This window comes from Clostridium oryzae (assembly GCF_002029235.1).
In the GTDB taxonomy this organism is placed as follows: domain Bacteria; phylum Bacillota; class Clostridia; order Clostridiales; family Clostridiaceae; genus Clostridium_AE; species Clostridium_AE oryzae.
Window position 1 is genome coordinate 1 of record NZ_MZGV01000011.1, and the last position, 57,671, is coordinate 57,671.

The window sequence follows — 57,671 nt, forward strand, 5'->3', positions numbered from 1 at the left end:
CCCTCTATGAGGCAGGTTACCCACGTGTTACTCACCCGTCCGCCGCTAGAGACCGAAGTCTCTCGCTCGACTTGCATGTGTTAGGCACGCCGCCAGCGTTCGTCCTGAGCCAGGATCAAACTCTCAATTTAAAAGTTTGTCTTGCTCTTACTTACTTTATCTCAAGTATCTCTTTCGAGATCTCTCAGAATTGCCGGTTTATTTTACCTTTTTCCTCTGTTCAATTTTCAAAGACCATGTTCATCAAATTATAAACTTTAATTACATTTTTATTACTCACTTACTGCTTTCCTTAGTTGATTTGTTTGCCTCTCGTCATGCAGCTTTTATATCTTATCATGTTACCTCTTTCATGTCAACAATTTTCTTAAGTATTTTTTAATTTATTTTTAAATCTATTATTCCAAATAAATTTCTTTTTTATACTTTGTTTGCCGACAGCTTTTACATAATATCATATATATTTAGACATCATATTTTTATATTCTATGCTATTGAAGTTTAAATCCCTGATAATCTTTTTCTCTAACTTCTTCTTCAAGTTTCGCATGTTGATACACAAGGAGGTGTTTATGTTAACTGCTGCATAAGTTATATCTAAATGAGTAAAGTGATATAATTAGAATATAAGTTTAAATAAATTGCGAACTAAGAAAGTGAATTAAATGAAGATAATATTAAGTAGTTAGTGCATGCTTTAAATAGGTAAGAGAAAAGAGTAAAGTGAAGGAAGAAATTCTGCTGTGCAGAATTTCTGAGAATTTAAATCTGATTATCGGCGATAACTTTTTAAAAACTAAGATAATATCTAATATTCCAAAAGTATTATTAAAATAATTAGAACTATCTATACAATCAAAATTCAGCACAGCTGAATTTTAACCTTCACTTTTCTCTTATCTCTCTACTCTTAACTCTCATACCTATTTAATGCACTTTCTCTTAACTATTCCACCCTGTGCATTTAGTTCGTCTTTTATTTATAAAGTTATGTAAAGGAAGTGTAGTAGTATATGAACATCAATGATTTTAGGAAAGTCATAAAAAAATCAAACAACATAGTTTTTTTTGGAGGCGCAGGGGTATCTACTGAGTCTAATATACCCGATTTTAGATCTGAAACTGGTTTATACCATACCGATGATAACAAGGCTCATTCTCCTGAAGAGATGCTTAGCCATAGCTTTTTTATATCTCATACTGAAGATTTCTTTAAATTTTATAGAAGTAAAATGGTTTACAGTGAAGCAAAACCTAACAAAGCACATATAGCATTATCTAAACTAGAATCTGAAGGAAAGCTTAAAGCTGTTATAACTCAAAATATTGATGGACTTCATCAAATGGCTGGCAGCAAAAATGTAATTGAGCTCCATGGTTCTATTCATAGAAACTACTGTATGAAATGCGGTAAAAGTTTTAATCTAGACTATATACTAAATTCTAAAACCAACGTTCCAATTTGTAACAAATGCGGAGGAATAATAAAGCCAGATGTTGTTCTTTACGAAGAAATGCTAGACAACAATTCAATAGAGCGCGCAGTTAATTATATTTCTAATGCTGAAGTTCTAATAATAGGAGGGACTTCATTAGTTGTGTATCCAGCTGCTGGTCTTGTGAGATATTTTAACGGGAATTGTTTAGCTCTAATTAATAAATCTGCAACCTCATACGATAACTCTGCCGACATTGTCATTAAAGACAGTATTGGAAAAGTTCTTTCTGAGCTGTCAGAATAAAAAAAGGGTAGAAAGTGATTTCCGTCGACTGGAAAATGCCTTCTCCAACCGTATCCTACTTTAAACTTCTGTATATTCCCCAATAGTAAGTGTTGGCTTTAGTATACTTATCTCCATATTAAAATATATTATATTAAATTATTTAGTTTATAGGAGAGTGTATTTTGTTTATATTATTACTTCTGCTCGTCATCGCAGCTGTTGGGGAATATTTCTTCTTTAATTCTCAAGTATATACTTATAAAAAAAAGTTACTTCTAGTTACAAGACAAATTGAAGAACTAAGGAATAAAATTATTCCTACTAATAAAAAAATGAATGAAAAAATGGATATAGTGTATCTTCCAACCACTTATAAGATAGGATATGCAAAGGAGAATAGTTTCTTCTATCTTAGTCCTATTGAGGATTCTCCTTCAGTATATAGATGTTCTAAATCTACAAAAGTAGAAATTGAATCTTGTGCACAGGTACTTAATAATACTTGGTATAATGTCAGACTCTTCTCATCTGATTTTATAATGAAAGGATGGATTAAAGAATCGGATATTAAATTCGTATTTGATGAAAATACAGTAGTTGAAGATACATTGTAACATAAAAAATGGTTACACCTTATGTCGGCTAGTTCCGCTTGGTTAAAGGCTTAAATGCCATTTAATACGTTATCTGCGAATGGTAATGATCGCGTTTAGATAACCCAGCGCCGCAGCATTCCCTTTGCCCTGCTCCCCTAATTCACTAACTAAAAAGATATTACTGCTCCTCCTTAATTGCTTCGTATTTCTTAGATTAGCTAATTACAACATATATCACTTTCCTTTAATTTGACATGAATTTTATTAGATATTATAATAAAGTAATTTCTAACTATACTATATATTTAATTTTGGGGGAAATTTATTTTATGTATACTACTATAGTTTTAATTAGACATGGGGAGACGGAATGGAATACTGTAGGCAAATTTCAAGGCGCTACTGATATTCCCCTTTCAGATAACGGAAAACTACAAGCTAAACAGCTTAGAAAAAAATTTGCATTATTTGATGATTGGAATTTGATTTATTCAAGTCCATTAAAGAGAGCACTAGAGACTGCAGAAATCATAGCTTCACCAAGAAATATACAGCCAATTATCTGCAATGATTTAACAGAAATATGCTTTGGATTATGGGAGGGATTAACAATTAACGATATTAAGGATAAATATCCTTCTGAATACGCATTATGGATAAATGATCCAGTTAATGGGCCTATCTGCGGTGGAGACTTAAGTACAAGAAATGCTTCTATAAGAGCTAAAAGAGGCATCTTAGATATAGTGGACAAACACCCAGGTGAAAAAATTTTAGTTGTGGCTCATGGTGGTATCATAAAAGCCGCATTAATCGGACTGTTCAATTGGGATATGACTATGTACAATAAAATGTTTCTTAAGAATACTGCTGTTTCGGTTTTAAAATTTGATAATAATCTTAAACCAATATTAGATTCGTTCAATGATGTTAGTCATTTAGAGCAAAAAACTGTGTAAGACGTATATACTACAAACATCCTTTACTTACATTTAGTTGTTTTTTACTTAAAATAATAAACCTTCCAAACTGGGAGGTTTATTAAAATTCATTATAATTAAATAATTACATTAATTTGTTGTTCTAATTTTACACAATAATTTCTGTTCCATTTTCAGTTACAACTAGTGTGTGTTCCCATTGAGCTGAAAGCGATCCATCTTTGGTAACTGTAGTCCAACCATCTTCCAAGGTAACGCAATGGTAATCTCCTGCATTTATCATCGGTTCAATTGTAAAAACCATTCCCGGTACCAGCAGCATACCCTTACCATGTTTAGCATAATGATCTACATGAGGTTCTTCATGAATATCTAAACCCACTCCATGTCCTCCATAGTCTTTAACAACAGAAAAGCCATTTGCTTTAGCATGCTTTTCTACAGCTCTTCCTATATCATAGAGTCCACCATAAGGTTTGACTGTATCTATTCCAATATCCATGCATTCCTTTGTTACTCTTACAAGCTTCTTAGCTTCTTCCGATGCCTCTCCTATTATATACATTCTGCTGGCATCAGAATAATAACCATCAAGTATAGTTGTGACATCTACATTTATTATATCTCCATCCTTAAGAACAGTATCATCAGGTATGCCATGACAAATGACATTATTTATCGATGTACATACACTTTTAGGATATCCACAATAGTTAAGTGTTGCTGGAATCCCTCCATGTGAAATAGTGTATTCATGAACCCAACTATTAATTTCATCTGTAGTTATGCCTACTTTAATTTTTTCACCAACCATATCTAGTATTCCTTTAGTTATAACACCGCTTTTTCTTATCCCATCAATTTGTTCCTTAGTTTTTAACATTTTATAATGTGGTATCACGTATCCCTGTTCCTCATATTCATAAATTTTCATATCTTTCTCCATATGACACTTCTTATACTTCTTGCCGCTGCCGCACCAGCACAAGTCATTTCTACCAAGTCTTAACATATATAAACACTCCTTAAAATTACGATATCTTATATAGATAAACAACTCAACTTGCAAGTTATCAAAAATTAATATTAAACAATCTTTTACTTCCTGTAAGTCATTGACTGTAGTTGTTTATCTTAACAACTACTCCATCTTTCATTATAACACATATGATAATAAATATCATAAAATTCTGTAAAGACTTAAAGTATATAAAAAAGATTACATCCTACGTAGGCTAGTTACGTTCATTAAGCAATTACACCACATCTTTCAGGCAAATTTCCTAATGGCTCATAACTCGGCTGCGCCTCAAACAATTCGCCATCTTAACGGAAATTTGCTTAAAAGACATGGGTAATTTCTAAATTTACTCCAAATGCCGACTTCGGATGTAATCTTTTTTAGACCCTGATTCTTAATCTTTACATAATGCTTTTATTTTATTAATTCTATTACCTTTCTATCTTAATTCACTAACTTCAAAATATTTTACTACTTCTTTTTATTACTTCGTAAACATGATATAACGTTTTTTATTTAGTGTTCATCTTTTTTCGCTTTATATAAAAGTATCTTGACATTTGCTAAAAATTATCCACAATATGCAAAAACATAATTTTCTAAAAAGTGAAAAAAAGAGACTGTGCTGTTGCACACCCTCCTCACTATTTACTGCTTTAAATTTTTTAATATCAAAGCATCCTCACTTATGTTATCAAGTCCTTTAGGTATTTTAGGATTAGGATCATCCATAGTCCCACCCATATCCTTTATTATATTTTTTGCGTTATCCACATCTTTATCATTTACATCAACAACCACTTTGCAATTTATATTCGCTATCTCTTCAAAGCCGCCCATGCCACTTGCCATTGGACTTGCTGCAGCCAGTGGAGAATTAACCGCTTCTCCTCCGTTGCTGCTTCCTCCTAACACCGCATCTGATAAAGTTGATATTTCTTCTGAACCTACACGTCCGCTTTGTGCATATGCATTGTTCCTATGTTCATTTATGTCAACAAAAGCTCCTTTAAACCCCTGACCTTTAAGCTTTTCGACAGTTGTGTTTGCCGTTTTTATATTTTCAAAATACCCTTGTAACTTCATTAACCCACGTCCTTCCTAATCTTCTAGTTTAAATCAAACCATATTAATTATAAGTTTTATTATTCCAAAGCAATAATAATTTATCCTTCTGCACTTTATTTACATACAATTGATGAGAAAATGAAATCAGAAAATAGTATAATTGAACAATTAACAAGCTTAATAAATAGAATAAGATCAAACAAATAAATCTATGCCTTATCACAGTAATTTTTAATTATTAGAATATAAAATTCAAAAGTCCGCTTCCTGATTAAATGGGAGCGGGCTTTTCCTATGTTGAACTCCCAATGCAATTAACAATTTCAAAAATAGTATAATGAAAAATCATTATGGAAACATTAAAAGTTGTAATCAATAGATGAGCCATTTAAAAAGTAAAGTCCAATAATAAAGGAGGAAATATCTATGAAATTAGCAGCACATGAAGTGCATGACTTGCATGAATTAACTATGAGTTGTGTAAATTCCATAACTACTATGGCTATGTTTATAAATGTAGTCAAAGACCAAGAACTAAAATCGATGATACAAGCACACTTTCCTGCTCATATTCAGGATTATAATATGAAAGTTGAGTTTTTAAGTAAGGCTAACGGTTCCACCCAAAAACTAAATGTTCCACCATTAGTTAAAGCATTACAGGATTATACTAAATCACCAACTAATAATTTCCCGCCTATTACACCTAGAACTGATATACAACAGATGAATGACAGAGAGGTCGCAACCTCATATCTTTTAACACTGAAGAGGGCAGGGAGAGAATATGCATGGACCGCTATGGAAGCAAGCAATCCTGCATTAAGAGAATTTTTCAAAGATGCCTTCACTATGAGTTGTAATCACGCATATGAAGTTTGGCAATACATGGTAAAGAAAGGCTATTATCCATTAGAGCCAGCCCCTCAGAGCACTATTGATACTATGTCATCTATGTACGAAGAAGTTCGTGAACCTTCATTAGTCTAAATTATTAGAATTATATTTTATTGGGCGGCAATCTATTATGATTGCCGCCCAATAAAAATTGAAGTGCTAAAATTTTAATTTCATATTTAAGGTGCTAATTGTATTTGTGCTAAAAGAGATCCAGCACTTGTCAAAGTAACAGTATCTGGTGTCTCTCCTGTAGTATTGAGTTTCGGTACAATAGCTATATATACTGGATCACCTGATACATTAACTACCTGTGTAGTTGAAGTTTTAGGAGACTTAAAATTAACAGTTAATGCCATAAAAGCAACTCCTTATCATTACTCATTAGTGAGGATTATTCAATATTATTATATTCAAATAGCTATTATATGTAATAAAAAAGCTGTTATCCAAAATATACCAATTCTAAATATCTGATTGAAAGTACGAGATAGAAACAACATATTTTTTAACATATAAACTTCATAGTTAAAACTATTATTCTTTATTAAAATACAAATAGATTAATCACAGACAAACTGTTTTAGTCATAATATAAACTATAAGTGCATGCCTTTATAAATATACTATTCTGTTTTTAAAGTTATATTATTTCTATATTCTAAAATATCACCCGGCTGACATTCCAAAGCCTTGCATATTGCCTCTAAAGTTGAAAATCTAATAGCTTTTGCCTTTCCGTTCTTTAGTATAGAGATGTTTGTTATGGTTATACCAACTTTCTCTGAAAGTTCTGTTACACTCATTTTTCTTTTAGCAAGCATCACATCAATATTAATTATAATTGCCATGTTATTCACCTCAAACCGTTAAATCATTTTCTGATTTTATATCTACGGCTTCTTTTAAAAGCCTTTGAAGAACAGCAGCAAAGACTGCAATCACAGAAGAAGCAAAAACAAAAATGATTGGTAGCCCTACGAGACCTGGCGCATCGTCTGCATCCGCTATAGGAAATACGAATGGTATGAGTACTGCATATATGATAATGATTATAATTGCACAGTATTTTATATACTTTAAGGCTTTTATAGATAATTCTGAGAAAGCTTTGTTCTTGTCAATATAGCTTAAAAGCTTTAAAGCCTGATACAGAGCGAAAAAAAATGTTATTGCCGTTACATACACACTGATTAAGATGGGATGAGGCAAGTAGTTTATGAATCCAGGCAGCCAAAATAAACATAGAGCAAGAACCGGAATTCCAATAAGAATAACAGCTATCTTTAAGAATATTGTTGAACATCGTTTCATAAAAAATCCTCCTATATTCCTTATACCGTGCACAAAAATTATTAATCTTTGCACCTCATTTTTAATTTGTAGGTATAGGATAACATATTTTTTATTGTTTATCAATAAATTTTTATTGATTGGCATCTACACGCTTATTCAACGTTTCTATCATTATATACATGAGTAGAAATATACCTCCGATATAAAAAGGCATAAGTGAATATCCTACATATGATGCTAAAATTCCAAAGAGTGGAGGCATAAATGTACTTCCTACATATGCACAAGCCATTTGTACGCCCATAATTGATTGTGAATATTCTGCGCCAAAGTTTACCGGAGTCTCATGTAGCAGACTTGGATAAATTGGTGCACAGCCTATTCCTATCATTACAAAGCCTATTAATGAAGTAACTTGTCCAAACGGCAGCATAATCATAATTATACCAGCTGCAATTAAAATTTCTCCCAAATGAATAATTTGTCTATTGTTCAGCTTAAGTGTTATAAATCCTGATAAAAATCTGCCAAAGGTAATCCCAAAATAGAAAAGAGATGCCCACTTTGCTGCTGTTTCTGCCTTAATTCCATGAGCCATAACTGCAAAGCTGCTTCCCCATAAGCCTGTTGTTGCTTCTATAGAACAGTAACAGAAGAATGCTAACAGTGCGTGTTTTGCCCCAGGCAGCTTTAAAAGTTCTTTTTTGCTTATAATCTTATGTTCTAGTTCTATTTCACTGCAATTTTCATTATCAGGCTTATTGTTTTTAATCGATCCGCTCTTCTTCCAAAATGGCAAAGTAACTATTAATATTACAACCAAAATAAACTGGATAATTGCAACGATACGGTATCCCAACTGAAAAATAGCTCCTCGTTCTAAGCAATAAGACATGATAATTGGGCCTGTCATAGCCCCAACGCCCCAAAAACAATGAAGCCAACTCATATGTTTCGCTTTATAATTAAGTGCCACAAAATTATTAAGAGCAGCATCTACTGAACCCGCACCAAGTCCTAATGGGATTGCAAACAAGCAGAGCTCATAAAACTCATTACTTACTGAAAATCCCAATAATGCTCCTGCTGTCATCAATACACTAATGGAGGTAACTAAGCCAGTCCCCAATTTTCTAATAAGCTTATCACTGAATAAGCTTGATACAATAGTTCCTCCGGCTATAATCATTGAAACAATGCCTGCATACGATATCGGAACCCCCATATTAGGATACATAGATGGCCAAGCTGATCCTAAGAGTGAATCTGGCAGTCCAAGACTTATAAATGCTAAATAAATTATGATTAATAAAATAGTTAATACCATTCTGCTATCCCCTCTTTTCGTTTTAATTCACCAAGTGCTATTTGTATCATTCCCCATTCAAAATCTTTAATTAAATTCTTCTCAAACTGAATATATGGTAAAAAGTTTCCCTTTAGAAGTTCTTGAAGGCGTGTTATTAATTTCTCCAAAATTTTATCTGTAAGAAAATCTCCATAGAAAACAATACGTTCTGGAGCAAGCACACAGCTGTACACAATAGCAATATGGCTAAGCATCAGTACTATTTCTTCAGGATTATCATAATTTACCTCATTCCAAGAAGGTTTTAACGGTATCCAGTTAACTTCCCCAGCGAAATTCTTACATCCTTTATAAATCTCGCCTTTAATAACAGCACCGGCTCCCGGTCCATATATACGGGGATAATAAAGTCCAACTACAGTTTGTACTGTTTTTGTGTTCTGGCGTGCATAAAATCCGTAAACGGTAGCATTGATATCATTTTCGTAGAGCACCGGCACGTGATATTTTACTTGGTAATAAGCTAAGAATTTATCTCCAACAATGCCTGAATAGTCATGCACATAAATTACACCGTTCTCCTCTGCTCCTGGAAGACCAAATACTATTGAGCAAATATTTTCATATGTTTTAAATGCAGTTTCTATCCACATATCAAAACTATCTATAACAATATTTTCATAATATCCTTTTTTACGTTCTATACACTCTCCCAATGAATTAATTATCAACATATGAAACAAATTCTGATTATTATTTTGGTGTCCATAAATGATGATTGCTTTTCTATAGTTTCCATTATAGACATATTGTTTTGATGGCCTCCCGCCATTTGACGGAACTTCATCACCTTCAATAACTTCATTGGAGGAAATCATTTCACTGATAAGTGAATTAACAGTAACTACACTTAATTTCGTCAATGCGGATAATTCAGGTTTCGTTGCTTTTCTACGTTCTTTTAAAACTTGTCTTAAGATGTTCTTATTTATCTCTTTCATCTGTGCACGATTAGCTTTTAGCAATTCCCTCACCTCCTGATTTTGAATTTCTTTAAATGATAGAATCATTAAAGCAGCAACTTAATACAGTGACTTTATTAAGTTGCTGTATTAAGTGTACATTAAGTTGTATTCGTTGTCAATCATTTTGAAAGGAAAATCTATCTGAGATTCTGATGCAATCTTAAAACATTTGATACTGAAGAACAGATTGCAAATCTTTATAAGCCTTTTATCTGATTTATTTCTTTGCTTTTTCCTAAGGAATTACTTACGCTTACTGCCTTTAAATGCAGTTGCATCAAGTTGAAATTGAAGTCCATCTTTTCCTCCAATATGAGCAAATTCCGTTTGTATAGATTTTCTAGCTGGATACTTACCTTCAAATCTTTCTTAAATATTTAGTAATGCATTTGAAATTTCCACAAATCTTTCATCAGGTATACCAAGTTTTTTCTCAAATCTTTTATCATCCATTCTTGCAATAATTATCTTATCAGGAGATATTTCGTTAATAATATTTTTTATCTTCCGAATTGATTTTTCATCATCGTTATACCCCCTAATAATTGTTATTTCAAATATAAATTTTCCTTTGTATTGTTTATTAAAGGTAACCATGTTTGAAATATATTCTACTAACGTATATCCTTTGATAGGTCTTTGAGCTTTTTGAAAATCTTCTTCTGTCACTACTTTTAATTCTCCAACAACCTCATCACATTTATTCGCAATTTTCATATATTCATCTTTACCTAGTAAATATCCGTTAGAAAATAATCTTACAGGTAACCCTCTGCCTTTGATAAGATCAACAATGTCATCAATTTTATCATTAACAAAGGCTTCGCCTTTTGAGTTAATAAAAATTAATTCTGCTTTAGTATTTTCTATCTTTTTTTCCAGTTCTCTTAACGAACTATCCATTTTATCAAATGACTTTTGGGTATCTACCTTATTTTGCGCCCTTCCAATAGGACAAAAGATACAATCAAAATTGCAATTCTTTTCAGGCAGGATGTTCACTTCCAATACACTTCTTCCATCTTCAATGTAAATATCTTTATAACTGAAACCACCCATCACTTTATCCTCCTTAGATTACTCTATTGTTACTTTTTTATTATGCAATAAATTAATTACCTTTATTTGTTTATTAGCGGCAATGATTATTCAATTGGTATTAATTTTAAACCGATGATTCCGCTAACTATGAGTACTATACAAGCTATACGCATGATATTAACGGGTTCCTTAAACAAAATTATACCTAGCAATACTGTACCAATAGTGCCTATTCCTGTCCAAATTGCATATGCAGTACCTATTGGCAGACTTCTTAATGATAATGATAAAAAATAAAAACTTGCAGCCATGCCTATAATAGTTAGTATGCTAGGCAACATTTTTGTAAACCCCTGAGAATATTTTAAAGAGATTGCCCAACATATTTCAAAAACTCCTGCTGTGACCAAATAAAACCACTCCATAATTGCTCCTTTCAAAATCAGTATTCGTGTTCATCATAAGAATATTTCATAACAATATTCTAAAATAAGTAAAATAAAAAAGCCTAGAGAAATATTATAAAAATATCTCCCAGGCTTTTATCCTTCCGTGTACACAGATAACTGTGTGTTTTCTCTCGGACCTGCCAATTACCAATTATAGATTGCGGAACCCTAGAAAACTTAAATACCTAATTAAGTTATAATTTATAAGTTAAAAATCATAAGTGAAGTTTAGCATATTATAAGGGTTAAGTCAACTATATGCTTTTTCTTTAATTAAATTGTCATTATATTATCTTGGTTGTCCACTCCTCACAATTCCACACGTCAGTCACAACATCCCTATAAAATTCAGGCTCATGGCATACCAATAAAATGCTTCCTCTATACTCTTGCAAAGCTCTTTTTAACTCATCCTTTGCATCTACGTCCAGATGGTTAGTAGGCTCGTCCAAAATTAGTATATTTGTTTCTTTATTTATAAGCTTGCAAAGCCTTACCTTGGCCTGCTCTCCTCCACTCAGCACAACGATTTTGCTTTCAATATGCTTAGTTGTTAATCCACATTTGGCTAGAGCCGATCTAACCTCATACTGAGTGAATACGGGGAACTCTTTCCATACCTCTTCTATACAGGTGCTATAATTTGCCTCTTTTTCCTCTTGTATAAAATATCCTATATTTTGATAATCACCTTTTTCAACTTCTCCAGATATAGGCTTTATCTCACCGATAAGGCTTTTCAGTAACGTAGTTTTCCCTAATCCATTAGCACCTACTAGTGCAATTTTCTGTCCTCTTTCCATAGTTAAGCTTAGTGGTTTTGTTAAGGGCTCATCGTAGCCTATAACAAGATTGTCAGTCTTGAATATAAGTTTTCCCGAAGTTCTAGCTTCCTTGAATTTAAATACAGGTTTTGGTTTTTCACTTGGAAGTTCTATTTTTTCCATCTTATCTAGAACCTTTTGGCGGGATTTAGCCATATTTGTAGTTGCAACTCTCGCTTTATTTCTTGCAATAAAATCTTCTAATCTGTTAATTTCCTGCTGCTGTCTTTCATAAGCTGCCTCTAACTGTTTTTTATTAGCTTCATATTGCCTTTGGAAATTTTCATAGTCTCCAACATATCTAGTAATAGTTCTGTTTTCCATATGATAAATGATGTTAATAACACTATTCATGAATGGTATATCATGAGATATAAGAATAAACGCATTCTCATAGTTCTGAAGAAATTTTTTAAGCCACTCTATATGTTCTTCATCTAAATAGTTAGTTGGTTCGTCCAGTAATAATATATCTGGATTCTCTAATAAAAGTTTAGCCAGAAGCACTTTAGTCCTCTGTCCTCCGCTTAAATCTGTTACATCCTTATCTAACCCTATACCTTTTAAACCCAAACCGCCAGCGATTTCTTCAACCTTTGTATCGATTAAGTAGAAATTTCTATGCTCAAGTTCATCTTGAATAACACCCAGTTTTTCCAGCATAACTTCAAGTTCTTCTGGCGATGCATCCGCCATTTTATCAGTTAGTTGAAGCATTTCCTTTTCCAAATCAAATAACTCTTTAAATGCATCCCTAAGAACTTCTCTTATTGTTCTTCCTTTAGTTAATACGGAATGCTGGTCTAGATATCCAACTTTAATCTTGTTAGCCCATTCCACTTTTCCTTCATCTGGTGCTAAGTTACCAGTTATTATATTCATAAAGGTTGATTTTCCTTCTCCATTAGCTCCAATCAACGCAACATGTTCACCTTTTAAAAGCCTGAATGATACATCTTCAAATATAGCTCTATCTCCGAAGCCATGACTTAAATTTTTTACTGTTAATATGCTCATAAATTTTCTCCTTAATAGTTCTTCTAAATACATTAAACATTTTAAATTAACTTCAGCCTGATGTCTATAATTATTTAATTCCTAATTTTTATATTTTAGTATATAATATAAATGTCTTTTTAAATTATTGGAAATTTAACTTTAGAGGAGAGGTACATAATGGCCGCAAAATTTTATTTATATAAAGGTAGAAGTAAAAGGGTAGAAAAAGGTCATCCCTGGGTCTACACTGATGAAATAGAACAATATGATGGTGATTACACTAACGGAGATATCGTAGAAGTTTATAATTTTAGGGGGGAGTTTATCGGTAAAGGTTACATTAATGATGTATCTAAAATAACTATTAGGATAATGACCCGTGATATAGACGAAGAAATAGATGTTGACTTCTTTAGAAGAAGACTTAGTACAGCCTGGGAATATAGGAAAAAAATAATTGATACTTCTAGCTGCAGATTCGTTTTCGGGGAAGCAGATTTTCTTCCAGGTATAGTTATTGATAAATATGAAGATTACTATGTTATTCAATCATTAGCTTTAGGTATAGATAAATATAAGAAAATTATTGTAGATATACTTATAAATGAATATGGCGCTAAAGGTGTATATGAAAGAAGTGATGCTCATGTAAGAACTCTTGAAGGAATGAAGCTTGAATCTGGGTTTTTGAGTGAACCTTTTGATACTATGGTCCAAATAGTTGAAAATGGTGTTAAATACTATGTTGATATAGAGGCTGGACAAAAAACTGGATTCTTCCTTGATCAAAAAGAGAATAGAAAGGCTATACACAAAATATGCAAAGGTGCTGAAGTACTTGATTGCTTTACTCACACTGGATCTTTTGCGCTTAATGCTGCTATAGCAGGTGCAAAAAGTGTACTTGGAATAGACGTATCCCAGCATGCTGTAGATTTTGCTAGAAAAAATGCTGAACTTAATAATTTGTCAGATATAGCAAAATTCGAATGCCATAATGCCTTCGATGTATTACCTGCATGGTCTAAAGAAGGGAGACAGTTTGATGTAGTAATACTTGACCCTCCCGCTTTCACAAAATCTCGCGAAGCTATAAAAGGAGCTGTTAGAGGCTATAGAGAAATAAATCTAAGAGGCATCAAAATGGTTCGTCCAGGAGGTTTCCTTGTAACTGCATCCTGTTCTCATTTCATGGACACAGAGCTTTTCAGCAGTACAATAACTCAAGCAGCTTTCGATGCAAGAAGGACTTTACGTCAGGTTGAATTCAGAACCCAGGCTCCTGATCATCCAATACTTTGGACTTCTGATGAATCCTATTACCTTAAATTCTATATATTTCAGGTAATTTAAAAAAAGACTTTCTTGATCTAGATATGAATTTCAAATCAAGAGAGTCTCTTTTTTTTAATCTTATAAATATCATCAAAATTCAATTAGGTTGAATTTTCGCCTTCACTCCTAATTGAATCTAGTTATATATTCTCCATTATAATACGGTATAACATCAGTAAGATCCTTAGTACAGCAGTATTCTAAATCTTTTTCTAAACCTAGTCTTTTTATTACTCCATAATGAGTTGCATATTTAACTAAGCTTTTTATATCTTCATGCTGCTTATATTCATGCTGAGCTAAAAACGCTATATCAGTTAATTCTACTCGCTGGTGTTCCATAAGTTTAGTTATTATATAGCCACTGCATATAAAATCGTCTAATGAAAAATTACAATTTGTCCCTGCATTTACGATTACAACATCTCTATTTATTTTTGCTAATAACTTAGCTACTGCGCTGGCATTAAGTAGGCAGGCTATAAATATATTTTCCGCGCCAGCACATCCCTTTATAGCTCTCGTACCGTTAGTTGTTGTCATAACCAAAGTCTTGTTCTTTACTGCAGCTTCTGCATATTCCAGCGGTGAATTTGAAAAATCAAAACCTTCTATTTTTTCTGCTTTTCTCTCTCCTCCAAGAAGAGAGTCCTTCCTGTCCCGATTTGCTATTTCTAGAGCTTCGTTTATAGTAAGCACAGGTATGACTTTTTTGCATCCATTTTTAATAGCTGTTGTAATTACGGAAGTTGCTCTAAGCATATCGATTACTATAACTACTTTACCTATCACCTTGTCAGGCTTTATATCATCTGCAGTTATTATAATATCTACTTTCATTTGAATCACCTTCTAAATATATTATACCACTACCTGTTTTCCTTCCATATAAGAAATGCAATTATAAATATCGTTGCCTGCTTAAAATCACGTATGTCATAGCCTGTATCCTTACTTATCTTATCTAATCTATATATCAATGTATTTCTATGAATATAAAGCTTTTTTGAAGCATCACTTATATTCAAGCCGCAGTTTACAAACTCTTCTATCGTATTAATCATTTCATTATCAAATGAACTTAATTTGTCCTTAAATATGTCAAATAGTTCTTTTTTTACATCAGGAGATATATTATATACAATCTTTTCAAAGAACATACTTTTATAATTAAATACATCGCCTCTGATGTCAAACTTTTTACCAATTATCATACTCTCTTTAGCTCTATCATAAGCTTTTTTTATTTCTTCTGGAGAATGCACACTATCTCCGAAACTGATGTAACATTTGCAATATAAGTCCGACACTATGCTCTCTTTTATACTCTGTGCATGTTCCTCTATTTCATCAAAATATCCAAATATGATAATATTATCACCATATATAATGCTTATTATATCCTGCCCATTATAAAGCTGCTTTATAATGTTTAGAGCTTCATATTTACTTCCATCAACATTTACCAAAAAAATTGTACAGCCTTTTGATATAAATTGAAAACTCTTTTCAACATTGTTTATGCTTAATTCCTTTCCTTCAAGTATATCTATAAGCGACTGTTCTCTTAGTGAATAAAGTTCTATATACTTATTCTCTATGGAATATTTAAGCAAAGGAATACATACTTCATATTTTTCGTCTAAATATATCTTAGCAAAATTTTTGCCGAGAAATATATTATCTTCAATAATAGAATCGGTATTTTCTAAATTATCTATATATACTGTTTTATCTTCTCCTACAAGCTTGAATTTAATCTGTGTATTGTCGCTCAAATCCTTTAGAAAGCCTTTGAAATTAAACATTTCTTCACCGGTTTTTTATAAAACATGACTGTTACTAAAAACCGTACCTCCCTCAGCTATTTTTTATTTTGTATATAAATTTTACAGCAAGGAGATTGAATCTCCTTGCTGTAAAAAGTTCATTTCTTAAATTATAATACAGTAATTTCTGTTTCTTTGTCAAATATATGAATCTTATCAGTCTCAACAGAAACTTTAATCTTATCTCCAGGTTTAACTTTTGATGTTCCGTTAACTCTAGCAACAAAGTTTGCCTTTCCTTTTGTAAGATAAATATATGTTTCAGCACCCATAAGTTCAGTTACTTCTACAGTAGCTTCAATTAAGTTATCAGTGCCTGTCAACTCTTCATCAAGATGTTCTGGTCTTATTCCCATGATTACATCTTTTCCGACATATCCTTTTTCCTTAAGGATTGCAGCTTTGTCATCAGGAAGAGTAATTGTATCGCTTCCGAAAACAACAGCAACTTTTCCGTTTTTCTCCTCAAGCTTAGCATCGATGAAGTTCATTTGAGGACTTCCTATGAATCCTGCAACGAATATGTTAGCTGGATGATCATATATATACTGTGGAGTATCAACCTGTTGAATTAATCCATCCTTCATAACAACTATTCTAGTACCCATTGTCATAGCTTCTGTCTGGTCATGTGTTACATATATGAAGGTTGTCTGTAATTTCTTATGAAGTTTTGATATCTCTGTTCTCATCTGAGCTCTCAATTTAGCATCCAAGTTTGATAAAGGCTCATCAAGTAAGAATACCTTTGGTTCTCTGACAATAGCTCTTCCGAGCGCAACTCTCTGTCTTTGTCCACCAGAAAGTGCCTTTGGCTTTCTGTCTAATAAATGTTCAATATCAAGAATTCTTCCTGCTTCTTTAACTTTCTTATCTATTTCATCCTTTGGAACTTTTCTAAGTTTTAATCCGAATGCCATGTTATCGTAAACACTCATATGAGGATACAATGCATAGTTCTGGAAAACCATCGCAATATCCCTATCCTTTGGTGCTACATCATTTACTACTTTATCTCCGATATATAATTCACCTTGTGAAATTTCTTCAAGTCCTGCAATCATTCTTAATGTAGTTGATTTACCACATCCAGAAGGTCCTACGAATACTATGAATTCTTTATCTTCAATGTCTAGATTGAAGTCCTTTACAGCTGTTACGTTACCAGTATAAACTTTATAAATATGTTTTAATGATAAACTTGCCATTTTTCTTTCCTCCCATGGATTCATTAATCTTGATTTACTATGTTTCTATTGTAACTCTTTACATAGAAAATATCTATTTGCAAAAAATACAAAAGTATCATTACTTATTTGTAGAAAAGTCCAAACCTTGATACCAGCCATTATCTCTAAGTGTATTATCAATTGCATTCAATACTTCCCATTTTTTCAAGCTCCATAACGGTCCTATTATCGTATTTCTAGGAGCGTCCCCCGTAAGTCTATGAATTACTATATTGTTTCTTAATAACTTTATAGCACTGCATAATATATCTATGTACTCATCCATTTCTAGAAATCTAAACTTTCCAGTCTCATACAATTTCACCATAGGAGTATCTTTCATTAAGTGTAGCAGATGAAATTTTATCCCCGCTATATTAAAATTATTTAGGTATGCTACAGTATTAAGTACATCCTGCTTATCTTCTCCAGGCAAGCCTATTATTGTATGTACTACTATATCAATACATGCCTCTTCCAAAGCATAAACTGCTTTTTCAAAGCAATCCAAACTATATCCTCTGTTAATAAGTTTGGCTGTAGCTTCATTAGAAGTTTGCAGTCCAAGTTCCACCCAAACATATTTCCGCTTATTTATGCGTTTTAGCAATTCTATTACTTCCTCATTTATGCAATCTGGTCTTGTAGCAATTGCGAGTGCAACTACACCTTCCTGATTTATAGCTTCTTGATATTTCTCCTCTAACACGTCCACACTAGCATAAGTATTAGTGTATGCTTGAAAGTAGGCTATATATTTACCATTCTTCCACTTTTTATTCATAACACCTTTTATGTCTTCAAATTGTTTGGTTATAGAGAAATTTCTATTTCCTGCAAAATCTCCAGACCCTCTTGCACTGCAGAATATGCAGCCTCCACTGCTTATGGTTCCATCTCTATTAGGACATGAAAATCCAGCATCCAATGATATCTTAAATACCTTTTCTCCAAACTTCTGACGCAAAAAGTAATTTAAATTATAATAAAGCTTATCTCCCCAAATCTCCATTAATCTCACTTCCGAACCCTAAAGTCATTTAACAAACTGACTGTTGAGAAGAATTTTCTATATTATAGGACAATACAGTTTCAGTTTTCTCTGGTACAAGTCTCAACTCAAAGTTATGCTCCATACACAGAACCCTGTCCTGTTTAAGCAGCTTACCGATATTATCCTTATAAAAAGAAAGTTAGTACCAGCAGTCAGTTAATAAAAAGTATTTCTTACTTTTCATTTTATATAGTTTAATTCTATCACAACTAAAGCTTTTTAGCCTTGTTATTTTTTAAATTTATCTGCCATTTTCCAATATCCTTAGATGCTTCCTTTTCAACATTTCCTTTTGCCTTTACTTCAAAGTTCATAACATCTTCATCAAAAGATGAAAAAACCACATCAAACTTTTCTTTCGGAAATTTCTTCTCAAAATCAAAGTTGATCAAATCTCCACTGTCTACATCATATAATCTTAACGTATGATTATTCTCCTTATCCTTATATTGCACCACAAGATTCTTTTCGTCCAAAGAAAAATTCAATGATGTAACTATTGAAGACTTAATTAGATCCATTGATATTATTTCTTTACCAACTGGCATTTCTTTATTTAAACTTCTAGATCCGCCTTGTGATTGAGCAGCTCCTCCACCCCCGCCAACTCCACCACCTGCACCTGCCGAAGCGCCGCCTCCGCCGCCTCCGCCTTGAGCTGCAAGAGTTTCATCTATTTTCACTACCGCAACATATACACCGTTATCTAAAGTAGTAACAGCTATTCTTTCTCCAGTGTAATCAAATCCCATCATTCCAAAATTTTTTCTTGGTACAAAAAGCTTATTAATCTTGGCCGCATCATCTTTAGCATAGATATACAGAGGTATTCCTGACATATCCATTATTAAATTCGTTTTTATATTGTTTTTATCCCTAATCCTGATTTCGCCAGCCGCTAAAAAAGCTTCCTTGTCCGTTTCATTAATTATATCTGTAATTTTATACTTATCTTTCTGTAATTCAACTTTTATGGTGTATTTATCGAGTTCTGACACCATCTTTTCCGGTGATGATTTTACAATTTTTACAGTGAATACACCATTCCTTCCTACCTCGTTTATTTCATCAACTCTATACCCAAATATTTTTAGATCAGTATCAGATAGCTTTTCATTTTTTTTAGACAATGGTTCGCCGTAAAGTTTTTCTGCACTATCTATGTCCCCCTTATATAAATACTCCAAATAAGTATAGAGGATATTACTAGCTATTTTTATATCAAATTTTTGCTCAGTGCTTTTAAGATTATTTTGATTGCTATCATCTCTATTGCACCCATTAAAAAATGTAGTTAAAATGAGTAGCATTACGACAAAAATTTTTTTCATCTTCTGCACCTCCTTTTAGATATTATTTGTATTTTTATCTGAAAGTATAAATAGTAAAAATTATATTTTTATTTAAATAGTAATTACGGCAGTTGGATTTTGACTTTCATCTTCAATTATTAAATTCAAATTCATGATTCTCTGTTCCAGTTCTACAAAGAAAAATATAGAAATATATATATAGTGCTACATTTACTGTTAACCATATACATCCATTGGGGAGGTGTAAAAATTTGATAAAAAGATTTTTAGATGTTCTTCAGGTAGCTGCAGTTTTCATCGGAACCATCGTTGGTGCCGGATTGGCATCCGGAAAAGAAATTTCTAATTTCTTTACATACTATGGATACAAAAGCTTCCTAGGTATAGCATTATGTGGTCTGTTGTACATATTAGTTTATTTTTTTATTATAAAAATAACAATTAAATTTAACCTAAAATCATATAAACAGTTAATAGATTTGGTGAGTCCTGATGCTGTTGGCCAATTTATCAGCTTAGTAACAAGCCTATTTTTAATAGGTGGAGCTGCAATTATAATGGCTGGCAGCGGAGCTATATTAAATCAGTATTTCGGTATATCAAAATGGATAGGAATATCGCTCATGATACTTTTTACTATAATAGTGCTTCTTAAGGATACAAATGGGCTTATTGAAATTAATTCTTTTATTGTTCCGTCATTAATAATAGTTCTTTCAACTATATTTTTGCTATATATAAAATTTAATAGTGCAAATATCAATTTGATGTATCTAAAAGGAATGGAAACTAGTAAAGCCTTTTGGCCTGTTTCAACTATTTTATATGCTGCCTTTAATATTCTGTCTTCTTCAGGAGTCTTAATTCCTTTAGCTATGAAATTTAATGATAAAAAAACAATGTTCTGGGGTATAGCTGTAGGAGCTATTGTCCTGAGTTTTTTGTGTATTGCAATCAACCTTATGCTGCTATTAAATGTTCCAAACATTTATCATTATGAAATCCCTCTATTATTTATCTGCAAAAGATTTGGCAGGTCTTTTCAATTTATACTTTTATGCATAATCTGGCTGGAAATGTTCTCTACAGAAATTTCAGATATATATAGTTTAGGTAAAACACTCGAGAACATATCCTTCTCCAGACATTCTTATAATAAACAATTAAAATATGTACATAACTTTATAGCCAGCTTGAATTATAAAAAATCTATTTTTATTATAATTTTAATTGCACTTCCAATATCGCAAATTGGTTTTTCGAAGTTAATTAAATTATTATATCCATCTTTCGGTGTTATAAGTATATTTTTCATAGCTAAATGCATTATTTTCTATTTTAAGAAACACAATTCATAACTTTTTGCTGATCATAGATTTATACATTGACAATAAAAAATAAATGTTAAATAATTATTTGTAATGAAATTTAAAATAAGGATTGATCGTCATGACTTACAAACATATGAATCTTTTAAATAAATGTACTATCTGCCCAAGAAACTGCAATGTAAATAGAAATGAAGGCATGAAAGGTTATTGCAGTGCTGATAACAATTTAAAAATAGCTCGAGCAGCACTCCATTTCTGGGAGGAGCCATGTATTTCAGGTGAAAAAGGCTCAGGTACAGTGTTTTTTTCAGGCTGCAGCTTAAAATGTGTTTTCTGTCAAAACTATAATATAAGTCAAGATTCCTTTGGGAAAAATATATCCATAGAGAGGCTTGCCGAAATTTTTCTTGAACTGCAAGATAAGAATGCTTTGAATATAAATTTAGTTACACCTACCCATTATGTCCCGCAGATAATAAACGCTATTGAAATTGCTAAAAATAATAACCTGAACATTCCAATAATCTACAATTCAAGCGGTTACGAAAAAGCTGAGACAATAAAGCTGTTAGACGGCTATATTGATGTGTACATGCCAGATTTAAAATATTTCGATAATAAATACTCGTTTAAGTATTCCAATGCTAAGGATTATTTTGAATTTGCATCTGAATCTATAAATGAAATGGTTAGGCAGGTAGGAGATGTTTCACTTGATGACAATGGCATAATAAAGAAAGGGGTAATTATACGTCATATGCTTTTGCCAGGCTTATTGTTTGATTCAAAAAAAATTATAGATTATATATATAATTCGTTCGGAAATTCTGTATATTTGAGTCTTATGAACCAATATACTCCTATGAATAAAAGTGCTGATTATCCAGAAATAAATAAACCTATATCCGAAAAATATTATGATTCAATAATAAATTACGCCTTATCGTTAGGCATCGAAAACGGCTTTATTCAAGAACAAGGAACTGTATCAGAATCCTTTATACCCCCGTTCGACCTTGATGGAGTATAAAAAATGGTTACACCCTATGTCGGCCGGTTACGTTCATTAAGCAATTACACCACATCTTTTAGGCAAATTTTCTAATGGCTCATAACTCGGCTACGCCTCAAACAATTCGCCATCTTAACGGAAATTTGCCTAAAAGACATGGGTAATTGCTAAATTCACTCCAAATGCCTCCGTCGGATGTAACCATTTTTAATGCCCTAACTCTTAATATTAACAAGATGCTTTTATTATACTGCTTCTGTTGCCTTCTTATCTTAATTCTCTAATTTCAAAATATATTACTGTTTTTTGTTAACTTCTTCGTAAACATGCTGTAGCGTTTTTTTATTTAACGCCCATCTTTCTTACTCTTTAGAGGTACAGCCTGATTCTAATGAAAAGTTATCCATAGTTGGCAAAAACCATGAATTTTTTCATAGGAAATGTTCATGAAAGCGTGCTTTCACCAAGTAGAATGAAAAAGTAATCTTCTTTTTCGTAGGAATTCAGCACAGCTGAATTCCCACCTTCACTTTTCTCTTTTATCTTTACTCTTCTTGCTTTTTACTCTTCTTAAAGTTTGTATCTTTCAAGCTCTTCTTTGAAGATTTTTATAATGTTCTGGAAGTCTTTAATATTATCTGTCAGTTTAACTATTTCATTTGAGTAACTTGTTATATTTGCGCTTACTTCCTCAGATGAAGCGGAATTTTCTTCTGCTATAGCTGCTAAAGATTCTATGCTTTCATAAACACTGCTAATAGATTCGGCTTCTCTGTTAAGTTCATCTATAGTATCTATCATAGATAATGATACCTTCTTTATTGAATCATTAGCTTCATAGTTCGTATCTCTTACTTTGCCTAAACTTTTCGTCTCATTTTTCAATACCTCAAATTGACCTTCTATACTTAGAACTAACTCCTTTATATCACGTAAAAACTGTTCAAGATTTGTATTTATATTTCCTACAGCTTCTTTAGACTGTTCAGCAAGCTTTCTTATTGATTCAGCAACTACAGCAAAACCTTTTCCTTGTTCTCCCGCTCTAGCTGCCTCAATAGATGCATTTAATGCCAGTAAGTTTGTTTGCTCAGCTATTCCGGAAACTATATCCACAATATTGTTAATGTCATGAGCTTTTTCTTCAAGACTGTTTCCTCTATCCTTAACCTTTTGAAAGCTTCCTAGCATGTCCATAATATTCTTACTTGTGTTATCAACATTTTTATAGCTGTTATTTATCTTATCAATAGCTTTTTCCAATTCCTCTTTTTTACTGTTTTCGCTATCAACTATCATTTTTAAAGAATTTATATTATCGTTTAGCTGATCTACAGCTTTTCCTGTATTCTCAGCTTGAGATACAGCTCCATCTGCCACCTGTTCCACAACACCTGAAATCTCTTGAGAAGTGTTCTCCATCACAGAAGATATTTCATTTATGCTTCCAACAAATGTATTCATTTCGTCTACAACTCCATTAAAACCTACGAAGTCTGCTTTTATGTTTTTCTTATGTTTCTTTATTAGCTTATATAAATCTTCATAATGATCTTTCGTAACTATATCACCATCATACAAATATTCATTACTAATTATTCTTTCAATTTCCTTGTTTATATATTTACCAGGTTTGTTTAGCAACACTGCTATGCCCCACGAAGATACAAATGCAGCTACCGTTCCTATTATAGAAATCGGTATATGTTTTGCTCCTGTAGCTGCCAGTAATGATATAAAAGTAATAATAGCCGTAAATATGGACGCTTTTACTTCGATACTTTTTATAAATCCAAATGATAATATTGTATTTATCCTATACTTTTTCTTAATGTAAATGTCTTTTTCAAATGTAAGCATAAGTGATAATGAATTCTCAGTCTTCTCTAATTCCTGAATCTCAACTTTTTCCTTAAAAAATTCACAGCTTCCATCTATAAGTCCCATGAAATAATCAAACATTCCTCTAGATGATGTATATTTAAAAATGGCCTTTCTGCTTGATACCGGGAGCAACTCTACCAATGGCGGTTTAGCACCAGCAAACTTTTTAGTCATAACTATATGTATATCGAAAAGCGCTTTAAAAAACGAATAAAGATTTTCGTAATTAAAAAAAGCTGGAAAGTCCTTATAAAATGCATTGATATTATCTTTCCCTATTTCCCTCCAAATTTTCTTTACGTCAAGTCCGTTACTTTTTGCTATTTCTGATATTACTTTTTTTATTTTGGAATCATCAATTGTTTCTATTGGTGAAAAAAGCCTATCCTTTTCCCAACCTACTGTTTTCATTGCCTTATCCACACTATCAGTACCATATAGTCTTCTACATGTCTTCATCCATGTGGATACAACTGTTCCTTTCATATAAACATCCCTCCTTCATTTGCTTTTCATCATGCAGAGAATTCTGTAAATACAAAACGTATATGGGTTATCCCTCACATTTGAATTCTAAAAATTTCTATCAATAGATTTATACATGTCAAAATATCGAATGCTTCAACGATCATTTGACATGCATGAGTTAATATTTAGAAGTTTTTCCTATAATGGGAATTCTACCTTCTCAAGTTTTGCAATAAGTTTTATTTCTTTCACATTAACAGTTTCCGTAAGAATAGAGCCTTGGTTACCAATGAGTAATAGTTTCGTACTATCAAGTCTCTTTATTTGTCTTATATTTCTTTTCCCATTATGTTCAAATAAGTATATAGCTCCGCTGTCTAATTCAGACGTATAATGTCCAAATGCTATATCACCAGCTTTTATCCTATATCCAATCATATCATCTTGTTCAATTTTTATGTACAATACCTTATCCTGAGCATAACCTTCTATCTTATTGTTTTCTATTGGCAGTACTTTCTTGCCTAGTACTTTAGATAAACTATAATCATATATAGGTATCTCCTTCAAAACTGAACTAAATGCACTAGCCCATACCTCATTTACTTCCTTATTTGCACTGGAAGACTTCTTGTTTAAATTTCCGTAACTAGCTTTAGTTGGCAGTGACTCTGTCTCTTCTCTTTCTTCATCCTCAATCATAGAGATATCATTTATATTTTTATTTAGTATTTTTGATATTCTCATAATAATACTTTCATTTACTACTTTTCTTCCATTCTCAACATCATTGAGGAAGCTTTCTGAAACGCCAAGCTTTTTAGCCAATGCCTTCTGCGTAAATCCAGCTTCCATTCTCAGTTCTTTAATTTTTTCTCCTGCTCTACTCAATTTATTTACCTCTCTTCGCTGTCTTATACCATTCTCTTTCCTCTATAAGATGCTTCAAAAGCTCTTTGAAAGTCCAATTAATGGAAGTTTCAGTAACTACTGCAAATATAGGCTTGGATTGAAGCTGCTCCCTTATTGCCTTTAGAGAACTTTCTAATTCATCATCACTATAATTGTTGAATAGTATAATTTTTTCTTGTGGTACCGCTTCTTTACTAACAATATCAAATTTTAGTCCGCCTATTATGTCTCCGATTGTCATATTTATCATCGTATCGCTTATTTCAACAATACGGTCTCCTCTTTTCGGTTCAGTCACATTGCTTATTATAGTTTTTTCTTCAGTATCCATTCCAAATATAAGCATGCATTTCTGATTATCCAAAAAAATGCCCCCTTCTATTCTATAATTTCAGGTGCGTCGTATTTAGCGCCGAAAGTATCTACTGTGACTTTACTCATAACTTGCTTTTCTAAAGGTTTATCAGAAAAATCAGTATCTACACATACAATTTTATCTACACCCTCCATACCTTCAATAACCTTTCCAAAAGACGCATACTGTCCGTCTAGGTGTGGTGCATCAGCTACCATTATAAAAAACTGACTGCCTGCTGAATCAGGATTCATAGCTCTTGCCATAGAAAGTACTCCTCTAGTATGCTTAAGTTCATTTTTAAATCCGTTTGAAGTAAATTCTCCTTTTATGGAATAGCCCGGATCACCAGTGCCTGTTCCTTGAGGACATCCTCCCTGTATCATAAACCCTGGTATAACCCTATGAAAAGTCAAACCATCATAAAATCCCTTGTTTACTAAACTTATAAAATTCTTAACTGTATTAGGAGATACTTCTTCATATAACTCCGCTTTAATCTTATCTCCATTTTCCATTTCTATAGTTACTATTGGATTCATGTCACTTCTCCTTTAATTTTATTTACATTTTTATTTTTATATTATTATTCTTTAATATAAATTATCCTTCAATATAATTATATATTATTTATAGCTTTTGTAAAATATATGTATATAAAAAATATAAAATAAAAAGAACTGCTGCAAAATGATGTAAATTAATCATCTCACAGACAGCTCTTTTATACATTCTTATATTAAATATTATACTGTGAACAATAGATCTCCATAAGTTGGGAATGGCCAGAATTCCTTATCAACAATACCCTCTAACTTATCTGCTACTTCTCTAACTGAATTCATCTTTTCGAAAACATCAAATCTATATGCATGAGCCTGATCATATGCATCTGTTACAGCAGCAGCACTCTCAGTTGCTTTATCTAACGCATCTACATTAGCTTTAAGATCTGCAGCAAGTGAACTTACTTCCTTTAATATATCTCTTTGTACTGAAAGATCTGCAGGAACTCCTGTAGCTTTTATAGCATTTATTGAACCAGCAACTTTTGCAGCAAAATTAAGCACTGCAGGAAGTATCTGTCTCTTTGCCATTTCTGAAGTTGTTAATGCTTCAATATTTATTGTCTTCGTATAGTTCTCAAGAGTTATTTCATAACGTGCATGCATTTCTCTTTCACTTAATACTCCATGTTTTGCCATAAGCTTAACATTCTTTTCAGCTATTAATGCTTTGGAAGCCTCTACTAGAGTCTTAATATTAGGTAATCCTCTCTTTTCAGCTTCAGCTACCCATTCATCAGTGTATCCATTTCCATTAAATATTACTTTCTTATGAGCTTTTATAAGTTCAGTTAAAAGTATATCAACTTCAGCTTCAACATCAGAAGCCTTTTCAAGTCTATCTGCGATTATGCTTAATTCATCTGCAACTGCAGTATTTAACACAGCATTAGGTATAGCAATAGATGCCGATGAAGCCACCATTCTGAACTCAAATTTATTACCTGTAAATGCGAAAGGAGATGTTCTATTTCTATCTGTAGCATCTTTCTTTAATTTAGGAAGTACTTTTACTCCTGTATCAAGAATTGACGCAGTCTTTGAATTAGTTGCTTTGCCTTTCTCAAGCTGCTCTACAACATTTTCAAGTTGCTCTCCTAGGAATATTGATATAATTGCTGGAGGTGCTTCGTTAGCTCCAAGTCTATGATCATTTCCCGGATTTGATGCAACTAATCTAAGGATATCAGCATATTTATCAACAGCTGAAATTACAGCAGCCATGAATATCAGGAACTGCTTATTTTCATGTGGTTTATCTCCAGGATTTAGAAGATTAACTCCATCATCTGTACCCATTGACCAGTTATTATGCTTACCAGAACCATTGATTCCAGCAAAAGGTTTTTCATGAAGTAAGCATACAAGACCATGTCTCAATGCAACCTTCTTTAAAATTTCCATTACTAACTGGTTACTGTCGTTTGCATTATTTCCTTCAGAGAATATAGTTGCAATTTCATGCTGTCCAGGTGCTACTTCATTGTGCTGAGTCTTAGCACTAATTCCAAGCTTCCACAATTCATCATTAACTTCAGCCATGAAAGCTTCAACTCTCTCTTTTATAACACCGAAATAATGGTCTTCTAATTCCTGACCCTTTGGAGGCTGTGCTCCGAAAAGAGTTCTTCCTGTATATATTAAATCCTTACGTTGATCGTAATATTTCTTATCTACAAGGAAATATTCCTGCTCTGGTCCAACATTTGTTGTAACACACTTAGAAGTTGTATTACCAAGTGCTCTTAACACTCTTATAGCTTCATCAGATAGAACCTGAGTAGATTTTAAAAGTGGTATCTTTGTATCAAGAGCCTCTCCTGTATAGGAACAGAAAGCTGTTGGTATGCAAAGCTGTCCATTTTTAACAAAAGCAGGTGACGTACAATCCCATGCAGTATATCCTCTAGCTTGAGAAGTATCTCTTATTCCACCAGATGGGAATGAAGATGCATCAGGCTCACCTTTTACAAGTTCCTTTCCTGAAAACTCCATTATAACTTTTCCCTTTGAAGGTATGGATATAAATGAATCATACTTTTCAGCTGTTACTCCTGTTAATGGTTGGAACCAATGAGTATAATGAGTTGCACCTTTCTCGATTGCCCAATCCCTCATTGCAGCTGCTACCGAATCTGCTACAGATATATCAAGTGGAAGTTTTTCTTCAATTGTCTTTTTTAATGTTTTATAAACCCCTTCTGGGAGTCTTTGTTTCATTACAGCGTCATTAAATACATTTGAGCCAAAAATTTCGCAGAGATTACTCATTTTTAAAAAATCCCCTTTCGCAATAAATGATTTTTTTTGCAATAATTTTTAAATCCAAATTAAAAAAATCTAGACGTATCGTATAACATAATTATAATTTGATTTCAATAAATTTATATATTATTATTTTCTTTTTTTGATTATTAATGTTTTGTAGCGTGAAATCGTTTTTTGTTGGACATGTATTAAATACATGATATTTTATTATAGTTTAATTGATAATTTAATAACGGTATAAAAAAAAAGCTCATACATTGAATTTTTATTCATAATACTGTTATATATTGCCATTAGGTTATTTGTATGGATAAAAATGTGGTATAATCTTTACTGATACTAAACCATTTATCACTTTCAATCGTAATATTGATTGTGAATTTATTATCGTATTTATGTTAAAATGGTTCATGTATTATCCATTAAGTTTATATAGAATATAGGAGTGGTAAAATGAATACTATTGATATAAAAAATAATCCTATAGGATTTTTTGATTCAGGGGTAGGTGGTCTCAGTGTACTGAAAGAAACCTTAAATGTTCTTCCCTATGAAAACTTTATTTACTTTGGTGATTCAGAAAATGCTCCTTATGGAATCAAGTCAGCAGCAGAAATTAAAAGACTTACCTTTAATGCAGTTGATTTTTTATTAAAATATAATGTAAAAGCTTTAGTCGTGGCTTGTAACACAGCCACAAGCGTATGCATTGAAGATGTTCGAAAAGCATACAAAAATATACCTATAATTGGCATAGAACCTGCTGTAAAACCAGCTGTAGAACTTCATCATGAAGGCTCAATAATTATTATGGCTACGCCTATGGCTCTGTCAGAAGGCAAATTCATGAAGTTATTATCAAAATTCAGTGCTACTTCTGAAATTCATCCTGTTCCGTGTCCTGAGCTTGTAGAATTTGTTGAAAGCGGTATATTTAGTGGTCCTGATTTGGAAAGCTACTTAAAAGAAAAACTTGAGCCGTACAAAAATAAGAAAATATCCTGCATTGTATTAGGCTGCACTCACTTTCCTTTTATAAAAGATACACTTTCCAAGTTAGTTATGAGCGATACCTACATAATTGATGGAAGCCTAGGGACAGCTAATCACTTAAAGCATAAATTGATAGAAAACAATTTACTCTCATTAAAAGATTCCTATGGGTGGGTAAAGGTTCATAACTCAAAAAATAATTCACAGATTATAGATTTGAGCTACAAATTGCTTGGAATAACTAATGATAGGATATACAGGAGGGACATTATATGAATTCAAAAGATAGCCTTATAGAGTTGCTTTCTTCTTTAAAAGAAGTCAATGAAATAAATTTATCCGAAATTCCGTACATTGACCTATATATGGATCAAGTGACTACTCTTTTTAATGATAAACTGAAGTCTTTAAAGAGGAATGATAATGATGTAGTTCTTACTAAAACAATGATCAATAACTATGCAAAATCCCGTATACTTCCTCCGATTAAAAATAAGAAATATTCTAAAATGCAAATTATACTATTAATATTAATATATAATTTAAAGCAAATTCTTTCTTTAGATGATATTAAACTTCTCTTTACACCCTTATTAGAAAAATTGGCTCAAGAGAAAGATGGTCTAATATTGGATGATCTATATGACCAATTCATAAATGATAAGATAGAACAGCAAAATTCAATAATCGATCAGCTTATTGAAACCGTACGAGCAAATGATAATTTTAATAATGATGATATTAAGTTTTCTCTTCTCACTGAAGTATTACTTTTGGTTAACGCCGCAAATATACAAAAAAGAGCCGCTGAGAAAATTATTGATACATATTTTAAAACTGACAAGTAAAAAAGGGTAGGAAGTGATTTCCGTCGGCTGGAAAATGCCTCCTCCAACCACTTCCTACCCTATGCCGACTCTATGCATTTACAAAGTATTATTTTCTATATTTCTTCTCTCAAATTATTTTTCTTGTTTATTTATTTTTTATTATTTTCTTAAAAGCTATATTCATATTACTTCGACTATTATATCGTTCCATCTTTTTAACAGTACATATAATTTACAAGTAAGTAAGAAGTAAGAGTTATTGAAGGAATTCAGCACAGCTGAATTCCCACCTTCACTTTTCTCTTTACTCTTTAGGAGTGTATCTTGATACTAATTGAAAGTTATATGCAATCAGTCGGGCAACGTAAAATCCTGTAACTATAATAGTCCCACAGACATTTGTCCAAGAATTCTCACGAAGTTATAATCCTGAAAATCAAATTCTCTATTTCTACTATGCGCAGACAATATTAGGATAGCTTTTATAATACCATTATTAATAATCGGTGATACTATGATTGATTTCCAATCTGGAACACCATTTTTTATCTCTTTGTCATAAGCAGTATCCCAGTCTATCATATATTTTCCTTCTCCCGATCTAACAGTTTCCTCAATTAGGAACATACTATCCTCACTTTCCTGCCATCCTTCTTTAAACATCCTTCTAGAATATATCTTATCAACATTATTATCATTAATAATAACAAAGGATCCAAATTCTGATTCTGTAACCTCGATTATTCTTCCTAAAAAAGTATAAAGCTTATTTTCTAGTTTGTCATTATTTTTTATAAGCTCTGTTATTTCAATCATTACGGATACATTTCTATAATCCTGCGTAGCATTTCCAGTAATTATACCCGTAAGTTTGCTTGATGCCTTAGCTTTGCCTTTAAAACTTTCATTCCAAACCCGGCTTCTATTTCTCCCCATCTTTTTTGCTACATACAATGCCTGATCAGCTTTTTCAATAAGTTCTTTCACAGTATGAGCCTGAGATGGATATGAAGATATGCCCATACTTACAGTTGCTTTATGGTTATTATGTAATACCCTTGTTTTAAAAATCTTGTTTCTTATTTTCTCTGCCACCACTGCAGCCTTCTCAAGATTCGTTTGAGGAAGCACTATAATAAATTCTTCACCGCCATATCTTCCGCAGCAGTCAACTTCTCTTATACTGTTTAATACGATACTGCATATGTTTTTTAGCGCTTCGTCTCCAGCCTGATGTCCATATTTATCATTAATATGTTTGAAATTATCCAAGTCGAACATAATAATAGAAAATTCAGTTTCATTGCTATCACACAAATACTTCTGCTCTTCTAGTGTATCTTCTAGATATTTACGCGTAAATGTCCTTGTTAGCTTGTCTATTGACGAATTAGACTTTAAAACATACTTATCTATATTCAGTCCTACTAACGGAATTAACTTATTACATTTATCTAATGATGTTTTGTTAAAGTTATTAATAATTCTATCCGCTTCAAAATAAACATATCCAATATTTTTTATAAGTTTATCTTTAATATTTCTTCTTTCATTTTTGTATCTTGCAGATGCTACATTCATATCAACCATAACCGGAATACATATAATAACCTTATTATCAATATCTAAACCCTCTAATGCATCTTTGTCTTGATCAAGCATCGCATCAGTTATAAGGATTTCACGTCTAGTTTTTCTTACCATTTCGATAACATCTTTTTTATTTACTGTATCCTTATTATCATCTAATGTAAATATGACTTTCAATTCTTTTTTATACCCTTCCACAATTATATAAGCTTGTTTTGCTAGTAAGATTCTAGCCATATACTTAGCTATAATACTTAAATTATATATAGGGTCAATTTGCAAAGAACTCAACAGCTGCTTATAACTTTCTATTCCATTAGCATTCTTTTTATCGAATATTTCTCTAGCTGATCTGATAAGTTTTCTATTTCCTAGCAGACTTTTAGTATTTTCATATTTAAATAACCTATCAAGTTCATTTATGTCGGACACTCCATGACGACTTACCTTAATTGGAGCGTTTTTCGTCATATTTACACTGATAGAATAAACTTTATACACAGGTTCATTCATTCCATTACTGTTGTAATAATCAACTTTATGCTTATTCTCTATTCCGTATAATAATCCTTTTATCACCTGCATAGCTTGAAAATAATAATTAACAGCATAAAAATGATTACCCCTTTTATAGTTCCAATCGCCTATCTTGCAGCATAATCTCCACTGCAATTCCTTGTTCTTAGATTTTTCACAAAACTGCAGCGACTCCATTAATGCTTCTATACTATCCCCTTTTTCATAAAGTACTGCTCTTAGATATTTCCCCAAAGCCAACATTTTTATTTCTTTTGTATTAAAGTCATGTTTCTTCATAAGTTCAATACTTTTCTCATTATATCCTTTTATATGAAGAGCATACGAAGTTCTATATATAATCTCTGCCTTTCTAGCATCACTTTTATGCTTGTCTAGTATTTCATCAATGTTATTTAGCGCTCTATCTATAAATTCTTCACTCTTATTTTCATTAATATCTATAAGATTTTTTATTAAATTAGCATTCCATTTATTTATTGAGTTATCCTCTCCGTATCTCTTAACAGCGAGGTGAGAAAAATATTTTGCCTTTTCAATAACTCCCATCTTCAAAAACATTTCCGATAAGAATCTATAAAAATCATTTAAACTCATGCCTTGTTCTGGATATTCCAAAAGCTCAGAACACAGTATTTTATAATATTTAAACATATTTTTATAATCTTCCATCTTAAGGTATGTGTACGCTATGTCTATATAATTATAAAATATATCTGCTTCCCTTGAGAATTTTTCACATTTCTCACGAGCTTCGTCTAAATACTTTATAGCAACTTCATAATCATTATTAATCAAGTAAGTTTCACCTATATTAATAAGTGCAAGTATGTCTGAATCGAGGAACATATTCTCCTGACTAATTTTTTTCATTTTTAAAAAATACTGTAATGATTTCTCATCATCCTGATAATAGTCTCCCCATATAACGCCTATACTATTTAGTGGATTCAAGGTTCCCTTTATATAATTGATTTTTTCATACCATCTTATACTTTCTTCATAATTTTCAAGGGCTCTGCTAATGTTTCCAGTATAGTAATTAATATTTCCCAGATGCTTAAGCAATCTACCCATATATTTAGGCATCTTACCGTGGCATAATCTAATAGTATAGTTGCTTAATTCCATAGCCCTTAAATATTCTTGTCTAAGTTCATATATTTTGATTTTAATTATATTAATTTCTATTTCGCCCTGCATATAGTAATGCTGCTCTAAAATTTTTTCAGCCTTACTTAAGTATTCATCACATACATCTATCTCGTTTCTATTAAAATAAATCGTTGCAATTTTTATCAGTGCTAGGATTTGCAGCTCTGTATCATTTATATTACAAGATTCCTCATAACAAGTTTTATAATAATCTTGAGCTTTTTCTATATATCCATTTCTTCTATATAAATCTCCCAATTTTAGAAACACATTTAATACTCTTTTATCTTCACTATATTTCAGAAACAACTGTTTTACTTTTTCTAAATATTTTATTGAGCCTTCATATATTCCTTTTTCCTCAAGTCGTACAGCGTTACGAACATAGTACTTTAAAAGTCTCTTGTTATCATTTATCTTCTCTAGATGGTATATAAGCTCATCTATATATTTAAAACCGTTATTTTCTATATCTTTTTCGAGAGTATCAGCAATCTTCAGATGAAATAATTTCTTCTCATTTTCATCAAGTTTATGATAAATAAGGTTTTTCATTAGCTTATTAGAAAATTCATATAAACTCTCACTATCAGTTTTAGTTAAAGTAAGGATACCTTTCTCAGCAATATCATCTATTATAGACAACAGCTCAAAATCAATTTGAAAAACTTTTTCTAATATATCTATTGTTACAGGTATGCTAAATAAAGATATTTTTTTTAATACATTAAGCTCATTATCGTTCATGCTTTCAATCTGGCTAGATATAGCTTCTTTTAAACTATTAGGCATAGGTATGTCCTGAATAGTATTATAATCAGTAGCCCATCTTCCATTTTTATTTATATATATCTTTTTTGTTAAGAATAAATTTTTAATTACTTCCTCAATAAACAGGGGATTACCATATGTGTATGAATATATCCTGCCACTAATCTTAGTAGGAGTCTTAACCATACTTAATACTTCTTTTACCATCAAAACAGTTTCAGACTCGTTAAGATATTGCATCTTTATATTCTCGTAGTTTTCGTAATTTTCAAGAAAGCTTAAAAATTCCTCCATTTCTGCATTCATACTTTTATAAGAAAATATGATTAACATATTTATTCTATTCTTAGATATGACATATTTAAGAATATCCTTATATATTGCATGATTTAAATCTATATCATCAATCATTATAACTATAGGTTGTTTCTTAGCTGCTTCTTCTAAAATTCTATATACTATTGAAATAAATTTATAGACATCATTGATGTTTGAATTATCACTATCAAATATTCCATAATCAGAGTTTAAGAACATAGCCATAAGAGAATTAATTTCCATTGGATAGTCATTGTCATAAATATTATCCACACTATCAATAAGCTGTTTAATAAAATTGTTGTTTGTCTTTCCTTCTTCTCCTATGTACATATCTGTCCTATCCCAAAAAAACTTTACCCTGTTGATGCTAAAACTATGAATCATCTCATTCATAAATCTAGTTTTTCCAGAACCGCTATCACCATATATACCGATTACTTTTGTAATACCAGCTTTATTATTAACTATATTCTGATATTCTTGAATAATATGCTGTTTTATATCTTTTCTGCCTACCATGACATTTTTTAAGTTCAATTTTTCAAGTTCTTCTAAATAGAAAGCTTTATATTCTTTACTAAATTTCTTGTTAATATAATTTATAATTTCAGTAATACTATGTACATTAGATTCATTTTTATTTTCTGTAATAAATGCAGCTAAATCGGATAGTTCTGTTTCATTTCCATTATAGCCTTTAAATAATTTATTGAATATAATTCTTAAATTACGAATAAGAATCTTTTCATTTAAGCTTGATGGTCTTTTACTCCAAGTATCTAAAATCATAGATACTATATCTCTTATCTTTACTACCGGTTTATTATCTTGCACTAATATATATATATCGTCCAGGCTTTCCACGTTGCAATATAAACCTTTTAGATATAGAGTATTAATCTCACAACATACTTGAGCAAATGTATCCAGCCTTTGTTCTAGGTTCATAGAGTCTAATTTTTCCTTTAGGTCCATAGTTTCATCTATATACTCTGATAGGTAAAAATATATTGTATCGTCTTTTTCAATATTATCGTAAGAATAAATATTTCCATATGCAAATATATTAGCTATGCCTCGATTATTAGCATTTTTTAGCTTAATAAATTCATTTTCAAAATAATCTAAAATTTCAGAGTTCATGTTTTCCTTATTGAAAATATCAATGCATACTTTCTTGTTTGACAATTTTGCATCCGCAACAAGATACCTATTTGTATAATATTTCTCATATAATACATCCAAAACTCTATACCTATTATTTATGAGATCCATAAAACTCATCTCCTCAGGCTTGATAATAAAATATATTATATCACAACTTTATAATTTAAAAATGATTTTCCATAAAATTATTACCTTTTTTATCTATTTTTTGAAATCTTTTAAAAACGAAATTAAATAACGGATATATCTATATAAGTTGTGAAAGTTCTAATACATTCTGACTTCTAAAAGATCGTAGGGTCGAACCGATTCAGAAGTGATATTTTAGAAGCCATAATGTAAGAACTTTATTGCAACTTATATAAATTATCATTTTTCTTAAATTAAAAAGAGACACTTTATTAAAAGCATCTCCTAAATATATTAAGCTAAAAATTGTATACTTGAATTTATTATTTCATACTTATATAATTCACTATTAGTAAAAGGATTATTATTTGCTATAAAATCTGCTTCCTCAAGATTTCTCGCTCTAAACACCATAGTACCGCCATCTTTGTTTAGCATGCCAGCGCAATAAAGAAATTTAGTAAAATTACTATTTCCCTTTGATGTATGTAGTTCTTGTTTCAACAGTTTCTTTCTACTAGAATTTTTATAATTTATTTTAACGTATATATCTTGTTTGTTATTCATAAACATCACCTTCTTTATATTTATATAATATCGAACATTTGTTCTTATGTCAATCATTTATTTTGTGAAAAATGAAATGTTGTGGCACTACGGAGATTGATCCGTTCATTAAGCACTTGTAACATAAATTTCTAAGTATAATTAATTAAAAGGGGGTTTTTATTATGCTATTAGTTTGTATCGGCGATAGCCTTACATTTGGATATGGTGTTAATTCAGAAAATTGCTGGGTTAGTCTATTAAACAATTCTATAGATTTGAAGATAAAAAATAAAGGCGTTAATGGTAATACAACCGCTGCTATGCTTGATAGATTTTATGATGATGTTATATTACAAAAAGCTAGTCATGTTATCATTTTGGGCGGTACCAATGACTTTATTCTAAATCTCAAAGAACAATATGTATTAGAAAATATAAAACTGATGTGTGCTGAAGCTATAAAAAATAAAATAACGCCTATATTAGCCTCTCCTATACCAGTGGAGAGATATTTGGCTTCAAAGTGTTGGTCTTCTACATTAAATTACTTCGACATAAACAAACATTTATATTCCCTTAGTCAAAGTTTGAGGCAGCTGTCTATAGATAAAAATTTAATAATGGCAGATCTCTTTTCATCTTATGTAAGCTTTTCCAGTAATTCCAGTCTATATACTGACGGAATTCATCCTAATGAACTTGGCCACAAATTAATAAAGGACACTTTCCTTAGTTGCCTTAAGAGTTAAAAAGGATACCAGCGAAAACTTTTCACTGGTACCCTAATTATAAAAGCTTACATTTTGTTGTATTCCTGAAGCAGTTTATCAAATTCTTTTCCTGGTCCAACGGCTTCAAATTCTCTAAAACCATTAGCATCAACAGTCTTATAAGCATAAGCTTCATCGGAGTTTTCTGGTCCAGCAATTATATAGTGATTACTACCTATATTAAGTTCTTCTAGAATCTGAAGTTTCTCTATTTTCCCAGATTCCATCTCCACCGAAATAGATTTATCTGAGTTATATTTTGCTTTCATATTCTTGAACCATCCTTTTAACCATTTCTCCGCCTACGGAACCATTTTCGCGTGAGGTCAACTCGCCCTTGTCTATTGACTCATAGTTTGTTAGTCCTAATTCGCTAGCTATTTCAGCTTTGAATTTTTCTAATCCTGCTTTAGCCTGTGGAACAAGAATCCTATTTCCTCTTCTGCTCATTTTGATTCCTCCCCTTGTTTATAGACTTTGCTGCAAATGCTACCTTGCATCTGCATTATTATTATATACCCTTTTAAAATCTATAAACTATAAAAATAAATCCACTATATGAAGCTGCTGCTTTATATTATTGGGTTTTCATAAAATGGTTTTATTTTGATTTAAAATCCTTATATAAAAGACTAGGCTGAATACCTGTGTTATTTTGGTATTTTCCGCTGTTATATGTATCATAATCTCCATGTATATCATGATAATATATCTGACATATATCAACATAAGGATATATAATTATAGGCTGTACGCAAAAAATCTCAAGTGTCCAATATCCTTTAAACCCAACATCACCAAAACCAGCTGTAACATGTATAAACATCCCCAGTCTTCCAATAGACGATCTTCCTTCAAGCATTGGTACATAATTATTAGTTTCAGTATATTCTACTGTCCTGCCAAGGTAAAGTTTATTAGTCTCTAATTTCAACCCTTCCTCAGGAATTATGATTTTTTTGTATTTATTTTTCTTTTTCATGTCTAAAATATCTTCATCATATACTAACAATTCATTGTGAAGCTTTAAATTGTAACTATTAGGATTTAACTGTTCTTTGCTAAATGGTTCTATGATTATATCTTTACCTAATTCTTTCTCTATCTCACGTCCTGATAATATCATGATTACTACCTCCGCTTACCTATACTCTATAATTTCTGAATTGTAGTTCTTTATTTAGTCAGCGAAATAAACTTATCTATGTCTTCATATATACTTTGAAGTGATTTTCTCCAAAAGTTTATATCATTAAGATCTATATTTACAAGTTTAGCTACATCCGAAAGATTATTCTTGCCTGTTGCTGCTAAAAGCTCATCATATTTTTCAACGAATGCATCGCCGCTCTTTACATATTCAGCGTATAAACCCTTTGAAAACAGTTGTCCAAACGCATATGGAAAGTTATAGAAATTTGTATCTGCATAGTAATAATGCGGTTTACATACCCACATGGATTTATGAAGATAATTTGGATCAAGTCCATCTCCATATGACTGAAGTTGAGCTTTTAACATTATATCATTAAGTTCAGATGCAGAAAGAGAACTATCTCTTCTTTTCTCAAACACTTCAGTCTCGAAGAGAAACCTACTATATATATCAACTATTACTTGTGCACAATCACTTATCTCTGTTTCAAATATAAGTATTGCCTCTTCCTTTGAAGCATCCTTTAATGCAGCTTTTTTTATTATAGTCTCACAAAATGTTGATGCTGTTTCTGCTATAGGCATGGGATAATCGCTGTTTAGTATATTTTCATTTTTAAGACATTCACCATGATATCCGTGACCGAGCTCATGTGCCATTGTAACTACATCAGTAAATTGATTACCATAGTTAAGCATAAATCTGCTTTCTCCGATGGCATTTATGTTTTCGCAGAAAGCTCCCCCGACTTTGCCTTCTCTTGGATATACATCAATCCAATTATTAGCTATAGCTTTGTGAGCAAAATCTGCAAGTCTATCACTGAAGGTTCTAAAGTTATTCTCAACGAATTTTTGACCTTGTTCATAATCAAATTTTTTATCACTGCTGCCTATAGGAGCAAACAAATCATAAAATGGAAGTCCATTCTTATATCCTAACAATTCAGCTTTCTTCTTGAAATATTTCCTGAACTCAGGAAGACTTTCCTTTATTGCTTCAATCATAACTTCAAGAGTCTTTTTATCCATTCTAGAATCTATCAAAGTCTTCTCTAATGGTGATTCATAGCCTTTTAACTTACTTGTTGTTATTACCTCTCCTTTTATACCATTTAGGCAAGCAGCTACAGTATCCTCTATTTTACTATAGGATTTCATCTCTGCTTCATACGCTGTTTTTCTCACATCTGCTCTTTCATCATATGCCATATTTCTAACTACAGTAAGTGGCAATTGCTGCATTTTTCCATCAAGTTCTATATCCACCATAAGATTAGATGTTTCTAAATCCTTAAGTTTAGACCAAGCCGTTGAGCCTGTACTCTTCATTTTGGCTATTATGCCTTCTTCTCTATCAGAAAGAAGATATTTACTTCTATGAGCCAACTCATTTATATGGAAACTAAACTCTTTAAGCTTATCCGAAGAATTAGCTACTTCTTGAAGATTATCAATCTCTCCTATCCATCTCCAAAGTTTAGCATCTTGTTCAGCTTTTCCTGCCGTTATATTCTGTATAACTTCAAGGTTTTTCGCTGCTGATGAATTCTTGGTATCTACACTCAGAGTAAGTTCAGAATAATACTTTAATTTTGTATATAGTATCTCACCCTTAGTTTCTATATCTATAAGTTGTTCTAATTTTTTATTTATATCCTTCTTATTCTCTGAAATACTATCTACCCATTTTTTATATTCATCGATATAATTTTCATATGACTTCAAGTCCTCTTTGAATTCTTTGCTGTCAAAGGAAGGGTAAAGTTCCTTTAAACTCCATTTTATTTCCATATATGCTACCTCCAATTTTTTTATATATACTTAATTAAAAATACTACCATATTCTATACACGTTTTTAATGGTTCCAATTCATCATCGGTTTCTATATATTCCTTAAAATCTGGATATATACTAACAGATTTCTTTAAATCCTTTATTGCACAACTATAAAGACCCAAATGGACATAAAAACAAGCTCTATTGTAGTATAAGAATCCCTCACTGGGATTATTAGCTATTCCCTCGCTTATTGTTTTTATAGCCTTTTTATATTCCTTTCTTTCCTTATACATTACTGAAAGGTTTAAATAAGCATATGTATAGTTGTTATTCTGAGTTATAGAAGCTTTATAATACCTTTCAGCTTCCTGTTCCTTATCAATCTTACTGCAGACTACTGCCATGTCAAAAAGTGCCATATAGTTCTTATCATCTATAGATAAAGCTTTTTCAAACATTTTGTAAGCTTCTTCATAATTACCTTTTTCTTCATACACCGAACCAAGATTTATATTTCCCCAAAGATCATTTGGATTAAGTTCAATAACTTTTTTTAAATATAATTCTCCTTTTTCATACTCCCCTAAGTTAAGGTAAGCCATAGCAGCAAAAAAATATGCTATTGTATATTCGCTATTTATGCTTATTGCCTTTTCATAATATGCTGTTGCATTCATGTAATCCATTTTATTATCATAGATTGTTCCAATGCCATAATATGCTCTGCTGTCCTCAGGATCATACTTCAAAACCTTTTTAAACATTTCTTCTGCCTTATCACTATCCCCTAACTCATCATAAAGTATTGCCATATCTATAAAGATTTCACAATCTACATCATCTTGTAAGCAGAAACAAGCCTTTTCATACATTTCCATAGCTCTTTCCAGCTTACCCTGTTTATAAAATATTTGAGCTAATGACTTAAAGTTATCTATCTTATATGTATTTTTTTTCACAAAATCATCCTTTCAAAAATAAGAAAACTAAAACACTTAGTTAAAAATTATCAATGAAATTCATACATCCAAATTTTTTCATTATTTCTTTACTATTATACCATAAATCCGACATTTCACGCTTTGATATACTTTATTTTACCTTATACAGCAATGAATACATGTCTGTTTATTATTGATAAATATATCTGCAGATGTTATACTCTTTACAAGTGTATATACACTTGTAAATCAAATAGATGGAAGTGATTATAATGAATATTACAGATAAAATAACTGAATTAAAGGAACAGAAAAATGCCTTAATACTTGCTCATTATTATCAGCGTCCAGAAGTACAAGAAATAGCTGATTATGTTGGTGACTCATATTATCTTAGTAAAGTAGCTAAGGATTCACCTAATAAAATGATAATATTTTGTGGAGTAAAATTCATGGCTGAAAGTGCAAAGATTCTTTCACCTAATAAAACAGTACTATTACCAGCTTCAGATGCTGGGTGTCCTATGGCTGATATGGCCAGCAGCGAACCATTAGCAGCACTCAAAAAACAGCATCCAGATGCTGCTGTTGTATGCTATATAAATTCAACAGCTGAAGTTAAAGCTGAATGTGACGTGTGCGTTACCTCTTCAAATGCATTATCTATAATAAGAAAACTGCCTAATAAAAAAATAATTTTCCTTCCTGATAAAAATCTGGGAGAATTTATTGCAAAACAAATACCTGAGAAAGAATTTATTCTTTGGAATGGATTTTGCATAACTCATAAGAAGGTTACACCTGACAGTATAAAAGAACTTAAAGCTATAAAGAAAGATGCCTTAGTACTAACACATCCTGAGTGTGAAAGTGCTGTAAGGGATTTATCAGATTTTATAGGCAGTACTGGTGAAATAATTAGCTATGCAAAAAAATCAAAAGCCAGCGATTTTATAATTGTTACTGAGCAGGGTGTTCTGCACCAATTAAAAAAGGAAAATCCAGATAAGAATTTTTATGTACCTGGTAACACAATGACATGCATAAACATGAAAAAGACATGCCTTGAAGACATATATGAATGTTTAAAATATGAATCAAATAGCATAGAATTAGATGAAGAGCTAAGACTTAAAGCCTTGACTTCTCTCGAAAACATGCACAAATATGTGGGGTGATTATAATGGATATAAATTCAGATGTCCTAATAGTGGGAACAGGAGCCGCAGCTCTTTACTGCAGCCTCAACTTAAGAAAAGATTTAGATGTAGTAATGCTTTGCAAAAGTTCTATTACAGAAAGCAATTCTTATCTTGCTCAAGGCGGAATTGCTACAGCGTTGAATGATAATGATATTAAACCGTTTATGGAAGACACACTAACAGCAGGCAATAATAAAAATGATTTGTCTGCTGTTAAAATCCTTTGCAGCGAATCCAGAGAAGTTATCTCTTCATTAATTGATTTAGACGTTCCGTTTAACAGAGATAGTTCAACTGGAAACATCTTATATACTCGTGAAGGCGCTCACCGCATCAATAGAATAGTATACTGTGAAGACAGTACTGGTAAGAGTGTAGTAGAAACTCTATTGCAGCACGTTAAGAAGAGAAAAAATATAACAATTTATGATTATACAACAGTTATAGATTTACTATGCAAAAATGACAATTGTACAGGTATTGTAGCATTTAACCAAAGCGGCAAGCAAATAAATTTTTACGCAAAAACTGTTATACTTGCCTGCGGCGGCATTGGCGGCCTTTTTAAAAATTCCACAAATCAGCGAACCATAACCGGCGATGGATTATTTATGGCTTTGAAACATAATATAAAACTAAAGGATATTCAATATATTCAATTTCATCCTACTGCTTTATATGAAGAAAATCCTCAAAGCCGAAGATTTTTAATTTCTGAATCTGTACGAGGTGAAGGCGGAAAACTCTATAATGTAAAAGGAAAACGCTTTGTGAACGAACTTCTTCCACGAGATGTAGTTGCAAAAGCTATAAATGAGCAAATATCAAAATACAAATGTCCTTATGTTTTTCTTGACGTATCTTTTCTAAATAAGGATTTCCTTTTAAAGAGATTTCCTCTTATCAATAGCGAGTGTAAAAAACGCGGAATAGATATAACTAAAGATATGATTCCTGTATCTCCTGCTCAGCATTATTTCATGGGTGGAATTGACGTAGATAAATGCTCAAAAACTTCAATGAATAATTTATACGCTGTTGGTGAAGCATCCTGTACAGGAGTTCACGGCAGCAACAGACTTGCTAGCAATTCTTTGCTGGAGGGCTTAGTATTCTCCAAAAGAGCTGCTGGGGATATAAATAATAAAATAGATAATATTAATATAGATACTAGTAATTCTGCAGTGATTTCGGAAACCTTACCTCAGTTATCAGTAAAACAGCAGAATTTAGTTATTAAAGAATTAGAAAAAAGGTGTGATTTCTTAAATGATGAATTTTTTATTTCCAGACCAAGTTCTCCTAGATGCTCTGAAAGAAGATATTCCATGGTTTGATATAACAAGCACGTATATAGTAGGTAAAGACTCTGAATGTACAGCTGAACTATTAGCTAAAGAAACCGGTATTGCAGCAGGTCTCGATGTCTTTGGCAGAGTTTTTGAATTGCTTGGCGGGGTAACTGTAACTTTCTTAAAAAAAGATGGCGATTTAGTTACTCCCGGCGAAAAAATCGCATTGTTAAGCGGGAATACATTAAATATACTTCAGGGTGAAAGAACAGCTCTTAACTTTTTACAAAGAATGAGCGGGATAGCTACACTTACTCGTAAATTTGTAAATGTGCTTGAAGGAAGCAAAGCTAAACTGCTAGATACAAGAAAAACTACTCCCGGCCTTAGAATATTTGAGAAATATGCAGTAAAAGTAGGCGGCGGCGAAAATCATCGTTTCGGTTTATCTGATGGTATTTTGATTAAAGATAATCATATAGGCGCTGCAGGCGGGATAAAAAATGCAATAGAGATAATTAGAAAAAATACTGGTTATGGTAAAAAGATAGAAATTGAAGTAGAAAATATGAGTATGGTAAAAGAAGCTGTAGCTATGAAAGCCGATATAATAATGCTGGACAACATGAGTGTTCCTCTAATTAAGGAAGCTGTAGATTTTATAGACAAAAGAGCCATAACAGAGTGCTCAGGTAATGTAAATATCGATACAATTTCACAGATTGCTGCCACAGGAATTGATTATATATCTGTTGGTGAATTGACACATTCAGCAAGAATACTGGATTTTTCGCTAAAAAATCTAGTAAAAATAAATGAGGCATAGGGGAGTGTATGTATATACGCCCTACGCTTTGTTTTACTAAATTGTTGTTGAACGTAAAATGAGTATTGTGTACAAGCATTATTATTGAATTATCCGGGAGCTTGTACATAATACTCGTTTTTATGTAACAACATTTTAGTAAAACATTTGAGCAGGCAGTACATTCTATAAACACCTTAACCTCTTTAGCTGCAGCAAATTACAAAACAAGCTGGAGTTTAGCAAATGCAAACTCCAGCTTATTATTATAATTTCTTTACTTCTACTTTGCCTTCCTGCAATTCCAATAATACATGATCTCCGCTGCCAATTTTGTTTGTCAAGAAAGCATCAGTAATAGAATCCTCGATGTACTTCTGTATCGTTCTTCTTAATGGTCTTGCTCCATACTTTGAATCATAGCCTTTTTCAAGTATAAGCTTCTTCACATCTTCGGAAAAATCTATGGTTATGTTCTTGTTCAAAACTTCATCAGCTACTTCTTTAAGCATAAGATCAATAATCTTATAAAGCTGATCTTTATCTAGCTTTTTAAATATTATTATGTCATCAACTCTATTTAAGAATTCTGGTTTAAAGGTTTCTTTAAGTGCTTCTTTAACACCACTTTCAACTTCATCGTAACCTTCCTGAGCAAAACCTATGCCGTAGGATTTAAAATTAGTGCCAGCGTTAGAAGTCATTATTATAACTGTATTTTCAAAATACACAGTACGTCCCTGATTATCTGTAAGCCTTCCATCTTCGAGAATCTGAAGCAACATGTTAAACACATCTGGGTGAGCTTTCTCTATTTCATCAAGCAAAATAACTGAATATGGCTTTCTTCTTACCTTTTCAGTAAGCTGCCCTCCTTCATCATATCCTACATATCCCGGAGGCGCTCCGATAAGCTTTGATACTGTATGTTTCTCCATATACTCTGACATATCCATTCGTATCAGAGCATCCTCTGTACCAAACATTTCTGATGATAATGCCCTTGCTAATTCCGTTTTTCCAACTCCTGTAGGTCCAACAAATATAAAAGATGACGGTTTCTTCTTTTTTCTAAAACCAAGCCTATTCCTTCTTATGGCCTTAGAAAGATTTGTAACTGCCTCGTCCTGTCCTATTACTCTCGTATGAAGTCTGGTTTCCAAATTAAGAAGTCTCTTAGCCTCGTCCTCAGTAACCTTCTGAACAGGTATCTTAGTCCATGCCTCTATAACATAGGCTATGTCATCTACTGTAAGTGCTACTTCTAAACTTTCACTCTCTATTGTTCTGATTCTATCCTCTATTCTGCATTGTTCAACTTTATACGCTGCCGCTTTCTCAAAATTATTTTCTTCAGCTACATCTTTTATCTTTTTCTCTACTTCCGTTAGTTCTTCTCTAAGAGATTTTAGTTCTACAAGTCCTTTATTTTTTAGATTAGCTCTTGAACTTGCTTCATCTATTACATCTATAGCCTTATCTGGAAGATATCTATCTGTTATATATCTAGCGGATAAATTAACTGCAGCATCTATTACTTCATCTTCTATTCTGACCTTATGGTAGTCCTCATAGTAACTTTTAATGCCTTTTAGTATCTCTATCGAGTCACCAATGCTAGGCTCTTCTACTATTATAGGCTGGAATCTTCTCTCTAAAGCTGAATCTTTCTCAATATACTTTCTATATTCATCTAGAGTAGTAGCACCTATTATCTGTATCTCTCCTCTTGCTAATGCTGGTTTTAAAATATTAGCAGCATTGAGTGCTCCACCTTGTGCTTCTCCAGCTCCTATAATGTTATGAACCTCATCAATTACTAAAATTACATTGCCAAGTTCTTTTGCTTCATCTATTATGGCTTTCATTCTTCCTTCAAATTGTCCCCTGAATTGAGTTCCTGCAACTACTGCTGTTAAATCCAGCAAATACACCTCAGCATCAAACAATTTTTCAGGCACTTGTTTTTCAGATATTCTAACAGCTAATCCCTCTGCTATTGCAGTTTTACCTACTCCAGGCTCACCAATTAACATTGGATTATTTTTCATTCTTCTATTTAATATCTGTATAACTCTATCAATTTCTCTATTTCTTCCTATTACTTTATCAACTTTACCTTCTTGAGCCTTCTTAGTTAAGTTAATACCAAACTTATCAAGATTTTTCCTTTTTGTTCTCTGTTTATCATGCTTTGCTTTCTTTTCAGTAAAATCATTAAAATTAAAATTCTGAGTAGGATTACTCTCTTTTTCTAGGCTCTTTATTTCTTCTTTACCTGAATCTTTTTCTGGAGTAGAAGAATCATTAAATATGTTCATCATACTATTATTAATGATATCCTCCATATCTCCGTCCTGTATCATAGAGTTCATCTGTTCACTTAAATTCTCAAGTTCCTCAGGTGATATACCCGACTGCTGCATCAACTGATCAACTACCGGAAGTCCCATTTTCTTAGCACATTCAAGACATATACCCTGTGATTCAGTCTTTCCATCCTCTATTTTAGTTGTAAATATAACCGCTATATTTTTATGACATATTGAACATTTCTTCATTATTAACCTCTCCATTTAACCATTATATTGATAATGTAAAAGTCCCCCGCTGCATCTATCTATACTAAGAAAATAAACATACTTTCTAGCCATGATATGCTATAAGAACTTCATTAATTCATATAGTAATTATTATACCTTATTTTTTTACTTTCGCCATAGTTCCTTTACTTTTTACACATTGTACATCTTAATTATATAGTCACATTACTAGTATACCATAACAGCAGCAAATCTCACATAAATTTTTTTATAACAAAACCTGAAAAATTATTCAAAAAATTAGTATAATAACACATAATAGTGTGGAAATTAAGATAAAAAGATAGTATAATATACAGAAATTCATAATTATTTATAGGGTTTATAAATTTGCATAAAAAACCCTATAAGAATGTATATACAGATAAAGCTAATGTTTCCAACAAATAAAATCTAGGAGGTTTTTTATGCGTGCAGTTATAACCGTAATTGGTAAGGATACAAAAGGGATAATAGCTGGTGTAAGCACAGAACTCGCAGATTGCGAAATAAATATACTCGATATAAGCCAGACTATTCTTCAAGAATATTTTACAATGATAATGCTTGTTGATTTAGAAGGTATGAACGTAACTTTTGATGAACTTCTTAAAAGATTGGATAAAAGAAGTAAACAGTTTGGAGTTTCAATCAAAGCACAGCACGAAGATATATTTAATTCCATGCATGAAATATAGGAGGCTTTATAAATGAATATCAACAAGATTACTCAAACTATTGAAATGATTGAAAAAGAGAAGCTTGATGTGCGAACTATAACCATGGGAATCTCTTTATTAGATTGTTGTGATAGTGATGGAAAAGCTGCTAGAGATAAAATATATGAAAAAATAACAAGGAAAGCTGAAAATTTAGTTAAAACCGGCGAAGATATAGAAAAAGAGTTTGGTATTCCAATAATACACAAAAGAATCTCAGTAACTCCAATATCGCTGATAGGCGGTGCAAGTTCTGATACAAATTATGTTGAATTCGCTAAAATACTCGACAAAGCCGCAAAAACTGTTGGAGTTAATTTTGTAGGAGGATTCTCTGCTTTAGTTCATAAGGGATATAGTAAAGGCGATAGAATCCTTATAGATTCTATACCAGAAGCATTGAGTGAAACAGACCTAGTATGTTCTTCTGTAAACATAGGCTCAACCAGATCCGGCATAAACATGAACGCAGTAAAACAGATGGGACATATAATAAAATCTACAGCGGAGCTTACTAAAAATGCTGATGGTATTGGCTGTGCAAAGTTCGTTGTATTTGCAAACGCTGTGGAAGATAATCCATTTATGGCAGGTGCTTTTCACGGTGTAGGCGAAGCTGATTGCGTAATAAATGTCGGTGTCAGCGGACCTGGTGTCGTAAAATGCGCATTAGAGAAAGTTAAAGGTGCTACCTTTGATGTTGTAGCTGAAACCATTAAGAAAACCTCATTTAAAATAACAAGGATGGGGCAGCTGGTTGCTAATGAAGCATCTAAGAGACTTGATATTCCTTTCGGAATAGTTGACCTGTCATTGGCTCCTACTCCGTTTGTAGGTGACAGTGTTGCTCATATTCTTGAAGAAATGGGACTTGAAAGCTGCGGTACTCATGGTACAACTGCAGCATTAGCATTACTAAATGATGCTGTTAAAAAAGGCGGAGTTATGGCCTGCAGTCACGTAGGAGGATTAAGTGGAGCATTCATACCTGTAAGCGAAGATATAGGAATGATCAACGCTGTGGAAAAAGGTGCTCTTTCAATTGATAAACTAGAAGCTATGACTTGCGTTTGTTCTGTAGGATTAGATATGATTGCTATTCCCGGTGATACACCAGCTGCTACTATTTCTGCTATGATAGCCGATGAGGCAGCCATAGGTGTCATTAACAATAAGACTACTGCTATAAGAGTTATTCCAGTTCCAGGAAAAGGTGTAGGCGATTCTGTAGAATTCGGAGGACTTCTAGGAAGAGCTCCTATAATGGCTGTAAATGGTTTTTCAAGCGAAGAGTTTATTAACAGAGGCGGAAGGATTCCAGCACCAATACATTCTTTTAAAAACTAATCACCGCTTAGATAGGATTATATCATTTGCATATAACTATTGACTAATTATAGATTAATCATTAATATAAATATGTACTCTTTAAATTACTATGGAGGAAATTATTATGAATACTATTATCAGAAAGGAATTAAATAGCGATTTATTTTTTTACTTTAGCTGGGGCTATTATTATTTTAGCGCTGGTCTTTGGTCATACAATAAAAAAGCTATTCTTTCTGATGAGTTTATAAAGCCTTAATATATATGCAGCAAGTTATATATGTTTTTCAAGAAGACTCATTCGAGTCTTCTTTTTTTATTCGTCAGTTGTACCACTTTTAAATATTTTTAGTTGAACATGCAAGAAATTATAAATAAAGGATGGGGGATATTAAAAATGGTAATTGTAATTAACAAAAACACACCACAAGAGAAAATAAGTATTCTAGTAAAGCAAATTGAGAAAAGAAACATAACTGTACACGTAAGTAATGGGGTTGCTTACTGTGTCTTAGGGCTTATTGGTAACACGTCCAATATAGATTCACATAGTTTTGAAGCATACGATTTTGTTGAAAAAGTAATCTCAGTCAAAGAACCTTTTAAAATGGTCAACAGACTTTTTCACCCTGAGGACTCTATAGTAAATATTGATGGAAAGACTATAGGCGGAGAGAAATTGGCTATTATAGCCGGACCTTGCTCTGTGGAAAATGAAGAACAGATAGTATCAATTGCAAAATCAGTTAAAAAGAGTGGTGCCGCATTTCTTCGAGGAGGTGCTTTCAAACCTAGAACTTCTCCCTATAGTTTCCAAGGTTTAAAACAAGAGGGGTTAGACCTTTTGCTTAAAGCTAAAGCCGCTACTGGACTTCCTATAGTTACAGAAATAATGTCTATAAGCATGTTGGATAGATTTGTACAGGATGTAGATATGATACAAGTAGGAGCCAGAAACATGCAGAATTTTGAGTTATTAAAGGAATTAGGTAAAACTAATAAACCAATTTTATTAAAAAGAGGACTAAGTGCCACTATACAAGAATGGCTTATGTCTGCTGAATATATAATGTCTGAAGGAAACGAAAATATAATTCTTTGCGAAAGAGGTATTCGCACATTTGAAACATATACTAGAAATACATTAGACTTAAGCGCAGTACTAGCCGCTAAGAAATTAAGCCACCTCCCTGTTGTTGTAGATCCTAGCCATGCTGCCGGTATGTGGTGGATGGTAGAAGCGTTATCAAAGGCGGCTGTAGCAGTAGGCGCTGATGGTTTAATAATAGAAGTGCATAATGATCCAGAAAATGCATTAAGTGACGGTGAACAATCTATAAAGCCTGAACGTTTTGACTCACTAGTAAAAGAATTAAAAAGCATTGCTTCTATAAATAGTAAAGCTATATAATAAAGAAATATTAGCTTCGTTAAAAAAATGTTCACAGTTCCACCATAATTGTGCCATATAAACTTTCTAAAATATGAATCATACTAAACAATATTTTAGGAGGTAATTTATGAGAAGAAATAAGCTATACATAACAGCACTAATGTTACTGGTATGTGGTTTTATAACTGTAATGCTGCCATCTTGCACAAAGAAAAGTAATAATACAGCTGTAACAAACAGCACACAAACTACTGAAAATGGTCAACAGCTTGGAGGCCCTGATATGGGAAATATGAAAGAACAGATACAACAAGGTATAGATGATCTTGTTTCCGCAGGAACGATAACTAAAAAACAAGGTAAAAAAATCGTTTCGGCATTAACTTCACAGATGAATAATGGTCAAAGACCTAGCAAGCCGTCCAGTAATAGTAAAAAGCCTAGCGGAAGTAAACCTTCGGGAAATTCGCCAAAGAACAGTGCTTTAAGTAAACTTGTTAAAGATAAAGTTATTACTCAAAAACAGGCTGATGCAGTACAAAAGAAAATATTCAGCAGTTTCAAAGGCGGCCAGGGTGCCCCTTCTCAAGATCAAAACAGCAACAGTGATCAGCAGAGCTAAGTACAGTTAATAAATAAATTGCGAACCAATAAAGTTGATTAGATGAAAATAATATTTAGTAGTTAGTGTATGCTTTAAATAGATAAGAGAAAAGAGTAAAGAGTAAAGAGTAGAGAGAAAAGTGAAGGAAGAAATTCTGCTGTGCAGAATTTCTGAGAATTTAAATCTGATTACCGGCAAATAACTTTCTAAAAACTAAGACTATACCTAGTATTACAAAAAAATTATCTAAATAATTAAGAGTCTCTATACGATCAAAATTCAGCTCAGCTGAATTTTAACCTTCACTTTACTCTTTTCTCTTTACTCTTTACTCTCACACCTATTTAATGCACTTTCTCTAAACTATTCCGTCTAGCGCATTTAGTTCGCAATATATTTACATTGAGATTTTTTAATATTCAACCCCTTTTCTAGCTGTAACTCCTTCATTCATGTAATGCTTTATATCTTTCATCTCTGTAATTAAATCAGCTTTCTTAGCTATGGCTTCAGGCACATTCCTGCCAGTAAGCACTAATTCCATTGTTAGCGGCTTTTTTTCTATAAGCTCTAAAACCTGAGTTTCTGTTAAAAGCTTGTTTGTTATAGCCCCCATAATCTCATCAAGTATTAAAATATCACATTTTTCATTTTCTATAACCTGTTGAACAAATTCATAAGCCTTTTGCACTTCTTTCTTTAATTCAGTTTTCTCTTCATCATTCAAAGTCCAAAAGAATCCTCTCTTTTTCTCAAATCGAAAAACTTTTATATTGTCCGCCAGTTTTTTTATAGCTTCAACTTCACCTGTAGGACTTGTTTTTAGAAATTGAACTATATATACTTTCATTCCATCTCCTACTGCCCTTATGGCAAGTCCAAAAGCCGCTGTAGTTTTACCTTTTCCATTGCCTGTATAAACCTGAACATATCCTCTTTCCATATCACTCACTCCTTACTATTTGTCAAGTGCCAGGCACTTGACAAATGCTTGGCAAAATTAATATATAATAAACGGTGCACCGCTTACAGGACTTTTTATAATTTCAACATCTATGTTATATATCTTTTTTATAAGTTTCTTCTTCATAATCTGTTCTGGACATCCCTGCTCTATAATATGCCCTTTTTTAACAAATATCATATGATCACTGAAGTATGATGCCAGATTTAAATCATGAAGCACAGCTATTATAAGTTTATGTTGCTTTATTTCTCTGAATATATTCAAAAATTCCAGCTGGTATTGTAAGTCTAGATGTGCTGTAGGCTCATCCAAAAGTATTATGTCTGTCTGCTGAGTCAAAGCTCTTGCTGCAGTTACTCGCTGCACCTCTCCTCCGCTGAGTTCTGTAATAAGTTTATCCTTCAAAATCCAAGTATTTGTCATTTCCATAGCTTCTTTTACAATTGCTTCATCTTGACTGTTATAGTCCTCAAACCTGTGTTTATATGGAGTTCTCCCCATCATTACTACATCGTATACTGTGAACTCATATTCTATATTTGAATTTTGAGGTACCACAGTAACACGTCTTGCCAGTTCTTTACTCTTAAATTTAATAATGTCTGTACCATTTATGTAAACACAACTGCTCTTAGCCGATAGTATCCCTGATATATTTTTTATAAGTGTAGTTTTACCTGAACCATTAGGTCCAAGTATTGAATATAGCTTTCCCTTCTCGAAATTTAATGTGACGTCATTTAATATATTCTCGTTATCATATGAAAAATTAAGATTACTAATAACTATAGGATAGTTCAAGCCAATCACCCTTTTCTGTTTTTGGATAGAAGATATAGAAAATACGGTGAGCCTAAAAGTGCAGTGATTGCTCCTACAGGCAGTTCTGCAGGTGCTGCTACTGTTCTTGCTAAGGTGTCTGCAAGCAAAAGAAAAATAGCTCCCCCTAAAGCAGAAAACAAAATTAAAGTCTTATTGTCCGGACCCAGTATAAGTCTTAAAATATGCGGTATTATTAGGCCAACAAAGCCTATTATGCCGCAAAAAGCAACAGCTGCAGCCACCATTAGTGAAGATATGATTATAATAAGTTTCTTTACATGCTCTATGTTTACTCCCAGCGTCTTTGCAGTTTCTTCACCAGTAAGCATTATATTTAAATCTCTAGAAAATATCAAAGTTATCAACGTTCCTATTATTATAAAGGGTGCTGCCATTGCTATTTCATTTGCGCTCGCTGCATTAAAGCTTCCCATTGACCAAAATACAATCTGCTGCAGTTCTTCACGGCTAAATACCATTATTATCGATATTATTGAAGATATCATAAAATTTACGGCTATACCCGAAAGCAGCAGCTTCGTAACTGGGAGAGACCGCCCAACTTTAGCGATATTATATACAAGAAGTGTTGTAAGAACAGCACCTAAAAAAGCAAATATAGTTATAGTACTTACTTGCCACTGATTTCCTCCTATATGCAGTACTATTCCAATAGCTGCACCGAGAGCAGCTCCTGATGATATCCCAAGTATATATGGATCCGCCATGGGATTTTTAAATACAGCCTGAAAGCTTGTTCCGACCACTGCTAAACCCATACCAACGATACTTGCCATAATAATTCTAGGCATTCTTACCTTGAATATTATGACTGTCATCGTATATGGTATCTTTGCATGAAGCATGTTTCCTATAAAAGGGATGGCTTTAAATAGTGTATAAAAAGCATCCTTTATGCTTATATCTGCAGCCCCTAATGAAATAGATAACCCCAAGATAAAAACATATGCAATAATCATTATTATGAAAAGCCCAACCCTTTTTTTCTTCATTGTAACTACCTCTTCTATTTAAATAAATCTGGATGCAAAAGCTTTGCCATCTCTTCAAGACCATCTGCAATTCTTGGTCCCTGCCTATCCAGAAGATTATTATCTATTTCTAATACCTTTCCCTTTGCTACAGCCTTTAATTTTTTATAACCATCAGCTTTTATAAATTGTGCTTTTGTATTGTACATTTTTGACACGATAACTATATCAGGATTTTTCTGTATAAGTTTTTCCTTGCTGTAAGCCCAGCCTTTAGCGTCTTTTGCTATGTTCTCTCCGCCTGCCATATTAATCATTTGTGCTATAAAGGTTTCTCCTGTAGCAGTATAGTCTCCGCTCTTTCCAAAGCTAATAACATAATAAACAGTTGGTTTCTTAGCATCTTTTATCTTATCAACTATAGAATTAACTTTAGTTTTCATTCCAGCTACGAGTTCAGCTGCTTTTTTCTTAGCATTGAGAATTTTTCCTATGGTATCTATACCATTATACACCCCATTAAAATCATTGGCATCATATATAACAACTACTTTTATTCCAAGATCCTTAAGTTTTTTCTCTACAGCAGCCTTAAAATGAGTAGCTGCTATTACCACTTCAGGTTTAAGTGCTATTATCTTTTCAACATTAGGATCAGTGATTGAACCAATATCCTGAACCTTTTTAGCCTTCTTTGGATAATCACAATAACTGCTTCTTCCCACAAGCTCATCACCTTTGCCAAGAGCGAATACTGTTTCTGTTATACTTGGCGCTACAGAAACCACCCTTTTAGGTTCTTTATCTATGGTAACCTCATCTCCGTTTGAATCTTTGACAGTAAGTGGATAAGTTGTTTTAGTCTCTGTTTTAGCCTCGTTCTTGATGTCTTTATTTTTTGTTTTTGCAGCACATCCTCCAAACGCCATTATGATTGTCATTATTAATAAAAATATTATACTTCTTTTTAGTAATTTCATTATATATCGCATCCTTTCAATTGCATTTTTACAAATTCGCTTTTCTAAGTACATTTATAAGTTTATTATTGTCACTTCTGCTTTTCACAGCCAGTCTTATAAAATATTTATCAAGTTTTCTATAGTTATCACATTTTCTTATCAGAATATGCTCTTTCAAACAGTAATTAAACATCTGCTCTGCAGTTATATTATTAAGCTTGCATAAAAGGAAATTTGCTCTGCCGTCATATACTTTAGAAATGGCAGGTAGCTGTACAAGCTGCCTTTTAAGATATTCCCTTTCGTCTTTATTCGCATTAATACTCTTTCGAATATACTCTGAATCTCTATAAATATGTTCTGCTGTTGTCTCTGCAAAGCTATTTACAGTCCAAGGTAACTGCCTTTCCCTTATTTTATCAGCTAAACCTTCATTGGCAGTTATCCCATACCCAAGCCTTATCCCAGGAAGAGCAAAGAACTTGGTTACAGCCCTTATAAGCAAAAGACACTCGTATCTGCTGCTCTCATGAATAAAGCTAGTCTTCTCGTCACCCACAAATTCAATAAATGCCTCATCAATTATGATGGTTTTATCATTCTTATCACAATAGTCTATAATCTCCATAAACTTTTCTTTATCTATAATAAAACCATTAGGATTATTGGGATTCCCGATTAGCAGTGCTTCACAGGTTTTGAGCCTTTCTAATATATCTTCATAATCAAAGGTCATATCGTCTTTTAATTCACTATAAGTTACCTGACAGCCATGTATATGTGCACATCTCTCATATTCGCTGAAGGATGGAACTACTATGCACATACTTTTAAACAGTGAAACAGCCAGATCTATTATCTCAGCAGCTCCATTTCCTGGTATAATCTTAAGCTTATCGTTATCTATATGAAGATAATCGGCTATAGTCTTTTTTAATCTTCTATATTCTATATCCGGGTATCTAGTTATGCTCTTCATTGCTTCTTTTACAGCACTTTCAAGTGACTTAGGTGTACCTAGAAAATTAATATTCGCACTGAAATCAAGTATTTTATTACCCTTAAGCAGACCCTCCGTGTATATGTCGCCTCCATGCTGTGTATAAGTCTTTTCATTCATTTATCCTCACCCCTACATAACAAGAAATATAGCTGCTATTATTACAAGAAATAATACCTCTGCCCCAAACATAAGTCTGTTTGCTTGTTCTATATGAGAAATTTGAAGTTCATATATTTTATCACCCATGGTAGGTTTCTCAACGAGTTCACCAAAGTATATGTTGTTTCCGCCAAGCATTATCTTCATTGCCCCAGCTGCTGCAGCCTCAGGATATGCACAGTTAGGACTCTTATGATTCTTTCTGTCCCTCAGCATTATTTTGAAACTTCTAACAATATTTCCATTTGTTATAGGTGCACATAAGCAAATTAAAATTCCAGTGAGTCTTGCAGGAACAAAATTAGCAAAGTCATCCGTTTTAGCAGGAAAAAAACCTATATGACGATACTTTTCATTCATATACCCAAGCATCGAATCCATGGTATTTATGCCTTTATAAAGCATAGCAAGCGGTGCTCCACCAATAACAGCATATAACATTGGAGCTATTACACCATCTGAACTATTTTCTGCTACTGTCTCTACGGCAGCTCTTACTATCTCCTTTTCCGGCAAATCACTAGTATCTCTTCCAACAATATAAGAAACATATTTCCGTGCTCCTTTAATATCACCTTCTGCTAGAGCAGTATATACCTTCTTACTTTCTGTATACAGACATCTTGCTGCTATAGTAGTCCATAGAATAAAGATATTTACAATATGAAGTACTGGTTTTATAGTCCAAGTAATATATAAAAGAATAAAGGGCACGCCAAAGCTTAGAATGCAGATTAAAAGCACTATGAGTGCTCCCAATACTTTAAGCTGCTTCTGATTTTCAGCCTTTGCTCTAAATTTCTTCTCCAGCATATTTATCATTCTTCCTATGTAAATAATCGGATGCGGAAACCAATAGGGATCACCTAATATAAAATCAATGATAACTGCTGCAACTAAATCCATTGTATTAGCTCTAATAAATTCCATCATCGCTTTATCCCCATAAAAGCGTATATACTTTTAATATCAAGACTCTCCCTCACGATATCTGCGAGCTTATCAAGTTCTCTATCTCTCACAGTTTCGTATACAGGTGATATTTCAAGAGCCATGCCCTTTTGTTTTCTTATTTTATTTAAGAGCATATTTCTTAAATTAGGGCTGTCCAATATACCATGTATATATGTTCCTATCACGTTTCCTTTTTCATTTACAGCACCTTCAGCTTCACTGACGTTTTCACCATTTTTTTCGACTATTGTTGCCAATGGTTTTACGCTCTCTGAACTGCTTTTCCCCATATGAATCTCGTAACCATATACCTGACCTTTTACTCCATTAAAATTTAATACTGCCTTTACTCTGGTCATAGTTTTCTCTGTTTCAAGTTCTGTAGTTATAGGCAGCAGTCCCATTCCTTCCACTTCACCCTTGTCTGTTTCTACATGATATGGATCTTT

At 32.4% G+C, this 57,671-nt stretch carries 53 protein-coding genes, 1 rRNA gene and 1 riboswitch (1 of these 55 running past the window's edge); of the genes, 18 read left to right on the forward strand and 36 right to left on the reverse strand.

Annotation, left to right across the window (positions count from 1 at the left end; translation table 11 throughout):
- Positions 1-131, reverse strand: a 16S ribosomal RNA gene (locus CLORY_RS06925); the annotation flags it as partial.
- Between the two features lie 882 nt (positions 132-1,013).
- Here CLORY_RS06925 and CLORY_RS06930 point away from each other — a divergent pair.
- The 3 genes from CLORY_RS06930 to CLORY_RS06940 all read left to right on the forward strand — a co-directional run bounded on the left by CLORY_RS06930 (position 1,014) and on the right by CLORY_RS06940 (position 3,279).
- Complete coding sequence (locus CLORY_RS06930) at positions 1,014-1,742, forward strand: NAD-dependent protein deacylase (protein WP_079422789.1); 729 nt, start codon at positions 1,014-1,016, stop codon at positions 1,740-1,742.
- A 164-nt stretch (positions 1,743-1,906) separates the two neighbouring features.
- Complete coding sequence (locus tag CLORY_RS06935) at positions 1,907-2,338, forward strand: hypothetical protein (RefSeq protein ID WP_079422790.1); 432 nt, start codon at positions 1,907-1,909, stop codon at positions 2,336-2,338.
- A gap of 311 nt (positions 2,339-2,649) precedes the next feature.
- Positions 2,650-3,279, forward strand: a complete 630-nt coding sequence (locus CLORY_RS06940; protein WP_079422791.1) for a histidine phosphatase family protein — start codon at positions 2,650-2,652, stop codon at positions 3,277-3,279.
- A 130-nt stretch (positions 3,280-3,409) separates the two neighbouring features.
- Here CLORY_RS06940 and CLORY_RS06945 read toward each other — a convergent pair whose 3' ends face one another.
- Positions 3,410-4,273 (reverse strand): methionyl aminopeptidase, encoded by an 864-nt coding sequence (locus CLORY_RS06945; RefSeq protein WP_079422792.1) that lies wholly within the window; start codon positions 4,271-4,273, stop codon positions 3,410-3,412.
- A gap of 657 nt (positions 4,274-4,930) precedes the next feature.
- Positions 4,931-5,368, reverse strand: a complete 438-nt coding sequence (locus tag CLORY_RS06950) for a hypothetical protein (RefSeq protein WP_079422793.1) — start codon at positions 5,366-5,368, stop codon at positions 4,931-4,933.
- A 408-nt stretch (positions 5,369-5,776) separates the two neighbouring features.
- Between CLORY_RS06950 and CLORY_RS06955 the strand changes: the two genes are divergently transcribed.
- Complete coding sequence (locus tag CLORY_RS06955) at positions 5,777-6,340, forward strand: spore coat protein (protein WP_079422794.1); 564 nt, start codon at positions 5,777-5,779, stop codon at positions 6,338-6,340.
- An 86-nt stretch (positions 6,341-6,426) separates the two neighbouring features.
- Here the strand turns inward: CLORY_RS06955 and CLORY_RS06960 are convergent, their stop codons facing one another.
- From CLORY_RS06960 to CLORY_RS07000, 8 genes are all read right to left on the reverse strand, one after another.
- Positions 6,427-6,606, reverse strand: coding sequence for a hypothetical protein (locus tag CLORY_RS06960; protein WP_079422795.1), 180 nt, complete (start codon positions 6,604-6,606; stop codon positions 6,427-6,429).
- A gap of 267 nt (positions 6,607-6,873) precedes the next feature.
- Positions 6,874-7,098 (reverse strand): helix-turn-helix domain-containing protein, encoded by a 225-nt coding sequence (locus tag CLORY_RS06965; protein ID WP_079422796.1) that lies wholly within the window; start codon positions 7,096-7,098, stop codon positions 6,874-6,876.
- 10 nt (positions 7,099-7,108) lie between these two features.
- The gene (locus CLORY_RS06970; RefSeq protein WP_079422797.1) at positions 7,109-7,561 is read right to left on the reverse strand and encodes a DUF2975 domain-containing protein; all 453 of its coding nucleotides are present in this window, start codon (positions 7,559-7,561) and stop codon (positions 7,109-7,111) included.
- A gap of 112 nt (positions 7,562-7,673) precedes the next feature.
- Positions 7,674-8,870, reverse strand: coding sequence for an MFS transporter (locus CLORY_RS06975; RefSeq protein WP_079422798.1), 1,197 nt, complete (start codon positions 8,868-8,870; stop codon positions 7,674-7,676).
- Positions 8,861-9,877, reverse strand: a complete 1,017-nt coding sequence (locus CLORY_RS06980) for an ROK family protein (RefSeq protein WP_169911553.1) — start codon at positions 9,875-9,877, stop codon at positions 8,861-8,863. The genes CLORY_RS06975 and CLORY_RS06980 overlap by 10 nt, the downstream gene beginning before the upstream one ends.
- A 369-nt stretch (positions 9,878-10,246) precedes the next feature.
- Positions 10,247-10,936, reverse strand: coding sequence for a radical SAM protein (locus CLORY_RS06990; RefSeq protein WP_079422800.1), 690 nt, complete (start codon positions 10,934-10,936; stop codon positions 10,247-10,249).
- Between the two features lie 86 nt (positions 10,937-11,022).
- Positions 11,023-11,343: a quaternary ammonium compound efflux SMR transporter SugE gene (gene sugE, locus CLORY_RS06995; RefSeq protein WP_079422801.1), complete on the reverse strand. Its 321-nt coding sequence runs from the start codon at positions 11,341-11,343 to the stop codon at positions 11,023-11,025.
- Between the two features lie 104 nt (positions 11,344-11,447).
- Positions 11,448-11,550, reverse strand: a riboswitch (guanidine-I (ykkC/yxkD leader).
- A gap of 101 nt (positions 11,551-11,651) precedes the next feature.
- On the reverse strand, positions 11,652-13,208 hold the full coding sequence (locus CLORY_RS07000; protein WP_079422802.1) for an ABC-F family ATP-binding cassette domain-containing protein: 1,557 nt from the start codon (positions 13,206-13,208) through the stop codon (positions 11,652-11,654).
- A 159-nt stretch (positions 13,209-13,367) separates the two neighbouring features.
- On the opposite strand from CLORY_RS07000, the gene CLORY_RS07005 reads away from it, so the two are divergent.
- A complete protein-coding gene (locus tag CLORY_RS07005) occupies positions 13,368-14,543 on the forward strand; it encodes a class I SAM-dependent rRNA methyltransferase (RefSeq protein WP_079422803.1) in 1,176 nt (391 codons plus the stop codon).
- Between the two features lie 108 nt (positions 14,544-14,651).
- On the opposite strand, the gene CLORY_RS07010 is transcribed toward CLORY_RS07005, so the two are convergent.
- The 5 genes from CLORY_RS07010 to CLORY_RS23000 all read right to left on the reverse strand — a co-directional run bounded on the left by CLORY_RS07010 (position 14,652) and on the right by CLORY_RS23000 (position 19,968).
- On the reverse strand, positions 14,652-15,365 hold the full coding sequence (locus tag CLORY_RS07010) for a 2-phosphosulfolactate phosphatase family protein (protein WP_079422804.1): 714 nt from the start codon (positions 15,363-15,365) through the stop codon (positions 14,652-14,654).
- Positions 15,366-15,394: 29 nt separating this feature from the next.
- Entirely contained in the window at positions 15,395-16,333 is a 939-nt protein-coding gene (locus CLORY_RS07015; protein ID WP_079422805.1) for a PucR family transcriptional regulator, read from the reverse strand.
- A gap of 131 nt (positions 16,334-16,464) precedes the next feature.
- On the reverse strand, positions 16,465-17,562 hold the full coding sequence (locus tag CLORY_RS07020; protein ID WP_079422806.1) for an ABC transporter ATP-binding protein: 1,098 nt from the start codon (positions 17,560-17,562) through the stop codon (positions 16,465-16,467).
- Between the two features lie 100 nt (positions 17,563-17,662).
- On the reverse strand, positions 17,663-18,595 hold the full coding sequence (gene mnmL, locus CLORY_RS07025) for a tRNA modification radical SAM protein MnmL/YtqA (RefSeq protein ID WP_079422807.1): 933 nt from the start codon (positions 18,593-18,595) through the stop codon (positions 17,663-17,665).
- Positions 18,596-18,846: 251 nt separating this feature from the next.
- Positions 18,847-19,968 carry a hypothetical protein gene (locus CLORY_RS23000; RefSeq protein ID WP_139375984.1) on the reverse strand — a complete coding sequence of 374 codons (1,122 nt, stop codon included), beginning with the start codon at positions 19,966-19,968 and terminating at the stop codon, positions 18,847-18,849.
- A 233-nt stretch (positions 19,969-20,201) separates the two neighbouring features.
- On the opposite strand from CLORY_RS23000, the gene CLORY_RS07035 reads away from it, so the two are divergent.
- Positions 20,202-21,308 carry a YkvI family membrane protein gene (locus CLORY_RS07035; RefSeq protein WP_079422808.1) on the forward strand — a complete coding sequence of 369 codons (1,107 nt, stop codon included), beginning with the start codon at positions 20,202-20,204 and terminating at the stop codon, positions 21,306-21,308.
- Between the two features lie 91 nt (positions 21,309-21,399).
- The gene (locus CLORY_RS07040) at positions 21,400-22,311 is read left to right on the forward strand and encodes a radical SAM protein (protein ID WP_242954360.1); all 912 of its coding nucleotides are present in this window, start codon (positions 21,400-21,402) and stop codon (positions 22,309-22,311) included.
- A 552-nt stretch (positions 22,312-22,863) separates the two neighbouring features.
- Here the strand turns inward: CLORY_RS07040 and CLORY_RS07045 are convergent.
- The 5 genes from CLORY_RS07045 to CLORY_RS07065 form a co-directional block, all read right to left on the reverse strand.
- Positions 22,864-24,663, reverse strand: coding sequence for a heme NO-binding domain-containing protein (locus CLORY_RS07045; RefSeq protein WP_079422809.1), 1,800 nt, complete (start codon positions 24,661-24,663; stop codon positions 22,864-22,866).
- Positions 24,664-24,843: 180 nt separating this feature from the next.
- Positions 24,844-25,536 carry a helix-turn-helix domain-containing protein gene (locus CLORY_RS07050; protein ID WP_079422810.1) on the reverse strand — a complete coding sequence of 231 codons (693 nt, stop codon included), beginning with the start codon at positions 25,534-25,536 and terminating at the stop codon, positions 24,844-24,846.
- Between the two features lies 1 nt (position 25,537).
- The gene (locus CLORY_RS07055; protein WP_079422811.1) at positions 25,538-25,921 is read right to left on the reverse strand and encodes a DUF3783 domain-containing protein; all 384 of its coding nucleotides are present in this window, start codon (positions 25,919-25,921) and stop codon (positions 25,538-25,540) included.
- Positions 25,922-25,935: 14 nt separating this feature from the next.
- Positions 25,936-26,454, reverse strand: a complete 519-nt coding sequence (locus CLORY_RS07060) for a peptidylprolyl isomerase (protein WP_079422812.1) — start codon at positions 26,452-26,454, stop codon at positions 25,936-25,938.
- 204 nt (positions 26,455-26,658) lie between these two features.
- Positions 26,659-28,749, reverse strand: coding sequence for a glutamine synthetase III family protein (locus tag CLORY_RS07065; protein ID WP_079422813.1), 2,091 nt, complete (start codon positions 28,747-28,749; stop codon positions 26,659-26,661).
- A gap of 459 nt (positions 28,750-29,208) precedes the next feature.
- Between CLORY_RS07065 and murI the strand changes: the two genes are divergently transcribed.
- Complete coding sequence (murI, locus tag CLORY_RS07070) at positions 29,209-30,015, forward strand: glutamate racemase (protein ID WP_079422880.1); 807 nt, start codon at positions 29,209-29,211, stop codon at positions 30,013-30,015.
- Complete coding sequence (locus CLORY_RS07075) at positions 30,012-30,587, forward strand: DUF1836 domain-containing protein (protein ID WP_079422814.1); 576 nt, start codon at positions 30,012-30,014, stop codon at positions 30,585-30,587. Before murI ends, CLORY_RS07075 begins: the two co-directional genes overlap by 4 nt.
- 360 nt (positions 30,588-30,947) lie before the next feature.
- Here the strand turns inward: CLORY_RS07075 and CLORY_RS07080 are convergent, their stop codons facing one another.
- Both CLORY_RS07080 and CLORY_RS07085 read right to left on the reverse strand, forming a co-directional pair.
- Positions 30,948-36,218 carry a diguanylate cyclase gene (locus CLORY_RS07080; RefSeq protein ID WP_169911554.1) on the reverse strand — a complete coding sequence of 1,757 codons (5,271 nt, stop codon included), beginning with the start codon at positions 36,216-36,218 and terminating at the stop codon, positions 30,948-30,950.
- 315 nt (positions 36,219-36,533) lie between these two features.
- On the reverse strand, positions 36,534-36,806 hold the full coding sequence (locus tag CLORY_RS07085; RefSeq protein ID WP_079422816.1) for a hypothetical protein: 273 nt from the start codon (positions 36,804-36,806) through the stop codon (positions 36,534-36,536).
- Between the two features lie 164 nt (positions 36,807-36,970).
- Here CLORY_RS07085 and CLORY_RS07090 point away from each other — a divergent pair, with 164 nt between their 5' ends.
- On the forward strand, positions 36,971-37,537 hold the full coding sequence (locus tag CLORY_RS07090; protein WP_079422817.1) for a GDSL-type esterase/lipase family protein: 567 nt from the start codon (positions 36,971-36,973) through the stop codon (positions 37,535-37,537).
- Between the two features lie 47 nt (positions 37,538-37,584).
- Here CLORY_RS07090 and CLORY_RS07095 read toward each other — a convergent pair whose 3' ends face one another.
- The 5 genes from CLORY_RS07095 to CLORY_RS07115 form a co-directional block, all read right to left on the reverse strand.
- Positions 37,585-37,827 (reverse strand): hypothetical protein, encoded by a 243-nt coding sequence (locus CLORY_RS07095; protein WP_079422818.1) that lies wholly within the window; start codon positions 37,825-37,827, stop codon positions 37,585-37,587.
- Positions 37,811-38,008, reverse strand: coding sequence for an alpha/beta-type small acid-soluble spore protein (locus CLORY_RS07100; RefSeq protein WP_079422819.1), 198 nt, complete (start codon positions 38,006-38,008; stop codon positions 37,811-37,813). The genes CLORY_RS07095 and CLORY_RS07100 overlap by 17 nt, the downstream gene beginning before the upstream one ends.
- A 151-nt stretch (positions 38,009-38,159) precedes the next feature.
- On the reverse strand, positions 38,160-38,684 hold the full coding sequence (gene dcd, locus CLORY_RS07105; RefSeq protein WP_079422820.1) for a dCTP deaminase: 525 nt from the start codon (positions 38,682-38,684) through the stop codon (positions 38,160-38,162).
- Between the two features lie 50 nt (positions 38,685-38,734).
- Positions 38,735-40,507 carry a M3 family oligoendopeptidase gene (locus CLORY_RS07110; RefSeq protein WP_079422821.1) on the reverse strand — a complete coding sequence of 591 codons (1,773 nt, stop codon included), beginning with the start codon at positions 40,505-40,507 and terminating at the stop codon, positions 38,735-38,737.
- A gap of 30 nt (positions 40,508-40,537) precedes the next feature.
- Positions 40,538-41,455, reverse strand: coding sequence for a tetratricopeptide repeat protein (locus CLORY_RS07115; protein WP_242954361.1), 918 nt, complete (start codon positions 41,453-41,455; stop codon positions 40,538-40,540).
- A 254-nt stretch (positions 41,456-41,709) separates the two neighbouring features.
- Between CLORY_RS07115 and nadA the strand changes: the two genes are divergently transcribed.
- Genes nadA through nadC form a run of 3 tightly spaced genes read left to right on the forward strand, consistent with a single transcriptional unit; the run spans position 41,710 to position 44,757 of the window.
- Positions 41,710-42,615 (forward strand): quinolinate synthase NadA, encoded by a 906-nt coding sequence (nadA, locus tag CLORY_RS07120; RefSeq protein WP_079422822.1) that lies wholly within the window; start codon positions 41,710-41,712, stop codon positions 42,613-42,615.
- A 5-nt stretch (positions 42,616-42,620) separates the two neighbouring features.
- A complete protein-coding gene (locus CLORY_RS07125) occupies positions 42,621-43,976 on the forward strand; it encodes an L-aspartate oxidase (protein ID WP_079422823.1) in 1,356 nt (451 codons plus the stop codon).
- Positions 43,912-44,757, forward strand: a complete 846-nt coding sequence (gene nadC, locus CLORY_RS07130) for a carboxylating nicotinate-nucleotide diphosphorylase (protein WP_207652178.1) — start codon at positions 43,912-43,914, stop codon at positions 44,755-44,757. The genes CLORY_RS07125 and nadC overlap by 65 nt, the downstream gene beginning before the upstream one ends.
- 245 nt (positions 44,758-45,002) lie before the next feature.
- On the opposite strand, the gene CLORY_RS07135 is transcribed toward nadC, so the two are convergent.
- The gene (locus CLORY_RS07135) at positions 45,003-47,297 is read right to left on the reverse strand and encodes an ATP-dependent Clp protease ATP-binding subunit (protein WP_079422825.1); all 2,295 of its coding nucleotides are present in this window, start codon (positions 47,295-47,297) and stop codon (positions 45,003-45,005) included.
- Positions 47,298-47,746: 449 nt separating this feature from the next.
- On the opposite strand from CLORY_RS07135, the gene CLORY_RS07140 reads away from it, so the two are divergent.
- The 5 genes from CLORY_RS07140 to CLORY_RS07155 all read left to right on the forward strand — a co-directional run bounded on the left by CLORY_RS07140 (position 47,747) and on the right by CLORY_RS07155 (position 51,381).
- Positions 47,747-48,016, forward strand: a complete 270-nt coding sequence (locus CLORY_RS07140) for an ACT domain-containing protein (RefSeq protein WP_079422826.1) — start codon at positions 47,747-47,749, stop codon at positions 48,014-48,016.
- Positions 48,017-48,028: 12 nt separating this feature from the next.
- On the forward strand, positions 48,029-49,384 hold the full coding sequence (locus CLORY_RS07145) for a PFL family protein (protein WP_079422827.1): 1,356 nt from the start codon (positions 48,029-48,031) through the stop codon (positions 49,382-49,384).
- 106 nt (positions 49,385-49,490) lie between these two features.
- The gene (locus CLORY_RS23940) at positions 49,491-49,625 is read left to right on the forward strand and encodes a hypothetical protein (RefSeq protein WP_278335302.1); all 135 of its coding nucleotides are present in this window, start codon (positions 49,491-49,493) and stop codon (positions 49,623-49,625) included.
- A gap of 138 nt (positions 49,626-49,763) precedes the next feature.
- On the forward strand, positions 49,764-50,777 hold the full coding sequence (gene aroF, locus CLORY_RS07150; RefSeq protein ID WP_079422828.1) for a 3-deoxy-7-phosphoheptulonate synthase: 1,014 nt from the start codon (positions 49,764-49,766) through the stop codon (positions 50,775-50,777).
- Positions 50,778-50,886: 109 nt separating this feature from the next.
- Positions 50,887-51,381 carry a hypothetical protein gene (locus CLORY_RS07155; RefSeq protein WP_079422829.1) on the forward strand — a complete coding sequence of 165 codons (495 nt, stop codon included), beginning with the start codon at positions 50,887-50,889 and terminating at the stop codon, positions 51,379-51,381.
- 394 nt (positions 51,382-51,775) lie between these two features.
- Here the strand turns inward: CLORY_RS07155 and CLORY_RS07160 are convergent, their stop codons facing one another.
- The 7 genes in view from CLORY_RS07160 to CLORY_RS07190 are tightly spaced (at most 48 nt apart) and all read right to left on the reverse strand, a layout consistent with a single transcriptional unit that may run on beyond the window.
- Positions 51,776-52,315, reverse strand: a complete 540-nt coding sequence (locus CLORY_RS07160; protein ID WP_139375985.1) for a cob(I)yrinic acid a,c-diamide adenosyltransferase — start codon at positions 52,313-52,315, stop codon at positions 51,776-51,778.
- A 48-nt stretch (positions 52,316-52,363) separates the two neighbouring features.
- Complete coding sequence (locus CLORY_RS07165; RefSeq protein WP_079422831.1) at positions 52,364-53,131, reverse strand: ABC transporter ATP-binding protein; 768 nt, start codon at positions 53,129-53,131, stop codon at positions 52,364-52,366.
- A gap of 5 nt (positions 53,132-53,136) precedes the next feature.
- A complete protein-coding gene (locus CLORY_RS07170; protein ID WP_079422832.1) occupies positions 53,137-54,165 on the reverse strand; it encodes a FecCD family ABC transporter permease in 1,029 nt (342 codons plus the stop codon).
- A gap of 14 nt (positions 54,166-54,179) precedes the next feature.
- Positions 54,180-55,124, reverse strand: a complete 945-nt coding sequence (locus tag CLORY_RS07175) for an ABC transporter substrate-binding protein (protein ID WP_242954363.1) — start codon at positions 55,122-55,124, stop codon at positions 54,180-54,182.
- 28 nt (positions 55,125-55,152) lie between these two features.
- Positions 55,153-56,226, reverse strand: coding sequence for a pyridoxal phosphate-dependent aminotransferase (locus CLORY_RS07180; RefSeq protein WP_079422833.1), 1,074 nt, complete (start codon positions 56,224-56,226; stop codon positions 55,153-55,155).
- Between the two features lie 12 nt (positions 56,227-56,238).
- Positions 56,239-57,201: an adenosylcobinamide-phosphate synthase CbiB gene (gene cbiB, locus CLORY_RS07185; RefSeq protein WP_079422834.1), complete on the reverse strand. Its 963-nt coding sequence runs from the start codon at positions 57,199-57,201 to the stop codon at positions 56,239-56,241.
- Positions 57,198-57,671, reverse strand: partial view of a cobyric acid synthase gene (locus tag CLORY_RS07190; protein ID WP_079422835.1) — the final stretch only. Its footprint extends 1,011 nt past the window's final position; only the last 474 of its 1,485 coding nucleotides appear in the window; its start codon lies beyond the right edge, outside the window; it ends in the stop codon at positions 57,198-57,200. Before CLORY_RS07190 ends, cbiB begins: the two co-directional genes overlap by 4 nt.

What these genes read in the sequence shown, in the direction of transcription:
- CLORY_RS23000 (WP_139375984.1), bottom strand. Translation starts at nt 19,968, where the DNA reads ATGAAAAAAATTTTTGTCGTAATGCTACTCATTTTAACTACATTTTTT.
- nadC (WP_207652178.1), top strand. Translation starts at nt 43,912, where the DNA reads ATGAATTTTTTATTTCCAGACCAAGTTCTCCTAGATGCTCTGAAAGAA.
- CLORY_RS07145 (WP_079422827.1), top strand. Translation starts at nt 48,029, where the DNA reads ATGAATATCAACAAGATTACTCAAACTATTGAAATGATTGAAAAAGAG.
- aroF (WP_079422828.1), top strand. Translation starts at nt 49,764, where the DNA reads ATGGTAATTGTAATTAACAAAAACACACCACAAGAGAAAATAAGTATT.
- CLORY_RS07175 (WP_242954363.1), bottom strand. Translation starts at nt 55,124, where the DNA reads ATGAAATTACTAAAAAGAAGTATAATATTTTTATTAATAATGACAATC.
- CLORY_RS06950 (WP_079422793.1), bottom strand. Translation starts at nt 5,368, where the DNA reads ATGAAGTTACAAGGGTATTTTGAAAATATAAAAACGGCAAACACAACT.
- CLORY_RS07140 (WP_079422826.1), top strand. Translation starts at nt 47,747, where the DNA reads ATGCGTGCAGTTATAACCGTAATTGGTAAGGATACAAAAGGGATAATA.
- CLORY_RS07075 (WP_079422814.1), top strand. Translation starts at nt 30,012, where the DNA reads ATGAATTCAAAAGATAGCCTTATAGAGTTGCTTTCTTCTTTAAAAGAA.
- CLORY_RS07020 (WP_079422806.1), bottom strand. Translation starts at nt 17,562, where the DNA reads ATGGCAAGTTTATCATTAAAACATATTTATAAAGTTTATACTGGTAAC.
- sugE (WP_079422801.1), bottom strand. Translation starts at nt 11,343, where the DNA reads ATGGAGTGGTTTTATTTGGTCACAGCAGGAGTTTTTGAAATATGTTGG.
- CLORY_RS07155 (WP_079422829.1), top strand. Translation starts at nt 50,887, where the DNA reads ATGAGAAGAAATAAGCTATACATAACAGCACTAATGTTACTGGTATGT.
- CLORY_RS07125 (WP_079422823.1), top strand. Translation starts at nt 42,621, where the DNA reads ATGGATATAAATTCAGATGTCCTAATAGTGGGAACAGGAGCCGCAGCT.
- CLORY_RS07000 (WP_079422802.1), bottom strand. Translation starts at nt 13,208, where the DNA reads ATGAGCATATTAACAGTAAAAAATTTAAGTCATGGCTTCGGAGATAGA.
- CLORY_RS06955 (WP_079422794.1), top strand. Translation starts at nt 5,777, where the DNA reads ATGAAATTAGCAGCACATGAAGTGCATGACTTGCATGAATTAACTATG.
- CLORY_RS07100 (WP_079422819.1), bottom strand. Translation starts at nt 38,008, where the DNA reads ATGAGCAGAAGAGGAAATAGGATTCTTGTTCCACAGGCTAAAGCAGGA.
- CLORY_RS07015 (WP_079422805.1), bottom strand. Translation starts at nt 16,333, where the DNA reads ATGTTTAATTTCAAAGGCTTTCTAAAGGATTTGAGCGACAATACACAG.
- CLORY_RS07045 (WP_079422809.1), bottom strand. Translation starts at nt 24,663, where the DNA reads ATGAAAGGAACAGTTGTATCCACATGGATGAAGACATGTAGAAGACTA.
- dcd (WP_079422820.1), bottom strand. Translation starts at nt 38,684, where the DNA reads ATGATATTATCAGGACGTGAGATAGAGAAAGAATTAGGTAAAGATATA.
- CLORY_RS07010 (WP_079422804.1), bottom strand. Translation starts at nt 15,365, where the DNA reads ATGAAAGTAGATATTATAATAACTGCAGATGATATAAAGCCTGACAAG.
- CLORY_RS06940 (WP_079422791.1), top strand. Translation starts at nt 2,650, where the DNA reads ATGTATACTACTATAGTTTTAATTAGACATGGGGAGACGGAATGGAAT.
- CLORY_RS07110 (WP_079422821.1), bottom strand. Translation starts at nt 40,507, where the DNA reads ATGGAAATAAAATGGAGTTTAAAGGAACTTTACCCTTCCTTTGACAGC.
- CLORY_RS07080 (WP_169911554.1), bottom strand. Translation starts at nt 36,218, where the DNA reads ATGGATCTCATAAATAATAGGTATAGAGTTTTGGATGTATTATATGAG.
- CLORY_RS07090 (WP_079422817.1), top strand. Translation starts at nt 36,971, where the DNA reads ATGCTATTAGTTTGTATCGGCGATAGCCTTACATTTGGATATGGTGTT.
- CLORY_RS07060 (WP_079422812.1), bottom strand. Translation starts at nt 26,454, where the DNA reads ATGAATCCAATAGTAACTATAGAAATGGAAAATGGAGATAAGATTAAA.
- CLORY_RS07085 (WP_079422816.1), bottom strand. Translation starts at nt 36,806, where the DNA reads ATGAATAACAAACAAGATATATACGTTAAAATAAATTATAAAAATTCT.
- CLORY_RS07065 (WP_079422813.1), bottom strand. Translation starts at nt 28,749, where the DNA reads ATGAGTAATCTCTGCGAAATTTTTGGCTCAAATGTATTTAATGACGCT.
- CLORY_RS07180 (WP_079422833.1), bottom strand. Translation starts at nt 56,226, where the DNA reads ATGAATGAAAAGACTTATACACAGCATGGAGGCGACATATACACGGAG.
- CLORY_RS06960 (WP_079422795.1), bottom strand. Translation starts at nt 6,606, where the DNA reads ATGGCATTAACTGTTAATTTTAAGTCTCCTAAAACTTCAACTACACAG.
- CLORY_RS07135 (WP_079422825.1), bottom strand. Translation starts at nt 47,297, where the DNA reads ATGAAGAAATGTTCAATATGTCATAAAAATATAGCGGTTATATTTACA.
- CLORY_RS07095 (WP_079422818.1), bottom strand. Translation starts at nt 37,827, where the DNA reads ATGAAAGCAAAATATAACTCAGATAAATCTATTTCGGTGGAGATGGAA.
- CLORY_RS07040 (WP_242954360.1), top strand. Translation starts at nt 21,400, where the DNA reads ATGACTTACAAACATATGAATCTTTTAAATAAATGTACTATCTGCCCA.
- CLORY_RS06945 (WP_079422792.1), bottom strand. Translation starts at nt 4,273, where the DNA reads ATGTTAAGACTTGGTAGAAATGACTTGTGCTGGTGCGGCAGCGGCAAG.
- CLORY_RS06975 (WP_079422798.1), bottom strand. Translation starts at nt 8,870, where the DNA reads ATGGTATTAACTATTTTATTAATCATAATTTATTTAGCATTTATAAGT.
- CLORY_RS23940 (WP_278335302.1), top strand. Translation starts at nt 49,491, where the DNA reads ATGAATACTATTATCAGAAAGGAATTAAATAGCGATTTATTTTTTTAC.
- CLORY_RS06970 (WP_079422797.1), bottom strand. Translation starts at nt 7,561, where the DNA reads ATGAAACGATGTTCAACAATATTCTTAAAGATAGCTGTTATTCTTATT.
- CLORY_RS06990 (WP_079422800.1), bottom strand. Translation starts at nt 10,936, where the DNA reads ATGGGTGGTTTCAGTTATAAAGATATTTACATTGAAGATGGAAGAAGT.
- mnmL (WP_079422807.1), bottom strand. Translation starts at nt 18,595, where the DNA reads ATGGAGATTTGGGGAGATAAGCTTTATTATAATTTAAATTACTTTTTG.
- nadA (WP_079422822.1), top strand. Translation starts at nt 41,710, where the DNA reads ATGAATATTACAGATAAAATAACTGAATTAAAGGAACAGAAAAATGCC.
- cbiB (WP_079422834.1), bottom strand. Translation starts at nt 57,201, where the DNA reads ATGATGGAATTTATTAGAGCTAATACAATGGATTTAGTTGCAGCAGTT.
- CLORY_RS06930 (WP_079422789.1), top strand. Translation starts at nt 1,014, where the DNA reads ATGAACATCAATGATTTTAGGAAAGTCATAAAAAAATCAAACAACATA.
- CLORY_RS07005 (WP_079422803.1), top strand. Translation starts at nt 13,368, where the DNA reads ATGGCCGCAAAATTTTATTTATATAAAGGTAGAAGTAAAAGGGTAGAA.
- CLORY_RS07170 (WP_079422832.1), bottom strand. Translation starts at nt 54,165, where the DNA reads ATGAAGAAAAAAAGGGTTGGGCTTTTCATAATAATGATTATTGCATAT.
- CLORY_RS06965 (WP_079422796.1), bottom strand. Translation starts at nt 7,098, where the DNA reads ATGGCAATTATAATTAATATTGATGTGATGCTTGCTAAAAGAAAAATG.